The organism is Vibrio jasicida CAIM 1864 = LMG 25398 (genome assembly GCF_000400365.1).
Taxonomy (GTDB): Bacteria; Pseudomonadota; Gammaproteobacteria; order Enterobacterales; family Vibrionaceae; genus Vibrio; species Vibrio jasicida.
On sequence record NZ_BAOG01000036.1, the window covers coordinates 1 to 57671 of the forward strand.

The window sequence follows — 57671 nt, forward strand, 5'->3', positions numbered from 1 at the left end:
GTGGACTCCGAATACATTAGCGCAAACCAACTCCGTTATTACTTAATTGTAGTTGCAATAACGGGGCGGACCATACATTTTTGTATCTAGCGTGACACTTAGCTATGCTTCTTCGCGGTAAGTTCAGCAATTTTCACAATGACTTGTACTGATTTCTCCATCATTTCTACCGAGATAAATTCATGAATGCCATGGAAGTTATAACCGCCGGTAAAGATGTTCGGACAAGGTAAGCCCATAAATGATAGGCGCGCACCATCTGTACCACCGCGTATCGGTTTAATAAGTGGCTCTACATCGCACTCTTCCATCGCTAATTTAGCGAGTTCGATAATGTGAGGGTAAGGCTCTACCATCTCTCGCATGTTGTAATAGCTGTCAGTTAACTTCAATTCAACCGAGCCATGCTTCAGCCCCGCGTTCATGTCATCGACTAGCTTCTGCATAAAGGCTTTACGACTTTCAAGTCCTTCACGATCGAAATCACGGATGATGTAACCTAGCTCACTGCGGGCGATACCAAGTTCACCAGATTTAAGATGAAAGAAACCTTCGTAGCCTTCTGTCGTTTCTGGCGTTTGATCTTCTGGCATCTGCACTTGGAATTTCGCAGCCAAGTTCATCGCGTTAACCAGTTTACCTTTAGCAGTGCCTGGATGAACACTTACGCCATGGAAAATAACGTCTGCACTGGTTGCGTTGAAGTTTTCGTATTCCAATTCTCCTTGAGGGCCACCGTCGATAGTGTATGCCCATTGCGCGCCAAACTTTTCTACATCGAACAAATCAGCACCGCGACCAATCTCTTCATCGGGAGTAAAGCCGATACAAATATCACCGTGTGGGATTTCTGGGTTTTCGATCAACATAGCAACGGCAGATAGAATCTCTGCAATACCCGCTTTGTTGTCAGCGCCAAGCAACGTTGTGCCGTCAGTGGTAATTAGGTTGTGGCCATGAAGTTCATGCAGATCTGGATACTGCACCGGAGAAAGCACTTCATCACCTAGACCAAGAGCGATATCACCGCCTTGGTAATCTTCAATAAACTGGGGATTTACGTTTTTGCCTGAAGCATCAGGCGCGGTATCCATGTGAGCAATAAAACCGATAGCAGGCACAGCGTAATCAACATTCGACGGTAATTTTGCCATTAGGTAACCATTGTCACTCAAGGTCACATTGCTTAAACCGAGTTCAATCATTTCTTTTTTAAGCTGCTGAGCAAATACAAGTTGCCCGCCACTGCTTGGGCAAGCTGATTCGTGGGGATTAGATTGAGTATCGAACGTGACGTAGCGAAGAAATCTTTCAACTAAATGCTTCATAATTATTCTCATTGTTTTGGTGAAGGCCCGCACAAGGGATACATGGGAGTGCGAGGATCCTATCCAACATGGTTCGACAAGCCATGTTACGCTCATGCCACAATAAGAATTTGCTTTGAATCAGTTTTTCATCAGAAAGTGCTGGTATGCCCTACCAGCACTCACACTAACAGGTTGTTTTATCGAGTATTAATTCAGTAGTTCTTCAGCAAGCTCACGCCATTCACGAATTTTGCCATGAAAATGTCGCCATTGTTTGTCACTCATCGATTGGGATATATCTAGAGTGAATTGATCCGTCAGTTCGATATTACGATCAATATTGTCCCTCAATTGATCACTATAATAACTTTCCGGCTCGAATAAGAGCTTCATGAATACCTGCTGGTAAACAACCGTGTTGGTTTTATTTTCGAAAAGGTACTCTAACTCCTGAATTATTGACGAGCGGTAATCTCGCCATAACGGACTATTTATAATCACCTCTTTAGAAAGTTGTTTCGCGCGCACTTTTTGCTGGTTAGATAATTTACCAAGCCACTCTTCCATCCACTCTTCTGTATTCTCTAAGACAATTTCTCGCAGCTCTTGTTCCGTTTTCCCTGCGTATTTTTCATCTCTTTCCTTGTAACGCTCTTTTACACTGTCGACAAACTCCGATTCTTGCTTAGTGTCTAACTGCATACTCAGCGAGAAGAGGTCCGGCGCGGCTTTCGAGACGAGACGTTGGTAGTGGTCTCGCATTTGATCTCGGTTCGCTTGCAATGACTCTAGCGTCACGTTGTCTTTATTCAGTGACTCTAATTGTTTTAAGTGATCGATATATAAAGGTAATTCTTCCTCTTTATGCCAATCGGCCAGTAATAAAATACGCTCTTCAAGCAACGACTCTTGCTCTCCATCAAGAGAAACGTAATCGTCTAAATATTCAATCACAACCCAATCTATATTGCTGTATAAAAACTTTTTTGCACATCCGGCTAACAACACAATAGATATCAATACAAATCCATATCGAACCGCTTTATTGGATAAACTTTTAAATTTCATCACCGATCCATATTCCCTTTTTTATTGATTAAGTTCTATACTCACCCTAAATCACTTAGTATTGCGGCAAACTTTCGTCAGTATGGCAAAGTCTTTTTGCCACCCTCGTAGTATATAGAGTTTGAAATTAACTTTTTTATCACAACTATCCGCAAAAAAGTGAGTTAGTGCGCAATTATCGGCCAAAACATGAACGAGACGGCGTTCCTTAAATGGCATATAAATTGCATCAATAACAACAGGATAGTTTATGGAGGCGTAGCATGGCTGCTGCTGAGCAACTTGATACGATTGTAGAGTACGAAATTCGTTACTTTGAACAGGGGAAAATACACAGTATGAGAGTGGTCGCGGAAGATAAAAAAGCGGCACATCATTACTATTTAGAGTGCGGTAAATACAACAGCGATTTGTACTCTATTCGCCCAGACAAATAAAAAAACCGCCTAAATTTGGGCGGTTTTTGCATCTAAAGCACTCAGAGTAAGTTACTTTATTTCACCAAAGCGCTCTAGGTAAAGCACGGTTGCTGCAGTACGTGAAGGTACTTTCAGCTTTTTGAGTAGACTCTTCATGTGTACTTTTACCGTCGACTCAGAGATAAACAGGCGATCTGCGATCTGTTTATTACGGAAGCCACGTGCTACCTCTTGTAGGATCTGCGTCTCGCGATCGGTCAGCGAGTCAAACACATCCTCTTGTCCTGAACGCTCGTTCAAGTATTTCGCAACCGCTTGGCTGTAGGCCTTGTCACCTTCATGTGCTTGTTTTAGTAGCTCAACTAATTCATCTGGTTCGGTATCTTTTAGTAAGTATCCGTCTGCTCCGCTACGCACAATCGCTTCAATATCCGCAGGGCTATCAGAAACCGTCAGGATTACAATGCGAGCTTCACAACCATCGGCACGAAGTGCTTTAAGCGTGTCCAACCCGGACATACCTTTCATATTCAGATCCAGAAGCACCAAATCCAGCTCGAGTTCGTGAGCTTTTGCGACCGCATCCGCACCACTACTGGCCTCTGCGATAACTTCAAAGTCTGACTCAAAACTTAGCAACTGATGAATACCACGTCTCATGAGTGGGTGATCATCCACCAGCATTACTTTACACACTGTCAATGTTTACTTCCTTACTATGTTGGAATTCTAGTCTCACGATACAACCATCGTTCTTTGCCGCCTCTACACTGAGGTCTGCGTGCAATCTTGCAGCACGTTCTTGCATGATACTCATACCATAATGATTTAATTTCTCGTTCTGTTGATCAAAGCCTATACCATCATCGGCTACGGTCACTGTGACTTTCCCACCAGAATCAAGACATTGGATCTTAATATTCTTAGCTTGAGCGTGTTTTATCGCATTTATTGTCGCTTCTCTGATCAACTGTAGTAGATGCACCTGTTGATGCGCGTCTAATTCCGTTGATGAAAGCTTATTATTCAAAGAGATTTCCGCTGTTGTTTGTTCGTCTAACGTCGCGACCATTTCTTGAAGCGCTTGCCCAAAACTGCCTTCTTTGATGGTAAGACGGAAGGTGGTCAAAAGTTCACGTAATTGGGTGTACGCGGCTGACAATCCGGTATCAAGCTCAGCAATCACCTGATTGGTTTGGGCTATCGCTTTCTCATCGGGAATATTCTTCACACTGCGTTTAAGCAACGAGACTTGTATTTTTAAATAAGACAAAGCCTGTGCTAAAGAGTCATGCAACTCTCGGGCAATGGTTGCTCGCTCTTCCATCAACAACAACTGCTCGGCTTGTCGCTGCGCACGATTGTAATATACCGCACGAGATAAAATTTGGACAAAGTTGCCAATCAATGTTTCATTTGGGCAAGGTAATCCGGCTTTCCAATGTAAATAACCAAGATGCTCACCATCTAACGTTAATGTCTCACTGTGACAATCGGTATCACAACCGTGTCGGCACTTTTCCCCTTCAGTCAGTATCCAATTTGGCTCACCAATTTGGTCAATTTCAAGCTTAACTGCACGAATTCCTTCCAAACTTGCAATATGTTGTAAAATCGCCTGAAAATTTTCTTGATGAATACGTGACGCCGTCAGCTCTTTTGACGAATCGTAGAGTACTTGGAGCGACTGATTTGCGTGTTGTAACTTGCGAGTTTTCTCATCAACCGCTTTTTCGAGACCACGATACAAATTGCCTAGATCCATCGCCATCCGATTGAATGTTCGGGTTAAAATGCCCATCTCATTGTCACTTGATACATTGAGAGACACATCAAATGAGCGGTTTTTAATCTGCTCACTTGCCGCTACCAAAGCGCGTAACGGCCTTACCACTTCTAACCGAATAAAATGCACAACAAACATGCTTGCGCACAGAATCCCGCCAAGCCCCAATCCACCAATCCATGCTAGGTTGATGAGTTTTTGCTCAGAATAGTTTTGTAGCTTAAAAACAAAGGCATCAATTTGTTGAACAAAACCAGCGACTAAAACCAAGTATTGAGTCCGATCTTGGCTCTTTAATACCGATTTAAGTTCATGCCAACGCAGAATCAGCCGGTAATAGTCTTTTGTGATGTCTTCGGGCACCGTCCAATGCTGAAGCGCTCTCATAGAATGTGAATAGATTGAAGCTTCAAATAAATCAATGTGTGAAGAATAATCAACAGATTCACTTTGAATATCATGAGCTAACCGATAACTCTGCATTCGCATTGAACCAGCAACGTTTACTGCCTCTGCATCGTTCAAGCTTGATGCTAAAGTGAAAATAGCAAAGCCAGTAGTCGCCACAGAAAGAAGTAAAATCAACATCATGGCAGATGCAATTGTACGTGTTACTGACTTTTTCACATTTTTAAACAACTCTGAACTCCGCTCATTTGATAACCATGTTTGCCTTTATACAACACGTATTATCTTTCAACTTTATCAATATGTGATCACCTGCGTTGGAATTTATTGATCCAAAACAATATTGCATTCGAATTACCCCCTAAGAGGTATTTATAGATATATGTCAAAAACTACAATTTCGTGTACTTAAATGACAGTTTATTAATGAAATTGTGGACTATGCTTAGTTTGGGTTTCTAATTTTGAGGTGACTAAGTGGTAGACCTTTCTCGAAGAAGACTTTTTGCTAGAAAAACGCAACAGGATAATTCCTTACGTCTTCCTTGGATAGCGAAGCCAACGCAGTTTACAGACGACTGCACTCGTTGCGGTAAATGCGTCGAGGCATGTGAAACCAAAATTATAATCAAAAGCGACGGTGGATTTCCTGCGGTCGACTTTTCTATCGATGAATGCACTTTTTGTTATCAATGCGCCAATGTTTGTCCTGAACCCTTGTTCTTATCAGAAACAGAACAGCCATGGCAGGCAAAAGCGAGCATCACCGATAGTTGTTTAGCTAAGCAAAATGTCGAGTGCCGAAGCTGCGGGGACATGTGTGACCCAATGGCAATCCGGTTCAAATTGGAACTGGGCAAGGTAGCACAACCAAATTTAGACCTTGATGAGTGTAACGGCTGCGGCGCATGCGTTTCAGTGTGCCCTACTTCATCCATCAATGTGAGCAATATAACAGCCTGAACCGTCAGTGGTCGGTGAAAGGCAATAAAACGAGAGAGACGTATGTCACTAAACGAAGTGCATATTTCAAGTCTGGTAGTGCATGTTCTGCCTGAACATTTAGCAGAGACGAAAACCCAGATCGAAACATATGAAAATGCGGAAATCTACGGCGACAGTCCTGAAGGCAAAATCATCGTTGTGCTTGAAACAGAGAACCAAGGTTTCATCACAGACACTATCGATGCGATTAATAATTTACCGAATGTCTTGAGCACGGTTTTGGTTTATCACCAAATCGAAACTGGGCTAGAAGAAACGGACGAAAAAGACACTGGAACACAACATTCCCAAATTGAGGGTGAAGTATGAAAATGACAAGACGTGCGTTTGTGAAAGCAAACGCGGCTGCATCAGCTGCTGCTGTCGCAGGTATTACACTACCAGCTTCTGCAACAAACCTGATTGCAAGCTCTGATCAAACCAAAATCACATGGGACAAAGCGCCTTGTCGTTTCTGTGGTACAGGCTGTTCTGTTCTTGTTGGTACTCAAAACGGTAAAGTAGTAGCAACACAGGGTGATCCTGAAGCACCGGTAAACAAAGGCCTGAACTGTATCAAAGGTTACTTCCTTTCAAAAATCATGTATGGCCAAGATCGTCTGACTACGCCAATGCTGCGTATGACAGATGGTAAATATGATAAGAACGGTGATTTCGCACCGATCTCTTGGGACGCTGCTTTCGACATCATGGCGGAGAAATGGAAAGCATCTCTAGAGAAAAAAGGCCCAACTAGCGTGGGTATGTTCGGTTCTGGCCAATGGACCGTAATGGAAGGTTACGCTGCTGCAAAAATGATGAAAGCAGGTTTCCGCTCTAACAATATCGACCCTAACGCACGTCACTGTATGGCATCTGCTGTAGTTGGCTTCATGCGTGCATTTGGTATCGATGAGCCAATGGGTTGTTACGATGACTTCGAGAACGCTGATGCATTCGTTCTTTGGGGTTCAAACATGGCAGAAATGCACCCTGTACTTTGGACTCGTATTACTGACCGTCGCCTAAGCCACCCTCACGTTAAAGTGAACGTGCTTTCTACTTACTACCACCGTTCATTTGAGTTGGCAGATCACGGCTACATTTTCAATCCTCAGTCTGACCTAGCGATTGCTAACTTCATCGCAAACTACATCATCGAAAATGATGCAGTGAACTGGGATTTTGTAAATAAACATACTAACTTCACCCAAGCTGACACTGATATTGGTTACGGTCTACGTGATGACGATCCACTACAAAAAGCGGCGAAAAATCCAAACTCAGGCAAAATGAGCCCGATCAGCTTTGAAGAGTACAAAGCATCGGTTGCGCCTTACACTGTAGAAAAAGCATCAGAGCTTTCAGGTGTTGCACCTGAAAAACTGATCGAGCTAGCGAAGCAATACGCGGATCCAAACACAAAAGTCATGTCCCTATGGACGATGGGTATGAACCAACATACTCGTGGTGTATGGATGAACAACTTGGTTTACAACATCCACCTACTGACCGGTAAGATTGCAACTCCGGGCAACAGCCCATTCTCACTAACAGGCCAGCCATCAGCATGTGGTACAGCTCGTGAAGTTGGTACGTTCGCGCACCGCCTACCTGCTGACATGGTTGTTGCTAACCCTAAACACCGTAAAATTGCAGAAGGTATCTGGAAGCTGCCAGAAGGCACTATTCCACCAAAACCAGGTTTCCACGCGGTACTGCAAGACCGCATGTTGAACGATGGTGTATTGAACTGTTACTGGGTTCAATGTAACAACAACATGCAAGCTGGTCCTAACATCAATGCTGAACGTCTTCCTGGTTACCGTAACCCAGAAAACTTCATCGTCGTATCTGACCCATACCCAACAGCAACCGCGCAAGCTGGTGACCTTATCCTTCCTACCGCGATGTGGATCGAGAAAGAAGGTGCATATGGTAACGCAGAACGTCGTACTCAAGCTTGGTATCAACAAGTGGGTACGGTAGGTGAAGCGAAATCTGACCTATGGCAAGTAATGGAATTTTCAAAACGCTTCAAGATGGAAGAAGTGTGGCCAGAAGAACTACTAGCTAAAGCACCGGAATACCGTGGTAAAACCATGTACGACATGCTCTTCAAGAACGGTCAGGTAGACCAGTTCCCAATTGAAGAAGCTCGTGAACTAAATGATGACGCACACCACTTCGGTTACTACATCCAAAAAGGTCTGTTTGAAGAGTACGCAACGTTCGGCCGTGGCCATGGTCACGATCTAGCACCGTATGACGTTTACCACACCGTACGAGGTCTACGCTGGCCTGTGGTTGATGGTAAAGAGACATTATGGCGTTACAAAGAAGGCTCAGATCCATATGCGAAAGCTGGCTCTGGTTGGGACTTCTACGGTAAGCCAGATAACAAAGCATTGATCATCTCTGCACCATACGAAGCGCCACCGGAAGTACCAAATGAAGAGTTTGACATGTGGTTATGTACTGGCCGTGTTCTTGAACACTGGCACACAGGTACAATGACGCGCCGTGTCCCTGAGCTATACAAAGCGGTTCCAGATGCGGTGTGTTACATGCACCCTGATGATGCTAAAGCTCGCAACGTTCGCCGTGGTGAAGAAGTTCTGATGGCAAACAAACGTGGCGAAGTTCGCGTACGTGTAGAAACTCGCGGCCGTAACCGTCCACCAAAAGGCTTGGTATTCGTACCATTCTTTGATGCTCGTATTTTGATTAACAAGCTCATCCTTGATGCGACTGACCCACTGTCTAAACAGACAGACTTTAAGAAGTGTCCAGTCAAGATCACTAAGATCGCTTAATACTCATACCTCGATTGCATGGCCGCTGTCCGCAGCGGCCAAATAAAGAATTAAGCCATAAGGCGGAGATTGTAAGATGAAAAAATTACTTGTTGCACTTTTGTCAGTAGGTGCCCTGATCAGTGGTAGCGTGTTTGCAGAACTTGATAATCCAGGTGGTACTGGTGGTCTAGATTCATTGCGCGGCGCTTCTCAGCTTGAGGACACTCGCCCTGCTGATGATTTCAAGAAGTTCCCTCGCGAACAAGTTCTTGATAGCAGCTTCGTATACCAACCACCATTGATCCCACATAACATCCGTGGGTACGAAGTTTCTCTAAACGCAAACAAATGTCTTTCATGCCATAGCTGGAAAAACGCGAAAGAAATGGGCGCTACCAAAATCAGTGTGACCCACTACGTTAACCGTGACGATGCTGTACTTGCAGACATGTCACCACGTCGTTACTTCTGTTTGCAGTGTCACGTTCCTCAAGCTAATGCTAAGCCGCTTGTTGAAAACGAATTCAAGAGCGTTGACGCACTGAAATAAGTGCTGCGTGGAAAGATAAGAGGCTATCTATGAAATTATTGAAAGCGTTTTGGAAGAGGCTAACAAGCCCGAGTAAAGCTGCGGTTGGCGTAGTATTATTCTTGGGGTTTGCTGGTGGTCTTCTATTCTGGGGCGCATTTAACACCGGGATGGAGGCAACCAACACGGAAGAGTTCTGTTCTGGCTGTCACGCCCCTATCGTTGCAGAAATTCAAGAAACGATTCACTATTCTAACCGTTCTGGTGTTCGTGCAATTTGTTCAGATTGTCACGTACCGCACGAATGGACAGATAAAATCGTACGTAAAGTTCAGGCATCCAAGGAGCTATTTGCTCACTATGTGACGAAGACCATCGATACTCCTGAAAAATTCCAAGCTCGCCGCGCACACCTCGCGGAGCGAGAATGGGCTCGCTTGAAGAAGAACGACTCTTTAGAGTGTCGTAACTGTCACGAGTTTGAATACATGGACTTCTCAGAACAAGGTTCACGAAGTGCAAAACAACACTCAACAGCACTCGCAAATGGCGATAAAACGTGTGTAGACTGTCACAAAGGTATTGCACATAAACTGCCAGACATGCACGGTGTTGAAGGCTGGCAATAAGGAGAAATACGGACGATGAGTAATCTTGAATCCTTCATTTGGCATTTCCTTGGATACAGCGCAATGCCATTTATTATTCTTTCCGGCTTTGTGGGGGTCGCAGCAGTCTCTCTATGGCTACTTTCACTAGGTAAGGATAAAGAGGTGTAATTAGCCTCTAGCGAGTCGACATTTTTGCCTATTTTGTTGACGGAAAACGCCAAGCAACTGCTTGGCGTTTTTTCTTTCTAACGGGCAAAGAGTACGCTTTGGTTATTGCTCTCCATATACAACCCACCCAAACTAATCACCTTCCCTACGGTTCAATCTAAGGCTATTTGGGGTCAACGAATTAGAAGTGATCTAAGAGAAGTAACACAGATAAAAAAGGCGACCCTATAGGCCGCCAAATAATACTGCTGTGAGGAGCAGTTTAGGACTCTTTAATAGGCAGAACTTGTCGAACGTATTGACCCGGAGCTTCATCAATAGCCGGATTTTGCTCAGAACCAACTGGGAACGGTTCGACCTGCTCTTCTGGGTTGAACTGCATTAACCATTGATGCCAGTGTGTCCACCAAGAACCCTCCTGATGGTTAGCATTGTTAAACCATTCATCAGCAGAATCATCAAGGTTGTCGTTTAACCAGTAGCCATACTTATTTTTAGCAGGATGATTAACGATCCCCGCGATATGACCAGACTCACCCAACACAAAGGTCTTATTGCCGCCAGTATTGAGTGCACCACGATAGGTTCCTTGCCACAATGCGATATGGTCTTCTTTGGTCGATACAAAGTAGCTCGGGATCTTAATCTTATTCAGATCGATCCAGACGCCACCGATCTTCACGCCCTTGTCTTGAACAAGCTTGTTCTCTAGATAGAGTTCACGCAATAAGAAGTTGTGGGAAGCAGCGCTCACATTGGTGCTGTCGCTGTTCCAGTACAGAAGATCAAAGTCTACAGGGCTGTTGCCTTTGAGGTAATTGTCCACGTAGTAGTTCCAGTACAGACTGTTCTCGCGTAATAGGCTGAAGGTAACGCTGAGTGAGCGGCCATCCATGTAACCTTTCGCGTTGTTTTGCGTCTCAATTGCACTGATGATGGTATCGTTGATGTACGCCCCTACTTCGCCCGGCTGAGAGAAGTCCAGTAGAGTGGTAAAGAAGCTTGCAGATTTAATGCGTTTCTTCATACGTTTCGCAGCATAGTACGCCACGGTACTGGCCAAGACCGTACCACCAATACAGTAACCAGCCGCATTTATCTGCTCTTGGCCCGTTACGTCTTCGATGGCCGTAACTGCTTTGGCGACGCCTTCCGTCACGTAGTCACCAAACTCAACTTGAGCTTGCTCTTTACCTGGGTTGCGCCAGGACATCATAAACACGCTGTGGCCTTGCTCTAACAACCAACGAACCATAGAGTTCTTTGCCGTTAGATCAAGGATGTAGTATTTGTTGATAAACGGCGGGACGATAAGCAGTGGCGTTGCATTGATTTTTTCTGTCAAAGGACGGTATTGAATGAGCTCAAACAACTCATTTTGAAACACAACATCGCCTGCGGTTGTCGCCACATCATCACCAACACGGAAAGCATTGTTGTTTGTCATTCGTACTTTCAGAATGTCTGCGCTTGACTCTACGTCCTCTTTCAGCTTTTCCAAACCCGTTAGAAGGTTTTCACCATTTTTCTCTAACGTCAGTTTAAGCAGCTCTGGGTTAGTCGCGATAAAGTTTGAAGGAGAGAGTGCATTGATGGCTTGGCGAGAGAAGAAGGTAATGCGTTCTTTCGTCTTCTCATCCAACCCTTCAATAGAATCCAGAGTGTCGAGGTAAGTCTTACTAAACAATAGGTAGGATTGTTTGATGAAGCTGTACATCGCTTCGTTTTGCCAAGCTTCGTTAGAGAAACGCTTATCGCCCTTCTCTGCTTCGATGATTTGTGCCTGATTGCCAGCTAACGCCACGTTCTGCCATATTTGCAGTTGTTGCTCCCACCACTCAGCTTGGAGTTTTAAAATCGCAGCTGGTTGATTGGCGGCTTGTTCGAACAGTTTAGCCGTGTCTTCGAAGTTCACTTCTTGCATGGCCTTATTCAAAGGAGAATTCACGACTGCCTTGTTGACTTCGAAATCATGCCACCACTGATGATTGGTTTCTTGAAGCTTAACAAGATAGTCCGAAAAGAAGTGCTGAAACATAGTCTTACTCCTATATTCGGAAAGAATAACGCCGCCCAAGAACTCGGGCGGCGAAAAGTGGACGTATTACGCAGGAGTAACAGTCTTTAGATTTTCCGAAGTCATTTGTTCAACATCTTCTTTGAATTCTTTTGCGATAGATTGCAACTTGTTGCTGTCATCCATCATTTGTTGAGAAAGCTTTGTAAGCACGCTTAGTTGCTGGCTGTTAAACGCCGTTAAAGAAGTGACGTCTTTGATTTCTGACGCTGCTTTCATTTGGTTTAGGCCAACTTCGCTATATGTGCGGATTGCATTCAGTTGAAGCTCTGTAAGCACTTCTACATTCTTGGTCACTAGCTTGTTGAACTTCAAGTATGGTTCAAGGTTCTTTTCAGTTTGATCGCTAAAAGTTTTGAAGAAATCAGTGTACATGGTTTATCTCCTAGAGAAAGAATTAAAATATCCGTTTAAATAACTACTTAACTGCTTTTACAACCACAGCCGTGCCCATACCGCCGCCTACACAAAGTGAAGCAACACCGTACTGACCGTCTTGTTTGTGAAGTTCGTGTACTAACGTAACCAAAATGCGGTTACCTGATGCACCTAGAGGGTGGCCCAATGCGATTGCACCACCATTAAAGTTGGCTTTGTCTTGAATTGAGCTCACTGGAACTTGGTTGGTTTCTGCCAATTTATGAATCACACCCAAAGCTTGTGCAGCAAAGGCTTCATTCAACTCATAAACGTCAATATCGCTGGTTTTCAGGTCGGCTTTGTTCAACGCTTTGTTTACCGATTCAACCGGACCAAGACCCATAATTTTTGGATCCAGACCAGACTGCGCATAACTTACGATTTCAGCGATTGGCGTTAAGCCGAGTTCCTGAACTGCACTCTCAGAAGCAAGGATAATGGCACTAGCACCGTCATTAATGCCGGAAGCATTACCTGCTGTTACCGTACCTTCACGGTCAAAAGCTGGGCGCAGTTTACTCAAGCCTTCCAGTGTTGCGTTTGCTTTAGGGTATTCATCCGTATCAAACACGACGGTTTCACGACGTTGTTTAACTTCGACCGGCACAATTTCGTCTTTGAACTTACCCGCTTCAATCGCAGCGACAGCCTTTTGTTGGCTCGCTAGCGCATATTCGTCTTGCTGTTGGCGCGTCAAACCAACCTCTTTCGCAACATTTTCGGCGGTAACACCCATGTGGTATTGGTTGTAAACGTCAGTCAAACCGTCAGCAATGAGGAGATCTTTCAACTCCATGTTGCCCATCTTATTGCCATCACGTACAACGCTAGGCACGATGAATGGGATTTGTGACATTACCTCGACACCTGCAGCCACAACCACTTGTGCATCGCCACTGCGAATATGAGAAACGCCATCCATGACAGTTTTCATACCACTGCCGCAAACCATGTTCACGCCATAAGCTGGCACAGACTCGGGAATACCGGCAAACATCGCGGCTTGACGACCAACGCCCATACCTTGCCCTGCTGCGATAACGTTACCAACGATCACTTCATCAACTTTATCGCCCGTTAGTGACGCCGCCTCAAGCGCACCTTTAATTGCAACCGCCGCTAGATTGCCCGCTGACGTGTTTTTTAAGCTTCCGCCAAACGCGCCAATCGGTGTACGTTTCGCTGCAATAACAAATACTTTTTCCATCATCTTCTCCTTAGCTCATGTATAGGCCGCCGTTCACCGACAGTGTTTCACCGGTGATGTAAGCGCCGGCATCACTCACTAAGAAGCTTACGGATGATGCAATTTCTTCAGGCGTTGCTAAACGCTTCATTGGGATCTGGTTGGTGATAGACTCCAGCACTTCCGGTTTCATTTGTTCAACCATTGGTGTCCCTGTGTAACCCGGAGCAATAACGTTTACCGTTACGCCGGAGCGAGCCCCCTCATATGCCAATGCTTTAGAAAAACCAATCATGCCAGCCTTAGCCGCTGAATAGTTTGCTTGACCAAACTGGCCTTTCAGACCATTAACAGAAGAGATGTTAATAATACGACCACCACCTTTTTCGCACATAGTTGCAAAAAGCGGCTGTGTCACGTTGAACAAGCTATTTAGGTTGGTATTAATGACGTCGTTCCAAGCTTGTGCAGTCATCTTTTTAAACACGCCATCGCGTGTGATTCCTGCATTATTGACGACGACATCAACGGTTCCTTCTTCCTCAAGTAAAAGTGCTAGTTTTTCAGCACATTGAGCGGTGTTAGTTACATCTAGTTCAAAAAGACGTACCTGATCTTTATTGAACCCTTTTTCATTAAACCATTCCAACGCACACTCATAGTTACCAGTAAAGTAAGTAGCAATTACTCGGTAACCATCATTAACTAATTGAGAGGAAATAGCAGAACCAATTCCGCCTTTTGATCCAGTGATCAAAGCGACTTTCTTCATTGAAGACTCCATTCTTAACGGCATTAAAAAGCGAATTAAGACACTGGCGAAATATTTCACCAACTGACATATAAATTTATTCTTGTGGCAACAAATCCTCTGTTGCCTTTTATTTTAAGTTAACCTAGAAATATTACATTTCAAATAAAAAACTCATTCATTTGCATAAGATTGATTTAGATCTCACTAGCAATGAAATGTTATAGAAAGGTTAAATACGCTTAAGGGATTGATTTAAAAAGACTTAAACTATAGACAACTTAATCAACAATGATTAAAACCATCTTTATTTCAGTCACTTATACGAATTTTTATGTTTATTGCATTTACAAAGAGTGAAAGATCATCTTTGGTTTCTAAACTAATAATTCTTAATTAAATCATTGGAGTAATAGTTCCAATAGATGACCTTACAAATATTAAATATATCATTTATTTAGATATCACCTTGCATTAAAATTTTAATTAGCATCAAACCTTTAATGACAATTAAATCAACGTAAAATAAATAAAAACCCAGAAATATTTTCCTTAATATAGGCTTATTTAAAAACCGATTTTTTATAAATGTCACCATTTGGTGCATGCAAGCACTAATATGTCGCAATCATTTAATTACTATTTTATTTTTATTAAATAGTTGAAAGGTAGATGGATGTCCAAGAAGGTAACGACTTTTATCTATGGCATCGAAGAGCACTTTGCACTATCTTTGTTGCCTGACTAGCTAATAATACAATAATCACTAATATGAATACCGCTTTGCTGACCATGTTTATCCCCACCTTTTTCTTTGTTTCTATCACGCCTGGTATGTGTATGACACTCGCGCTCACGCTAGGCATGAGCATCGGCTACCGAAGAACCCTGTGGATGATGGCAGGAGAATTAGTTGGGGTGGCGTTGGTTTCTGTCTCTGCAGTACTTGGTATTGCCGCAATCATGCTCAACTACCCGTGGCTGTTTACTGCGCTCAAACTGATTGGCGCTAGCTACCTGCTCTATCTGGGAATTGAAATGTGGCGTTCACGAGGTAAGCTCGCAATCAATGTTGATAGTATTGATGTACCGACTAGTGGTAACTGGGATTTGGTACTTCAAGGGTTTATTACAGCCATCGCAAACCCGAAGGGGTGGGCGTTCATGATTTCACTTCTCCCTCCGTTTATCGATCAAAGCGCAGCACTCACGCCTCAACTTGTTGTTCTCGTCTCTATTATTTTGTTATTTGAGTTCATCTGTATGTCTCTTTACGCTACTGGTGGCAAAGGACTTAAACGTTTACTAGGCCAATCAAAAAACGTGCGCTTGATGAACCGAATTGCAGGCACTTTGATGATGGGTGTCGGTGTTTGGTTGTTATTGAGCTAATTCAGCAAGCAATGACACACATCTTATATAAGTTCAAACAGACCATTCGTGAGGCACTCGATTTTCAGGCTCGCGTGTGGGTAGTAAACGTCTATACGGGAGAGCACAAAGGCGAGTCTTATGTGGTGAATGAGGACAGCTTTTCGGAACCATTACAGTGGATGAAGAAGAAAGGTTATCAAGATGCCATGCTCACCAAAGTTGAATCGATGAAGCGTTCCCAAATCATAGAGTTCGATCTTGGTTCAGTGAAGCATCGCCTAATGCGCGTTAAGTAACACCTTCTTTTATTTTATTTCTCGTTTCTCGTTTCTCGTTTCTCGTTTCTCGTTTCTCTAGATAAAAAAGCGCCACTCAAGTTGAGTGGCGCAAGCACTTTTACCTTAAACACCAAACATTATGGTGCAGTGTCGATCTCTACTGGTAGGTAGTGTTTTGGTTCTAGCTTCAACCATTCCGGAAGCACCGTACCAATCGAGATAGATGACCACGTACCCGATAGTACGCCGATAAACATTGCTGTTGAGAAACCAGCAAGAGCTGAGCCCCCCATTATCCATAGTGCTCCAACAGTGATAAGCGTTGTACCAGACGTCACCATAGTACGGGAGAACGTCGCCAGTACCGCTTCATCGTTAATTTGTTCCGTTTTCCAACTTTGCTTAGCAACCAGTAATTCACGAATTCGGTCTGCAATGATAATCGAGTCATTCAACGAGTAACCGAGAATAGCGAGAATCGCTGCGAACACCGTTAAATTGAATTCCATTTGGGTAATAGCAAAGAAACCCAGAACGAGAATAACGTCGTGCGCGAGAGCGAACAATGAACCACTTGCTAAACGCCACTCAAAGCGGAAACACAAGTAACCAAGAATTGTCAGTACTGAAACCAGTAGCGCTAAACCACCTTGATCGAACAAATCCTGACCTACTTGAGCCCCTACGATACTGTTACTTACAACTTTCACTTCATGTGAGATCGGCTTAAGCGTCTCTGCCACACTTGGTAAAGTTTGACCCTCTGTTGGTGCTGAATAGCGAATCACCCAACGACCATCCTCACCAGAACGAGTTACTGATGTCGAGTCACCCAACTTAGGTTGCAGTGCATTCAATAAATCGTGGTTCGTTAGTTGTTTATCGACTTTCACTTCGGTAACCATACCACCAGTGAAATCAAGACCTAAGTTTAGTCCCTTCATACCAAGGGCGACCAGCGCAATGACCGTTAGAACAACAGAAACAAACGTTGTGAAGTAACGAATCTTGCGGATATTTTGTTTTAGCATTTCAACCATGATTTAAACCCTTACATCACGACGGCCATCACGGCCCCAAATTAAATTAATCATTGCACGAGAAGCGAATACGCCAGTAAACATACTGGTCATCAAACCCAAGCCTAGTGTTAAAGCAAAGCCCTGAATTGGACCGTTACCGATCGCGTATAGAATCACTGCTGTGATCATGGTGGTGATGTTGGCATCAAGGATGGTTGCAAATGCACTATCAAAACCGAGGTCAATCGCTTGAGCGAAGCTGCGACCCTCTCGCATTTTGTCCTTAATACGTTCAAAGATAATTACGTTGGTATCCACTGCCATACCTACGGTCAATACCAAACCGGCAATACCAGGCAATGTAAGTACCGCGCCTGGAAGCAGCGCGATTAAGCCAAGCAAGCAAAGCATATTTGCACAAAGTGCTACGTTTGCAACCCAACCTAAACGACGGTACCAAAGCGCCATAAAGGTGAGCGTTAAGCCCATACCTAGCGCAAGCGCAGCAAAGCCGTTTTGAATGTTTTCTGCACCAAGAGAAGCACCAATTGTGCGCTCTTCAACAATCGTTACTGGGGCAGTTAGAGAGCCTGCACGCAGAAGCAAAGCTAGTTGTTGCGCTTCATCCATGCTGCCAGCACCTGTGATGCGGAATTGGCTACCAAGTTGAGATTGAATCGTTGCAACACTGATGACGCGTTCACTGCGCTCTGTCATGCCGCGTTCATTTGTCTTGTACTCACGGTACACGGTCGCCATAGGCTTACCAATGTGAGTCGCGGAGAAGTCACTCATCTTCTTACCACCCGCGTGGTCTAGAGAGATGTTTACTTCTGACATGCCCATTTTATCCACACCAGCACGTGCGTTTACAATGTGCTCACCAGTAAGGACAGGACGTTTAGCAAGAATAACGGTACGGCCGTCGTTGTCTTTTAGAACAAGATCTTGGCTGCTTCGTGCTTGGCTTGCATCTTTCACTTCATAGAAAGCAAGACTCGCTGTTGCACCGATAACGTTTTTCGCTTGGGCAGGATCTTGAACACCAGGAAGTTCGATACGAATACTCTCTTTACCTTGACGTTGAACCATCGCCTCGGTAATACCGAGTTCTTCTATACGACCGCGCATGATCTTCAAGTTTTGTTGCAACGTAGTCGTTTGGAACTCTTGGATATTTTGTTCACTTGGTTGAAGTTCAAAGCCGCGGTCTGTGCTTGTCATCGTCCAGCCAGGGTAGTTTTGGCGAAGGAATTGGCTTGCTGCTTTCAACCCTTCCTCGTTTTCACTGTTTACCGCAATATGGTTGCCCGCTTCGGCGCGAACCTGAACACCACGAACACGCTCTTCACGAAGGCTTGCTTTGATCTCGTCTACTAATGCGTCACGTTGTTCTTCGAATGCTTTATTTACATCGACGTTCAGCAGGAATTGCACACCACCACGCAAATCCAAACCTAGCTTGATTGGGCTAAAGCCCATTTCATTTAGCCACTCTGGTGCAACCGATACGTAAGAGAACGTAATGCTGTCGTCTTTGTTTAGTTGTTCGTTTAACAGAGCACGCGCTTTACTTTGTGCATCTTCGCCATCGAAAACGATTGTGGTTTGGCCGTCTTTCTCAATGATCTTCGACGCAGGAATGTGATGCGACTTTAATAGCTGATCCAATTGAACCACTGACATCGCACTGTTGTTTTGGTCAGCAAACGTAACCTGAATAGACGGCTGCTCGCCAAACCAAGTTGGGATTGCGCTCAAAGTTAAGATGATAACGGTCGTAATTAATACGACATATTTCCATGCTGAGTAATGGTTCAGCACTTTTCTGGTTTTTTGTGGTTTCGGTGTTTTCTTCATGTAAACATCATCCATTCACTAAGCAGTGAATATTCAAATAGTTAAATTCAAGACACGACAAAACGATTACCCAACTAAAAGCAGGTATGGAATGCGCAGAACGATCACTCGCCCTGTAAAAATGTTGTCGTGTTAAGAATGCACAAGATGTGCAGAGTGATGGTGTTTAAGCTGAAAACTGACTATTGAGAGCGACGTACATGGCATTGGTGTCTTTCCAACCAGCAATACGATGGTCACTAACAAAATGGTGAAAGGTAGATTGGTTTTGACGCCAACTGATGTCCATTAGGCTATACGCATAGCCAGCATCGGCGTAAAAAGGACTGGTTAGATCGCCAACGAAATCAACATGTTCGTCGTCGATATTCTCACGTAGGTGCGATGTCCAACGCTGAGAGTTAAAAATAGCGAATGAATCTTGGCTGGCATGCCCCTCTGAAACAGGAGACTGAGTAGACTCTTCTGTCAGCTCGGAGATATCAACCGGAGAGTTCGTTGCGGAGTTAGCAACCGTAAAAGGTTGTAACTTAGAGAAGTGAGGTAAGTGCGATTTATGTTCTAACTGCGCAGCAGACGCTTGCATTGGCGATAGCACCATTGCAAGTAGCAGCAAAAACAGTTTTCTAACGTAAATCCAAGGCATGATAGCTCACTTAAAACAAAACGAGCCGAGTTCTTCAACTCAGCTCGCAGATAGTATTCCTATTGCTTATAGTTAACAACTAAAAAGTTATAAATCTCTGTTTCCAACCTTGGAAAACAACATCCACCAGCGTTCAACAGACATTCATCGATAAAATATTTCACCTTTATCGACATCTAAATAGATTTTGTTTTCTTGTTCTAGCCCGCCGCAATATATGAAATACACATTGCGCTTTTTATACGTCACAGAGCGAACCCATCCACCAAGCTCTTCGAAGTCACTAGGCGCACACGTTTCGTCATCAAGCAATTGCTGCGTTTTATTACGGAATATATCTAAGTGTACTTTCAAATCATCGGACTTTTGTAAGTAGTTGTCCAATATTTCCAAGCGCTCTTGTTCTTTAATCACCGGTTGTGAATCCGATAGCCCTTTCGCATCGACCCATTCTGCCGTTTCTTCCCCGCCCTCTTCATAAACAATGTAATCCGAGAGGCGAAACCAACCATCAGCTTTCTCCAGCACCGATACTTTCTCACCCTTATATAGGGCATCAACAATCAATGATTGGTTATCGGGTTTGTTATACACGTTGATGCGGCGTTCTGTGACATAGTATTCGGTGACCTCTGGAGCAGGCACTTCTAAATCCATGATAGGTTTTGGTTCCTCTTTTGGACCCACCTCTTTTTCAGGCTTAAACGGCGCTTCAGCGACAGGCTCGTCTTTTTGCATAAAGAAGAAGTAGTACCCTGCCCCAGCGCCTCCAAGCAGCAATAAAATGACCAGTGCAATCAGTGCTTTCTTCATGTCCTATTCCTTTTCTTCTTTGTATCAACGGCGCCCATACAGCATCTATACTGATAGCAGATGCATAACTTACGTGACAACAATGATGAACAAGCTCAAATGGATATTGCTCCTAGTTCCACTTCCAGCATTCGCCAATATTCAATGTGACCACGCTTCGTGGAATGACAATCTTACCCAATTCAGTCGTTTAGAGTCCAATTACAATGAACATGCTCGCTTGTTTAATGAGAGCCTAAAAGAATACAACGATAGTCAGATGTACTCACAAACATTTTCAACGGATGAGTTAAGCAAACTTTGGCGTACGCCTTCCAATAAAAACCGCTTGAAAAAGCAATTGTTGGAGTCAGAGGAACAACGAGAGGATTTCATCGAAATGTCACGCGCTATAAACGCCCTGATGCATCGCTCTCAAACCATCGCTGAAAATTGGAAACGCATTGTCTTTTATTGCCAGAAGGAAGGCGCTAAGTCGAACGAGATCACGGCGAACTGGTATCTGACCAATACATTAGAAATGCAAAATGACTTCCGAATTTTGGCAGGAAAGTACCTCACACTTGCCAATCAATATGGCATGGAAATCGACGCTATTAATTATGCACGAAACAGCTCTGAATGATTCTGTTCATATTGGGATTGTTCCCCCTTTCAAATTGAGCAATTAATAATCAAACAGGTCAATTTATAGAGACATCTGTCACAATAACGCTTTACTTACGACCAGTTTTTGGGTAATTTACCCATTAACAAAATTTAATATAAAGTCACATTTGGCTGGAGATGATGCTACAAAAATGGTTATCAATCGATTAAGTAACAGGGATTGTCCTAATGCTACCAAAGCCAAGTTTTTGTCAGTAGTTAGGCACGTTAAACAGTTCGGTTCAATCAGTGACTTGGACCTTTGTAAAATCTTCGGAGAGACAATTTGGAGCGATGGGAGGGAATACCATTCAGCCGCGTTCTCATTTAAGGTTGATAGACACACAGGTAACTGTGAGATCTCAAAATACAAATACCAATAAGGCTTAAAAGAATCACCAAGCGGAGTCAGGCAACTGACTCCGTTTTTTATTGCTCGCTAAACGAAAGGCGATTTAATGTTTTGGCATCACAATAGTGAAATCGTGCTCGGAATACCCTTCAACCAAATAACTGTCCTTACATAACAGTCGGCAATAACGCAGTATTCCCTCTTTGTTGTGCGATTCAAGCATCTTCATACTCGGTAACTTTGCCTCATCCAATAAGTTAAACGCACAGGCTATCTTCGCCGCCCGATACATCTTCTCAATCATCTCGACAGTATGATTTGGATTAGCTGATTGATAATTCAAAGAGCCAGAAGCCAAGACATAGTCCGCACTCGGCAGCACAAGTTTGGAAAAGTCTCCTCGTATGTAATCCGCGTGTGTTTTAAAGGCTCTTTGCCTAGCCACAGAAATGAACTGCTTCTGCTGGTCAATTCCGATATAGCCAGATAAGCAGATATCTTTTTGCTCTAAATATTCAAGTAAATCAGCATAACCACATCCGATATCTACAAGGCTCACACCATCAAGCGGCAAATCATGACACAAGACTTCAAAGCGACTTACTTGGCTAAACTTGTCCTGCCAACCTAATGTTTTTGCCTTGTCGTCACCAAATTGCTTATATCGTTTACGGTGATAATGAGCGATACGCAGCCTATCTAACCACTTCATGTTTACTTACCTTTCGAAACCACTTTATGATTTAGCATCAACTTAAGTCTGAGTATAAATAGGAAGATTACCATTACCCTTCACTTGTCGAATGGCTAAGTGCGTGTGGATGTCTTTTACATTTTCCAATCGCTGTAATTTTCGAGTAAACGACTCATAACCCATCAGATCTTTGCTTACTACTTCGAGCAGATAGTCGTATGCCCCAGAAACAACATGACAAGAGATGACCTCTTCCATATCACCGATGGCCTGTTCAAAGTCATCAATAGAGGTTGCTTGGTGATTATTCAAACTGACCTCAACAAACACCGTCATCGCGATGCCTGCTTTATCACGTGAAATCATTGCCCTATAACCGCTAATGACCCCTTCCTGCTCTAGCCGTTTGATCCTTCTTGCACAAGGTGAGGCAGAGAGTCCGACTTTATCTGCAAGCTCACTCGTCGTCATCGTCGCGTCTTGTTGAATCAAATGAAGTAATTGGCGATCTATTTTATCCATTTCATCATCCATGCCAAATTTCACCAACAAAAGCTTTCATTGAGATTAAAACCATCAATATTAAGCAATATAGCGCTATATTTTGCCACCATTAATCGTCACTTTCATCCGATAATTAACACATTATTCACAAAGTATTGGACACATGATGGCTTTAGGATACGCCGCGATGCTCACCACCCTTTTTCTTTGGGCTGGTTTTTTTCTGTCCCTCAAAGGCGGGGCGATTTCTAATCTTGAGCCAGCAGACATTGCTCTCACCCGATTTCTCATCCCGGCCTTAGTCTTATTTCCATTTGTCATCAAATCGATGGATCACGTGCGCGCGGTCCCCAACAGATACCTCCTCGGTCTCCTTCTTGGCAGTGGCTTGCCTTACTTGTTGATTGTTGGCACTGCAATGCAGTTTGCCCCTGTCGCGCATGGCAGTGCTCTCGTCCCTGGAACCTTGCCTTTATTTGTATCTGCTATCGCGGTAATTTGCTTTCAACAACCACTCAGCCGGCATCGAATTATTGGTCTCTCGGCGGTGTTGTTTGGTATAGCTGTTTTTTTATTGTCCAACTTGGGAAGTGAATACAATTGGCCCCAACTTAAAGGGCATTTTTTGTTTTTGCTGGGTAGTTTGATGTGGGCCACGTTTACTATCAGTGCTCGTGTAGCAAATTTGAGTGCACAGGTTTGCGCTGGGTTTGTATCGATCATCTCGTTTGCGATGCTTATCGTTGCCATCGGTTTTGGTTGGACAGACAGTTACCTCGCCATCACTCCCTTAAACAAATGGCCATGGAGTGAACTCTTTGGACATATCTTACTGCAAGGTGTTGGCGCTGGGTTAGTTGCCTCTTTCACCTTCCTCTATGCCGTAAAAAACATTGGGGCAGAAGCGAGTGCAGCCTTTGGTTCCTTAACCCCGGTGCTCGCGACCTTGCTGGCGATACCGGTTTTCAATGAAAGACCAGATATCTTAACTTGGTGCGCACTCTTTTTGGTTACGTGTGGCAGCATCGTGGCAAGCAATGTTTTAATGAAACAAGACCCTGGACAAAAATATCAGCCCCCCGTTCACAGATAAGAATAAAAATGCACGACTTTTGTCTCCGACTATTGAAAGCCAAAACGGCGTTTTGATAACCTGTTGGGCATAATAAATTACAACGTCAGATGTTATGCCTTCAACTCACAGCAAAGACGAATTACATCGATTTTTAAAAACAGGAATGCGCCTCTGGGTTAACTTCGAGTTCAGCTCGGAAGAAAAATACAGTTACGCTGCGACTTATATTGGATTGAAAGAAAACGCTTATATCATTCTCGATATTCCGACACGGCTACTGGAAGAACAAGCACTCCGTAAGCTCAATAATGTCGATGTGGTCATCCGAGGCGTTTCAGATACGGATTTGGGACACGTGATTGCTTTTAAAACCAGCGTTCTGATGAATATTCTACGTCCATCTCCGTTGTTGTTTATTCGTATTCCCGCCACATTCGCGACCAAGCCCGTGCGAGAACATGAACGCTACAAGCTACAGCTGGGTTGCGCTATCGACCATATGAACAATAAATACGAAGGCTGCTTGATTGATTTCTCGTTATCCGGTTGTGGGATCTCAACCATGATAGAACCAGAGTTCTTAGTAGGTGATAGGATCACGATAGACTCACCTCTAAGTGGTTATATTGATGATGACAATCGCTGCTCCGTTGCAAACATTAAGAAACTTGCCAAGGGTTGGATTATTGGAGTGCAATTTGCGGAGCCTTTGAATATGACGGAAGAACTCAAAACAGAGTTGCTTGAACAATCCTTTTCTGCAGCGACAATATAACGAATCAATAGTGTCAACGATAAGAGGGGCCACTACGCCCCTCTGTTTCGGTTTTTAATTACGTTCTTTCTACTAAGAATCGCTGCTTGAAATCGACAAATGCCTCGTGCAATGCGTTCTCTTTGATCGGTTTGAGCAGCACATAGTTCGCCCCTGCTGCCATAAATGCATCACTGGTTTCTTTTGCAGTATCTGCAGTACAAGCGTAAATAGGCGTGCCCAGCCGTAAATTCTGGCGTATCTCGTGCGTCGTTTCGATACCACCAAGGTGCGGCAGTTGATTATCCATCAATATCAGATCGTAATTATTGTCAGACAGATATTCCATTGCCTCTAAACCGTCTTTCGACCAATCCACCTGCATTTTGTATTTCTTACAAAATGCTTGAAGGATAAAGGCATTGGTATGATTGTCTTCCACCAGCAAGACTTTTAAGCTTTCATCGAACAAGGCTTCTGGTTTCACACGCTGACTGGCATCCAAAGGACGAAGTACACGCGCTCGGTCTTTCACAGGTAGCGTGACGACAAATGTGGTGCCATGTCCTTTACTACTACGAACTTGAACGTCACCTTCTAGCATGTCGACAAGGTTCTTCACGATGGTCAAACCTAGGCCACTACCGCCGTATTCACGAGTGGTTGTTGCCTCTTCTTGCACGAAAGGTTCGAACATTTGGTCAAGCTTATCCGATTCAATACCAATCCCTGTATCGATGATCTCAACAACCAAGACACTGTTCTCTGCGCCATAAAATTGCTCTAACTCTGCTTTTAGATGAACACTTCCGGATGGCGTGAACTTCACCGCATTACTGACTAAGTTAAACAAAATCTGATTGAGTCGAACTTGATCAGTAAAGATTTCGACATCTTGATCGAGCTTGTTCTCAATGATGAGTTCAACGCTCTTGTTATTACAAATTGGACGATAGATGTTGTCTAGCGTGCGAATGGTGTCATTAAACGAAAACGGGTGCTTTTGAATATTGAACTTACCTTGCTCAATCTTGGAAAAGTCTAAGATATCATTCAAAACTGCCAATAAATGCTCACCACTATGGCAAAGCACATCGATTTGATTCTTCTGTTCTTCGGTTTCCACCGTGTCTTTTAATAACTGTGCGACACCCAAAATACCGTTAATCGGCGTTCGAATTTCATGGCTCATCTTTGCGAGAAAATCAGCACGAGCTTGCGCGGACTTTTCTGCCTCACGCCGTGCAATGTTACTCTGCTTTTCGGCTTCGATGAGGGTCGTGATATCTTGACCCTGAACGATAATACCGCTGATGTCACCATCAACTCGAATTGGCGATAAATTCCAACGGTATATCTTGTTGCCAATAGGTACGTTAACCCCTGTCAATGTCGCTCCTTGAGCAGCCATTTTCAGGTGTGGGGTCAGTTTCTCTTTGAAACCTTGGAAGACCGGATGCATGGTTTCATGATCGTCATCTATCACCAACTCTTTGCGTGCTGCTGGGTTCATCTGAATCAAGATACTTTCTTCCGACCAAACCATGATTGGCGATAACGCAAAATTAAACAGATCTCGGAAAGACTTCTTCTGCGCTTCTAGCTCTTCAAAGGTGCTTTCCAGCGTTGATCCTATATGATCAAACTCTTCAATATTTGAACCGTTAAATCGTTCAAACCCTTTTTCCTCACGCGCGGAACGCGTGTAAGACATCAATGATTCCAGTTGAGCCGAGACTTTACTCTCAATCCATTCCTTGGTCAGCAACGCAATCATAATCATGCCAACAATCGAAGCCAGCATGGCTAAAAGGTGCTGGATTTGCAGCGTCACGACACTGTGATTATCTTGCGCCGTGAGCAAACACAATTCTGTCGTCACCGCATTAACTTCAATCGGAGTTTCTATGACGAGCAGCTTATCGAGTTTCTTTTGTGATCCTTTACGCTGCAATACGTCTGCAACACTGTATGCTTCATCTCCTATGAGAGAGTTTGCTAGCGGGACATTGTTGGCAACCATTACGACATTATCCACGTTACTCTCGCTTTTGAGTTTTTCCATTAGTGCGAAATTGTTATCTAACACAACAACATTAAAGGAGAAACCCAAAACCTCTCCGGTCGGCGGGGCTATTACAGGTACACGGCGAAGCAACATATGTCGAGAACCAATCGAGGTCATCACATTAACGTAATACCAGTTATTACTGAACGTGACGCGATTGGCGAGACTATCAAGGATAAGATCGTTCACGCCATAAAAGTGTGCGTTGCCATCATCCCAAATGATGCCTTTATGGTCAGTCAGAAAACGAAATTCTGGTGTATGAGCAGGATCGCTTTGGTCAATACTGAGGAAGAAGTAATTCAACGCATCTGTATTTCTGTCAACGTAAAAATTACGAATCACTTCACTTTTTGTATTGCTATCGTGATGGATTTGAATCGCCGCGAAATGGCTATCGAAAATGTTGTGTATCAGAGCAGAAGTTTGTTGCTTGGTCCTGTCTACTTCTTGCCAAATGATCTGTTTAGAGAAGTAATAGCTCTGAATAAAAATCCCGAGAATGATCGGGGCGAGAACAAGAATGATGATCTTTGTAATGAGCGTCGCAAGAGAGCGACGCTTTTTGGCGTTTGAACGTATTGTCATCAATTATCTGAGTATCTAAATGCACGCTTCTTAAGCGCTTCGATTCTTTCCGGTGAATCCGCTTTCGTGACAATTTCAAAATCACCGGAATACACGGTAGGTACCGGCTTTCCTTCCAAGTCCCACTTAATGGCTTCTGCCATCGCAATCCCGGTGTCGTCATTCATACGCATGACAGTAATGTCGAGATCGCCTTTTTGGATGGCGTCTAACTCGGCAGAGCCCCCACCCCATCCGTTAATCATAATGTCTTCTCTTCCCAATTCAGAAAGTGCATCAACCGCACCCAACGCCACATCAGTAGAGCAAGCATAAATAAAATCAACATCTGGGTATTTGGCTAAACTCGCTTTCGCAGCATCATAACCAGACTGCTTTGTTGCTTTTGTATAGTAGGCTGATTGTAGCTCAAAGTTATTATCACGGTTAACTTGGTGAATAAAAGTATCACCTCTTACGTCACTAATGTAACCCTCAGAAAAATAAAGCACGCTGTAATAAGTGTGTTTTGGGAAGTACTTTCCGAATTCCGTTGCTAATTCTCGACTGCCTTCTGCATGGTCAAACCCAACATATAAAAACGGCTGATGTTTGTCCCACTCTCGTACTGGCGTAGTGATATTTTGTAAAATCAGCTTGGTATTTGTTGAATCCAATACATGTTCAACAAATTTACGATGTCTGGTGGTATCCAGAGTGAAGATTAAGTAATCAGATTTACTTTTTAATGCTTCCATTAAAGACAAACTCTGTTGCTTTATATCGGCATTCGGACGCGTAAACACTTGGTTAATTTGATAGTTAATATTCAACTTATCTAAACGCTTTTCAAAAGCAGCAATGTTTCGTACCCAGTAATCTGACACTTGTTGACCCGGATATACGACGGATATTTTAAGTGGACGTGTTCTGGTTTTAGAGAATGGCACAGGACGTTCGCGAACGGCTTCTGCTAAGGCATTGGTCAGCTTTCTTTGCTCAGGAAACTCATCAAGAAAATCTTGGTATGCCCAATAGCCATTAAGCACTTGTGTCGCATGTGAAATCGGTGAAAAACCGATCATAGAAATCAGAGAAAGTAGTACCGCTTTTTTCATGTGTTGCTCTTATAGTTTTTTATGGAGCATGTCGCTGCTCTATTTTATTACCTAGCCGAGTCATCCTTTACCCTATTTGCACATATCCATAAAAGCCCGCTTGTATACCCAAGTAACTTCAGATGCTTGGGTCTCTATAAATGTTTCTATTAAGCCTTGCGGGGCATTACCGTATTATGTGTTACTACCGACGGAAATGATACCCACCCCCGTCAAAAATAAACCGCCATTTGAAGGCGGTTTGTCTTTTTGAAAAAGAAGTGTTTGCTTGAGGTATCAAACCTTGGATTAGCAGCACAGTTTTGCATTTTCTGGCTCATTCAACATCGCGTTTGAATGGCGTTATTTTTGCTCTTATTTTTCCGTGCACGTTTGACTTACCGCATTTGAAAAGAAAGCGTTTGATTGTCATCGACGTTGATCTTCGCGACTTCTTCTACCAATTGCTCTTTCTTTGTTTTGGTCAGTTGTTTGATGAAATATTCCGCTTTCATCGCAACACTTTTACTTTCAAAACAAGATGACCACTCCAAAGTCAGTGGCCCCTTCCCTTTCAGTGCTTTCGCACCTTTTCCCGTTTGATGCTGTTTAAAGCGTCGCTGTACATCATTCGTCACACCACAATACAGTGCATCGCGGTTGTTTCGGATCAGATACACACTCCAGCTTTGCTCGGCAATGTCACTCATGAAAGCAGCGACGCGACCTGTTCTTTTAGTGCTTCTAATTCTTCACGAAGTTGCACTACTTCTTGTTCTAGCTGAGCAATGCGCTCGGCACCGGCAGAAGAAGGAGCAGATAACGCTACGGCCAGTTCGCTCATGTCAACTTCACCACAGAATAGGTGCATGTAACGAGACTCACGTTTACCTGCCTCACGAGGAAGTTTTACAACAAGCGGGCCTCTTTCTTCACCAGCTAAAAGCTCAAGTGCGTTTTCAACTTCTTTAACATCATTGAAAGTAGCAAGACGGTTTGTTCGCGTACGGATCTCACCCGGCGTTTGAGCACCACGTAACAGCATGCAACACACGATGCCTTTCTCTTGTACGCTAAGCTGTAAATCGCCGAACTCTGTATTACAGAATCGATGCTGATACTTACTCACTCGACTGTTAAAACTGCTTTCATCACTTACAAGTCGACGCTCAATGAGCGCATCCACTGCATCTAAAACGTCAGCTTCAGATAAAGACATAACCGGCTCGCGGTTACTTTTTTGATTGCACGCATTCGTTAGCGCGTTAAGGCTGAGAGGGTATTGGTCGGGGGTAGTCACTTCTTTTTCGATCAAGCAACCAATTACTCGTGCTTCAATTGCCGTTAGCTCAACTTTCATAATGCATTTCCTTATTATTTTTGCATTTGAATTTGGGTATCAGGCTAAAGCATAGCGTATGGACCTGACACCCTTTGCGATTCGGGGTAGGTCTTAATGCTCTGATAAGATCGACACTTTGGTCATCTTTCCATTCTCATCAACCATCATTATCTTCGAACGGTTGAGTTCGACTTCTGTGATTTCGAGTTGTGTTCTTGCTGTAACGTAAGCCGCTTTAAGTTTATCTGCCAATGAGTCGGTGGTTGATTCCATTTCTTGGCTTTCGACTTGCTCCGCAGTATTACCAGAGTTCATTTCGAGCTTCATCATATTGTCTTTAATAAAGCTGATAATATAGCGTCAAAACTCCTATGACAACGAGTCGGTGCATTTCAGTGAACGATAATCCAAGCTTTTCAGTAACGAGTGTTAACAACACATCAGAATTGGTGGATAAATGTTCAACCCTACGCCACGTTTGATCTAAAGACTGTTATGCCACGAGATGTTGTGCTTTAATCGAGTCAGATATTCACAAATTAGGAAAGGGAACCATGAGTAGCGTATTTGAAATCGTGAACCAAGCTCGTCGTAAAAACAAACTAAAACGTGAGCTGCTTGATAACGAGAAAAAAGTTCGTGATAACCGTAAGCGTGTAGACCTTCTAGAGAACCTACTAGACTACATCAAACCTGAAATGACTCACGACGAAATCGTAGCGATCATCAAAAACATGAAAGCTGATTACGAAGACCGCGTTGACGATCACATCATCAAGAGTGCAGAAATCTCTAAAGCACGTCGTGACATCAGCCGTCGTATCCGCGAACTGACTGAAGAAGACAAGCAAACTAGCGGCAAAAAATAAGTCGAATTAGTTTCAGAATTCAACCCCGAGCAGGGATAACTTGCTCGGGGTTTCTTTTTGTCTCTTTGTTGTACACTGTGTACAATAAAATCAACTTCAGTTCCAAAAACATTCAACGTTCCTATGCCTTTAACTTCTTCTACCGCACAACCGACGCTAGCAAAACAACTGTTTACGATGACATGGCCAATGCTCTTTGGTGTGTTGTCGTTGATGAGCTTTCAGCTAGTCGACAGCGCCTTCATAGGCCAACTAGGTGTGCTGCCTCTCGCTGCACAGGGCTTTACTCTACCACTTCAAATGGTGGTTATCGGTATTCAAGTCGGCCTTGGCATTGCAACAACCGCTGTAATTTCAAAAGCATTAGGCGCAAACGATACCCGCTATGCAAAGCAATTAGGCGGTCTGGTTTTAATGATCGGATCGGTGGGCGTAGCAGTATTCGGCTTGCTCATTTGGTTGTTGCGCTACCCTATTCTCTCACTGTTGAGCGCACCTGATACCGTAATGCCAATTATCGACAGTTACTGGCCTTGGTGGCTGTTGAGTTCTTGGGTAGGTGCGGTGCTGTATTTCTACTACAGTATCTGCCGCGCAAATGGCAACACCATGCTACCTGGCACCATGATGATGGTCACCAGCGGCGTGAACTTAGTGCTCGATCCGTTGTTTATCTTCACGTTTGGTTTGGGGATTAACGGCGCAGCAATTGCCACCGTCATCGCCTTTGGTTTCGGTATATTGGTCGTCGCTCCTCGTGTTCAAAAAAACCATTGGGCAACCTTCCAGTGGCAGGATTTGAATGTGGTTAAGAGCATCACGTCCATCGGTAATATCATGGGCCCAGCGATGATCAGCCAGCTTCTACCACCTCTATCATCTATGTTAGCGACCAAGCTACTTGCAGGCTTTGGTACGGCGGCAGTTGCATCTTGGGCTTTGGGCTCGCGCTATGAATTTTTTGCGATTGTATCGGTATTGGCGTTAACCATGTCAATGCCGCCGATGGTCGGACGCTTATTAGGTGCGAAAAACTACACCGACATTCGCGCATTGGTGTCTATTGCCGTTAAGTTCATCCTTGGTTTCCAGTTGTTGATTGCGCTAGTAACCTTTGCCGCAGCTAACCCACTCGCCTTACTTATGACAAGTGATACTCAAGTAGAACAAGTCTTGCACATGCACTTGATGATTGTCCCAATCAGTTTAGGTTCACTTGGGGTGTGCATGTTGATGGTGTCGATTTGTAACGCACTGGGGAAATCTTATACCGCACTAACCATCTCAGCCCTGCGCCTGTTTTTGTTCTTCCTACCGTGTCTATGGGTAGGGGCTCAGGTGGGAGGCATTCAAGGTCTACTGATTGGCGCTTGTATTGGTAACCTTATGGCTGGAATCGCGGCTTATATTACGTACCAAAAAACCATTAATAAGCTCTCAGCTCAACAAGTCTCAATGTAACGACGCTTTCGAGTAACGCCGAAAAACAAAGCCCTCACTTCAACGGCGAGGGCTTTGTTGTTTTAAAAACGAGAAGTTGAACGAACTAACCTCAACTAAGTAAAGACATCTTATCAGCAGGGAAAACCACGCCAGTTTGCCTTCTTACTTCGGTCAGTACTTTTGCAACGGTCAATGAACGCTGCTTCATTTGATCATCCATCACACCCAGTTTAAGTTGTTTAGCAAAGGCTTGAGCTTCATAGAACATGTGGTTCTCTTCTTGCGGCAGCGTTAGGGCTTCTTTATCTTCACCGCGCGGAATGCGTTCAACACCACGACCTGTCGCAATCATATCGACAATCACACTACCCCGCTCACCTTGAAATTCACTTGGAATGAGTGAATCACTCACCTTAGAGTGTAATTGGTTCACATTAAAGCCATCGTACGCCAGTGTTACGCTGCCACAACCATCTACGCCTGATGATAAGATGTGAGCACTTGCTTGAACACTATTCGGCTCACCAAACAGTTCAATCGCAGAACCAACACAGTAATAACCAATGTCCATGATTGAGCCATTAGAGAACTCTGGGTTGAAGGTATTTGGGTTTTCACCGTTTAGGTATTTCTGGTAACGAGAGGAGTATTGGCAGTAGCTAATCGTTGCATGACGAATAGGGGCAATCGTCGGTAAGCTGTCTTTCAACACTTGGAAGTTTGGTGTGTATGGCGACATGAAGGCCTCGAACAGCACCACGCCATTTGCTTCTGCAGCCTTAAACATGGCTTGTGTCAAAGGATAGTTAGACGCCATGGGCTTTTCACAAATGACATGCTTACCAGCGTTTAGCATTTGAATAGCTTGAGGCGCATGAAAAGAGTTAGGGCTAGCAATGTAGACCGCATCGATATCTGAGTCTTTACTTAAGGATTCTAAACTATCGTAATAAGACGCTGCGCTATAAGGTTCACCAAACGAACGTGCCTTATCAATATCACGTGAATACACCGCTTGTAGGCAAAATTCTTTACTTTGAATGGCCGCTTCAACAAATTGTTGGGAGATCCAGTTAGTTCCAATAACAGCAAGTTTGAACATGTTACTTCCTTTTTTCATTATCGTTCGGTAGCCATAGGGCCCATCAGAGCGATTTAAGCAAGCTTTAGTTCATTAAACAACTCAAATAGTTGGTTCGATTTGTAAGGTTTCGGTAAGTATGCATCCATCCCCGCCGCAAAGCAGTTCTGAATGTCTTCCTCTAGTACGCTCGCGGTCAAAGCGATAATGGTGATCTTATCGCTGCCCACTTCTTTTTCCCAACGACGTATCTCTTTTGTGGCGGTTAAGCCATCCATCACAGGCATCATGCAATCCATCAGAATCGCATCAAATTGCTCTCCTTTTGTAATGGCTTCTAATGCTTCTTGTCCATTACTGGCAATTAAATAATCGTAGCCCGCTTTATCAAGAAAGAAACTGGCAATCTTTTGGTTCATCAAATTGTCTTCTGCAATCAATATCCGGCGATGAGTTCGAGATTGGTTAATGTTATGAATGACAGCTGACGCCGTGACGTCGTAACTTTTATTATTCTGTTCGACTTGAGCAAGCTCATCAATGGCATGTCTGAAGCGATTACCAAGGAAGGGTTGAGTCAACACCGCATGAATGCGCTCTGAGTTGGTATAGGTCGTAGCGAGATGATGCTGACAAACAATGATTCGACTCACATCGACATATTTCTCTAGTTCATCGATGGCCGAGTCCAATGTACTTTTACCATCATGGCAGTAAAAAATGACTTCGGCTTCTCTTGAAGAAAAGGTCAAATCATCAATGCGCTTAACCTCTGAAAGTTGTATTCCTGCTAAACGGCATTCTTTAACGATTTGGTCGGTGTAAGGGTATTGGTCTGTGATGAGTATGCCCGTTCGAATTAATTCTGAACGCCAACCAACAATTGGTAGCACTTCTACCTCGATTGAGAATTCGAAATGGGTTCCTATCCCTTTCGATGATGTCGCGGTTAATTTGCCGCCCATCATGGCAACCAATTGACGACAAATCGCTAAGCCTAATCCAGTACCACCAAACTGACGCGAGATGCCTTCATCTTCTTGGGTAAAAGGTTCGAAGATGGTATTCAGTTTGTCTCGCTCAATGCCTATCCCTGTATCTGTCACTCTAAACGTTAAGAAAACGCTCTTTTGCGTCGTCGATTCTTGGTAATCAACATCGACAGAAATGTGCCCTTCATGAGTAAACTTCACCGCATTCGAGACTAGGTTCATGATGATCTGTTTGATGCGGTGATCGTCGACCATAATGCGTGGAGGAATACGTTCATCCAGGTTAATGTTTAGTTCCAGTTGCTTGGACGTTGCTTTAGATTGAAACAAAATCATTGACTGATAAACGACCTCGCGAATGTCAGTCTCGATTAAGGAAAGCTGTAAGTGACCAGATTCAATTTTCGATAAATCGAGAATGTCGTTTAGAAGAGTCAGCAACGTATGAGACGAAGTATCGATATCGGTTAAGACTTCTTTCTGATGAACTGAAAGGTCACTTTGGGACAGAATCTCCGTCATCCCAATAATGCCATTCAATGGGGTTCGTATTTCATGGGACATGCTGGCAAGGAAAACTGACTTTGCTCTGTTAGCCGAGATAGCTGACTCTTTGGTTTTTAGAATCTCTTCTGTCTGTCGGTTTTGCTCTTCCATCATACGATTGACTTGCTGCGCGAAAATGGTGAACTCATCATTACCATCAACGGCCACTTTCTCCCCTTTAACGTGTTCATGGATGAGCGTGTTGAGAGAGTGAATGATAGAGTCCAGTTTGCTGTGCACTCGATACCAAGTACCAAACCCCAGCCAACACAATAAGACGATGATGACCATGACTCCCGACGTCATCAGCGTGATGCTTTGTTTTTGCGAACTGACTTGTACTAACAATGCACTCTCGACTTGTTGAGTGAACCCTGCCGTCATTACTTGTAAGCGTTGTACGCGGTGGTCAAGGTCTCTAAGGTAAGTTACATAATCCGATTGCGATAACTCACCTGCCATCAAACGCCCACGAGCTTCAATGCTAGAAAGATAGCGCGGCGATGTGTACAGGCCCAGTAGTTTCTCAACTTGCTCATTTGAAGCCCCCAGCTTTATGAACCCTTCCAAACTTTGCTGCTGCCGCTCAATTGATTGGAAAAACATGCCTTGATTGGGCTTACTCTCCGGCTCTAACACCAAGCGATAGGTCAGCCACGCCTCTTTTTGCGTCCAATAAGAAAGCTGTGCGAGGTAAGCAATGAAGTCTTGCATCCAATGCGCTTCGTCACTGTCAAATAGATGGTAATGCTGAACCAATGCCTCAGACATCTCCTGTAAGAGTCGAAATGACCAATCTCCTGCATCCACACTGTCCTTTATGTCGCCGGAGATCACATCTAGCATGGCTTGCTTTAAATCATTGGAATATTCCGCTGTGTGACTGTTTTGCATGAACTTGTCGTAAATCGCGAGGGCTTTGTCTCGTTGAACTTTGACTTCGATCGGAAGAGGTTGCTCTTCTCCATATTGATGACGTTCTTTCTCCATCTCATACACAAAGTGGGATGCTTCAGAAATCAACTTCAAGCCTTGAATATTACTGACGGTTTGGTTGAGTCTGGCTACTCGTTGAGAGTTAATAGAAAATTGGTGAACGGCGAACACAGAAATAACCACCGCAGGTAACAGTGCGAGTAGAGCTAAACGTAATTTTATAGAAAGTTTTATCATCCGTTCGCCCGAGTTAAGAAAAGGCCCTCGAATTAATACTAGACTACTTTCATAGATTGAATATGAACTTATGCGAAGCGTTTTATTGGCGCTTTTGCTTCGCTTATCTGCTCAAATAGGCAAAAACAACACTTAGCGCCCTTTGTTGCACCAAGGTTAACCGAACAAAAAGTGTGACTGCTTGCAAAATTTTGCAGCATCATTTTTAAACAGATTTGGTTAAATCGACATAGACCATTGGTGAACCCTAGACGGTCATTAAAAAGTTGATAAGACGTTTACCATTTTCGTGTTAAAGAATACAAACATCACAAATTCCAAATGGTAACTATCATTGTTGCAACCTTTCTATTTGAGATGATCCTTTATAATCACGAATTAAGTTTCATATTTGTAAAAAGTCAATCCCCATAAAACCCTGCCTTAGTCACATTAATCAACTAATCAAAAGACGATTTGCCACACTTTAAGCTGGATTTATTTTTCCTAGCAGAATAAGACCTCCGCCCGTACAATCCGCACACATAATTATTACAACCCAATTACATAACACCCTCACTTTACGCTCTACCGTTGAGGTAACAGCTGAAAGTAAGGTCAGCCCCCAAAACGTGAAAGGTCCGAAACAACAATGAGTCCAGAGAAATATCTCCAAGACTGGCAAACAAGCCAAACGATTGCTGAATCTATTTCCCCTCTTATTGGTAAGCTATATCGTCAAAAAGGAATTGAAGTAGTTCTTTTTGGTAAGACACTTATCAACGCCACCACCATCGACATTCTCAAAACTCACCGCATTGCAAGACGTTACACTGGAAGTCCTCTATCTCTTGAACAAACCATGCCGATCATTCAAGCGTTGTGCGAAATGAGCATCTCATCTTGCCGTGTTGATGTTGGCCAGCTTGCTGGTATGTACTGGAAAGATCACGAAGACACCTCTGCCCTAAACGACTTCTTGCACACAGCTTTGCACGGTGCCCGTGATGCTGATTCTTCTTTAGCGGCTCGTGATGTGGTTCTTTATGGTTTCGGTCGCATTGGTCGCCTATTGACTCGCCTCTTGATTGAAAAGAGCGGCCCAGGTTACCCGCTTCGTTTGCGTGCGATTGTGGTTCGTGGCGGTAAAAAAGGCGACCTTGAAAAACGTGCGAGCCTATTGCGCCGTGACTCTGTACACGGTCAATTCAATGGCAGCATCGTTATCGATGAAGACCGCAAAGCCCTCATCATCAACGGCAACTACATTCAAATCATATACGCAAACAACCCAAGTGATGTGGACTACTCGGTTTACGGTATTAACGATGCACTTGTTGTTGATAACACCGGTGTTTGGCGTGATGCAGAGGGACTAAGCCAACACCTAGCATGTAGCGGGGCAGAAAAGGTGCTGCTTACTGCGCCAGGTAAAGGTGAAATCAAGAACGTCGTATTTGGTGTGAATGAATCTGTGATTCAAGAAGATGACACCATCATCTCTGCGGCGAGTTGTACAACCAACGCCATTACACCGGTCCTTAAAGCGTTAAATGACAAGTATGGTGTTCTTTCGGGTCATATTGAAACGGTACACTCTTATACCAACGACCAAAACCTCATCGACAACTTCCACTCTGGCGATCGTCGTGGTCGCAGTGCCTCTTTGAACATGGTTCTCACTTCAACAGGTGCTGCGAAAGCCGTCGCAAAAGCACTGCCTGAACTAGCTGGTAAGTTATCTGGAAACTCGATTCGCGTCCCTACTCCAAATGTATCAATGGCTGTTGCAAACCTAAACTTAGGTGAAGATGTAGACCGTGATTCACTGAACGACTACCTGCGTGAAATGGCGTTAAACTCAGAGCTTTCTGCTCAAATAGATTACACAGATTCGACAGAAATCGTATCAAGCGACCTAGTTGGATCTCGTCACGCAGGAGTGGTGGACGGACAAGCGACCATCGCACAAGACAAGCGTTGTGTATTGTACATCTGGTACGACAACGAATTCGGTTACAGCTGCCAAGTTGTGCACTGTATGGAACAAATGATGGGTGTTCGTTACCAAACATTCCCTCGATAAGGTGAAACCTTGCTCCACAACGTTAACCACAATAGGTAACGAGTAGCACCGCAGCATTTGTTTTTAATAATAAGCGCCCCGCGCATTACTAATAGCTCTTCCCCGTTTATACGCCTGATGACCTCAGGCGTTTTTTCGTTTTTAAGACTCTTTGACATTCCTCAGACATTAATTAACCAACTTGAACGCTATATTCATGTTTCGTTCATGTTCAGAGCACTAATATGAACCCATAGATTGAAAGAGAGGTCATGATTATGAATCGAATTATCGTTACTGCACTAGCACTGATTACTGGCTTTTTTACTTTGGTATTTAGCCTAATCATGGCGATTCCTTTGACCATCGCAGCCCTGATCACTGGTAAACGTATTGAAAAGCGCGTGAAGCAAATGCAGCAAGAAATGCATGAAGAATATGAATTCAATACGGGCAAATCCGACGCGATTGAAGGCGAGTTTGAAGAAGTTCGTCGCTAGCGTTTCTGAAGGTTCCACACTCCCCCTATGTTCCTGAGCAACCTTCTTTGCTGACATCCTATCTCGTTAAGAGTTAGGATGTTTTTTTGTCTGCCATATACAAGAAAGGCTACCATCGCGGTAGCCTTTCTGCTTTTTAAACAATGCGTTCAGCTTAATTAAATCGTCACAACCACTCGCACCGCCAATAGCATTAAAACGATGCCGGATAGTCGGTCAATCAATACTGCCTTTGAGCGAATACGGTCCACAACGCGCGAGTTAGACAACACCAAGGTAATAAAGGTATACCACAAACCATCGACAACAAATGGCGTCGCGACGATGATCATTTGGTTGCTTAGATCATTACCTAGTGCAACAAATTGGCTGAACAATGCAATAAAGAACAGTGCGATTTTCGGGCTTAGAATCGAAATAAGAAAACCTTCTCGCGCCGATTGTAAAACCGTCGTCTCTTCACCAGATTCTAGCTTCGCTGCTACACCACCTTTTGAGCGTAAAGCATTGAAACCGAGATACGCCAAGTAAGCAGCACCTGCCAAACTGATTGTCTTAAATAGCAATGGGCTTTGTTGAAGTACCACTGCCAAACCTATCAAGGTAATGAACGCATAAATACCAATACCAAACGCGTGCGCCCATGCGGTAGCCAAACCATTCACGCGGCCACCAGCTAACGAGTGCTTAGCAACAATCGCTAAACTTGGACCTGGCGACATTGCCCCTAATAAACACACGGTAAAAAGTGATAACCAAACTGTTAGTGTCATAAGAATCTCCCCTCTTTGACGCTAATCTATCAACGGAACAGGTATAATTAGAAATCAAAGTTTTTCATACTAACCATGATTTCAAATCATAACTAAATAATGCATTTATTATCGAATGGAATATTCTGAAATCTGCATGACCGAACGAATCTCTTCCCGCACCCATCTATGCGCCGGATCCGTATCGTATTTTGGATGCCACATTAACCAATACTGATGAATAGGCGTTTCGAGAGGCAGTGCTTTATGGGCCAAGTCCCAATGCTTCGCAAGATTGACCGCAATATGCTCAGGAACCACCATCAGATGTTCACTAGAAACTAAGCGATTGATGGCAGCAGAGAAGAAAGGCACTTTGAACGTAATATGACGCATATGACCTAGCTCTCTTAATGCTAAATCGGTGTACGAATCTTTGTCCCCACCACCTGTGACTTTAATGTGGGAGTAAGAAATTAAATCTTCAACACTGATGCTGTCTTGCTTTGCTAACGGGTGAGAAGCTTTCATCAAACAAACTGATGAGTCTTCACCAATCTTCACACTGGATACGCCCTGAGGCTTCTCTGGATACATGGAAGACGCGATATGAATACCAGTTTCATGAAGCTTATCTAGAAAATCTGGCTGCCACAGTCGGTACGCCATATCTAAATGAGGAGCAAAGCCACTCAGATGAGAGGCAATATCAGGGAGGACGTATTGGGCGACATAATCACTCGATGCAAATACTAACTCCGCTTTCCAATCCTCAGGTTCAAAAGGCTTGTCATCGAGAAGGTGATCGAATTCCGCTAACAAGTCATCTAACTTCTCTTTTAGAAGCAATGCTCTTGGTGTTGGGATCAGTTGGTTACCCTGTCGAACCAATAAAGGGTCACCGCACAATTCACGTAACTGCGCTAATTGACGGCTTACCGCCGATTGGGTGATGTACAAACGCTCAGCAGTTCTGCTCACATGGCACTCTTCAAGTAGGACATGTAAAGAGCGCAGTAGATTCAGGTTGATGTTATTCAGCACGCTCAACCCATTGAGCACGCCAATCTGCCGCGGCGTAATCTTCCGGCCAGTATTCCACTTGTTTGCAAATCAGGCCATCACGGACAGTATGAAAAGTAATTACCCTATCCGAACGTACACCATCACTAACGATTACATCGGTAACGACTTGATCAGCATCAGCCACGATGCGTTCGATAGTAAAGGTCCATTTCCCGTCCGCAGGATAAGCTGAATTGAGCTCTGCAAAGTTTTTTCTACCTCGAATCACTTCTTTAGTTAATGGCCAAATCACGGCGCAGTCAGCTGACAAACACTCTGCCGCCGCATAGAAGTCATTGCTTGCCATTACGTTCCAAAAATTGAGGACGATGTCTTTTTCGTTCATTTTACAAACTTACTCCCTGTGGTATTGAAAAACTCCGTTAACACGGTATGTGTCATCACGTTACGAAGCTCTGGATAGCTTTGGATATAATCTCGAATCTCGTTGAGACGCGCGATATTAGGCACTTCGACAAACAGCATCATATCGGTTTCACCACTAATAGCGTGACACCATTTAACACCATCGATTTTATACAGGTCATTAGCGTAATTGTCGCAATGATGGCTAGAAGCGGAGGTATCAAATTTGAGTGCCATGTAAGCACAAATCGTCGACTCTTTAGATATCGCAATATCGGCATGATAGCCAAGGATGACTTGGTCATTTTCAAGCTTTTTGATCCGAGCTGTCACAGCTGAACGTGACAGGCTAACTTGCTCTGAGATTTCAGTAATAGAGAGACGGGCGTTCTGCCGTAATAGGTCTATGATCTGATGATCAAATTTGTCCATAACATCACCAAGCTTTCCTTAATTTTGCCATTCTACTCAATTACAACTTATTGAAAACCGACAATTTGCGGTTTATCGGCAAAACAACCGTCATTTTGACGGTCGACAACATCATTTTGCTGTGCAGAATTTAGATATGCTTGTGGCTCGCATTACCTAGACGTTCAGAGGTCGTTATGGAACAACTCAAAAAAGACATTACGCTGATATCCGGAATCGGTCAGCTCTCAACTACCTTAATGGGCACGGGTCTATTTATGATCCCAGCGATTGCCGCTGGCATTGCAGGTCACTTCTCACTTTGGGCTTGGATTATTTTATTCATTGCCATTTGCCCTATCGCGCTTACCTTCGCTCAGTTAGGCAAACGCTATCCAAGTGCTGGTGGTACAGCATTTTTCGTCCGTAAAGCCTTTAATAGTAAGCTAGAAAGCAGCGTGGCGTGGTTGTTCGTTAGCGTTATTCCTGTTGGTGTGCCTGCTGCTGTCGCACTTGCTGCAGGCTTTTTACAACAACTGTTACCAGAGTCCATTAGTAATCACCTTTTCGCTCAAATTCTCACGGTCGCTCTGTTAATGGTGGTCAACTTGCTCGGCACAAAATCTTCTGGTCGCTTACAAACCATTATCGCACTGAGCATTTTTGCTCTGGTCGGTGCATTTCTGTGGAAAGGCGATGTTGGTTCTGCCGATTTAACCATGCCTGTCATTACGATGGATTCAACTTGGTCGATTGCAGCGGCTTTGGGCGTGATGTTCTGGTGTTTTGTTGGAATAGAAGCTTTTGCTCATATGGGCGAAGAGTTTAAGAACCCACAACGGGACTTCCCGATTGCCATCATCGTTGGTTGTTTTGTTGCAGGAATCACTTACTGGGCATGTTCGGTCGTCATTCTAAAATTTGGTGCTTACGGCAATGCCCAATTCGATAGTGCATCGATCCCTTGGCTGAGCGCCCACCTATTTGGTGAAAACGCTAAATGGATAATCAGCGTGGTTGGCTTTTCTGCATGCTTTGCCAGCGTAAACCTTTATACGCAAAGCCTTTCTCGAATGGTATGGGCGCAAGCAAGAGAACACAAGCCAACCAGCGCTATCGCGAGAGTGTCGGTTCGAGGCGTTCCAGCAAATGCCACTCTCGTTGTTGGTGTTATTTTGCTAGTTTCGTGCGTTATTGGGTCACTATCTGGTTTAGATCTGGAGTTTTTCCTCAAACTCGCGAATGGTATTTTTGTTCTGGTCTATCTATTGGCAATGCTTGCTGCTTACAAATTGCTACAAGGTTGGGGAAAGATCCTCGCGGGAATTTCTCTTGTACTGTGTACAGCAGTATTCATTTGTTTGGGTTGGTCTATGCTCTACGCCGTTACTATTTTTGCCGTGCTCTCTTTACCGTGGAGGCAATGGCGAAAAAAGCACACTAGACGGGTAACTGAATAAGACCCTACTCCTTATTCAAACAACTGAGAGAGTTGCTCAACCAACGCATCAATATCTACTAACGCGACATTGCCATAGCCTAGTACAGCGCCTTGCCAATCTCGCGTTCTAAAACCTGAATGCTCATAAAAACTCATCGGACGCAGCACAATACCTTTTGACTGAGCGCGCTGCGTCCATTCATGTTCATCAATTCCCTGCTGCCACTTTAAAGTAATATGGAGACCAGCAGCCTGACTGATCACCGCAACTCTATCGCCAAAGTGCTTTTCAACCCCCAAACACATTTGTTCATGCTTAATTTTGTACAGTCGGCGCATTTTTCGGATATGACGCAATAACCCACCTTCAGTGATAAAATCTGCCAACGCTTCTTGTGCGTGCGTAGGTGAATCACCACTTAACGCATCTTTAACCACCAAACATTGTTCCACTAAACGTTCAGGAACCACAAGGTAGCCAAGCCGCAATCCGTTAAACATCACTTTACTGAAAGAACCCACATACAACACGCGATCATCTCGACCCATTTGAGCCGCTAGCCCTTGTAGGCTGGTATAGGGGCGATGAGCAAACTGGAATTCGCTGTCATAATCGTCCTCGATGATCCAACGTGATTGCTCAACTGCCCAGTTGATGATCTTTCCTCTTTGCTCGGTATTGAGTGTGGTGCCCATCGGATATTGATTACTTGGGGTGATATACAGCGCATCGGCATCACTTGTGGTCACCGCTTCCACATCAAAACCTAGTTTCTCTCGTACGAACAAAGGCTCAAATTGATACTGCTGAAATTGAATCAACTTACGCATTTGTGCGTAGCCCGGTTGCTCCATCAGAACCTTATCACCTTGCTTGAGAACAACCATCGTCGCAATCGACAACGCCTGCTGCGCCCCAGAGGTAATAATGATGCGCTCTGGGGAGCAATTCACAGAGCGGCTTGATGCAAGGTAGTCAGCTAAAGCACAGCGTAATGCCCAACTGCCCTGGATATCTTGATTGCCGAGCAAACAGGAACGGGAGAGATGGCGAGCAAGTAACTTTTGCCATTGCGCCATCGGAAACGCCTCCAAATCAGGCACCCCCGGAGCAAATGCGCGGTTGATGTCAAAGTTGGTTTTCGGTGAAGAGTCCGTCTTGATTGAACTAGGCTCAGGTAAATACTGCTCCGGCAGTTCTACGGCAACATAAAAGCCTGAACCTTTTTGACTATTCAAATACCCTTCCGCCACTAGCTGCTCGTAGGCAGAAATCACGGTATTCCTGCTGAGATGAAGCTCTTGTGATAGTTTTCGTGTAGAGGGTAGCTTGCCATTCTTCGCCCACAATCCTTGAACAATCTTCTCGCGGATAGCAAAAAACAACGCTTGCTGACGCGTTCCATCACTTTCTTTTAAATGCAGGTCACCGATATCAATCAAAGACAAACTGGATCCATCCATTAGTTAAAACTGGCTCTCTTTAAGCTACCAGTTAAACGCTACATTGCAATCAAAGACTGAGGAGCAAATAAGGAGAGAAAATGTTATCCAATACTAATAGAACGGAAATTAAGAAAGGCGTACATAAAGCCGTCTCTGATGTTAGCAAACTGCACGCCATCATAGATGAAAGCCTGATCGCTCATATTGCAATAACAAACGAGTCTGGCCCTGTAGTCATCCCCATGTTGGCATGGCGTGTCGATGATTACCTGTATATCCATGGTGCCAACAACAGTCGATTGTTACGCTCACTCAAACAAGGAGTGCAAACGTGCCTTACCTTTACTTTGTTTGATGGTTGGGTATTGGCTCGAAGTGCGTTTCACCATAGCGCGCATTATCGTAGTGCCGTGGTCTTTGGGCAATTTGAGATGGTGGAGAATAACCTAGAGAAAGACAGGTTACTGAATCACTTTATCGAACAGATCGCTCCGGGGAGAACGGAAGAAGTTCGTTTGAGTAATGAGAAAGAACTCAAAGCCACCATGCTACTGCGTATTCCACTGACCGAAGCATCGGTAAAAATAAGCAATTTTGGCGTCAACGACGATTCAGAAGACATGGATATTCCCGTTTGGGCTGGCGTATTACCGTACCGAACGGTTGTAGGCCCACTTGAACCGTGTAACGATTTATATGAGGGTATTCAATCGCCCGATTACCGCCAAGCCTACCCTAATCGCTGGTCGGAATAAGCACGGTAAATCGCGCGCCACCTAAGTGACTTTCTCCAACAGAAAGATCCCAGTGGAGCAGCCTCGCGGCGCTGGTTGTTATCGCGAGGCCCAACCCGAATCCTTTGATATCAGCGTTACGGCTTTTATCCAATCGAGAAAACGGCAAAAATATTTCCTCTCTTTTCTCTTCTGGTATACCAGGCCCATCATCTTCAATATCAACTATCCAAAAATGCTCAACCTGTCTCAGCGTCACAGTCACATTACCGTCACCATATCGCTTGGCGTTTTGCAGCAAGTTATCAATAACCAAATTTCCTAGCGTCGGTTGCAAACCAATCATAGGGTCTTCTTTTGCTTCTTCAGCCAACAACAGCACTGCCCCTAAATCATGATAGTGCAGTCGATGTTTTAGCCATTGAGGTAAGTGCACCAACTCATACGTTTCGTTCATCAAATGATTATTCGAATTCAATCGAGATAACATCACAATATCGGAGGTGAGATGGTTGACTACGTCGACATACCGTTCAATATCATCATGCAATTCAGCTTGCTGCGCCCCCTCACAACGTCGTGCTAAATCGGTCGCGAGCTGAATACGGCTTAATGGTGTACGCACTTCATGAGGAATAGCTTGAGTGAAAATCACACTCTGTCGAACCTGTCTTTCAATGTCTTCCGCCATGGTATTAAAACCACAAGCCAATTCGCGTATTGGAGCGGAGAAATCCTTAAGCTCAACGCGCTTACTCAGTTCTCCCGCGCCAAACTGTTGTTGAGTCGCAGTTAAATGACGAATCTGATTTTCCAACTTTCGAACCGGAATATAAACCATCACGCCTAAGCTAAGAATCACGGCGATAATCAATGTTACGACGAAGATGATCTCTGAATCCTCGTCCCAATCTATATCGGGACTGAAAAAATCACCTTTCTCTTTAAAGACTAAGCTTTCTGATGTGTTGGGCAGAGGAAAAACGGCGGCGTACAACGTATCATCAACCAAATAAACGGGAATACCTTGTAAGTGATACAACAATTCGCAATGGTGGCACGGTGCTGAGCCATCCCAATCATGAAGCAAAGTCAGGTCGAAGATAAAGAAATCTTGTTTTCCTTTTTCGGTGAGGTTTTTGTAAAGCGAGTCTTCTGTCCCACGTTGCTCTATGTACTGATCAACAAAGTAAGCACCGTCTTCGAGAAATATCCCCACTTCCGTTTTGCGCATGAACTCTTCACCCATAAAAATGAACAAAGTGATCGTCAGAGCTAACCCAGAAATGATACCTACGTATAAACGAGTAAACGTCGAGAACATCGTTATTTACCCGTCAGCATGTAACCTCGGTTACGGACAGTTTTAATGGTAGCAGTATGAATATGGGCTTTGGAAAACTTCTTTCTTAAGGAAGAGATTCGCATATCAATCGAACGATCAGTAATGCAATACTCGATGCCTCTTGCTAATCGACAACAAGATTCCCGCGAGACAGGTTTATCAACGTTAAGCATTAACAGTTCGAGTATTTCAAACTCAGAGTCAGTTAAGTCTATATCTTGTTCCAAATAAAAAGCTTTAGAACGGCGAGTACACAAGTCAATTCCGTAACGGCTTAATTCCACGGTTTCAACCATGTCCACTTGACGACGATACCGACGCAGAGCAGCTTCAATGCGAGCGAGAAGGATATTGCCTTTAATCGGCTTGGTTAAGTAATCGTCAGCACCGAATTTGAGCAGGCTAACTTCACTCATTTCATCATCAGTTGCCGTCAACACAATAATAACGCCCTGATAAAAATCGCGCGCTTCTTGGCAAATCATCGCGCCGTCTTTACCGGGAAGCATAAGATCGAGTAAGACTAAATCAGGTTTAAACGCTTTGATGCTGTCTAACGCATTCAAGCCATCATCAACAATAGTGACAAGATAGCCTTCTGCTTCTAGATACATCTTGGTTAGTCGAGCGATCTCAGAGTCATCCTCTACGAGCAAGATTTTATTGCTAACCATGATTTATTCACTCCATCTATAAAACAGAAGAAGTATATCGTCCGATTTGTAGGGTGCAACCCACTCTATTGACACTTTTTCCTACAAGAAATGCCTTACAAACACTTACAAACCATACATTTATAAAAACACGCACAGCTAATAAAACCAGAAATGGAATTACCAACCACACAATTATGATTAAAAAGATTTTTAAGCTAAAACTTAATGCAAATTTAACACATAAATCCATTATTATTTTAGATTAGTCGAATTAAAAACCTTACAAGAATTCATTCCCAACAGTTATGACTTCATTTGCCCATATAGACAGAAATTCCTGTTACTCATAGATTCTCGGGCGAACCTTCAGTCAGTGAGTAATACAAAAAATGAAATTCGCTCAATTATCCCCTTTGGCAATATTGTGCGCGGTAAGCCTTACGGCTTGCGGTGGTAGTGACTCCAGCTCGAAAACATCGACAACGACTACGCCACCAGCCCCAGTATTGAGCACCGTTATCATCCCTAATGTCGTTTCTACAGCGTTTCCTACTGAGTTGAAGGTAGCTGCTGATGCTGGCTTCACCCACTATGTAAAAATCTCGCTTTCTGAAGCCAACAATGATGATGCATTTCATATTGTTGCGGTTGACAATGGTGTGAACAATGAAAAAATCTTTCGTGCCGCAAAAATTATCCAGCACCTACTCACAACCCAACCGAATTCTAAATACGGTACCGACAAATCTCGCATCGCTAAGACACTAGCAGCACGTGACGCGACATTGATGTTGACTAAAAACGACGATCAAAATGATGAGATGCTGACAAAAATTTTCGTCAGTGAGCTTATTCGTCAAGGCAAGTTGAACCACGCAATTGCTGATTCAGGTCTAACGCACACTTTTGATACCAGTTCTTTAGAAAAGTTTGTGGAAGACATGATGGCACTTAGCGAAGAGGACTTAGATTCACTTGTCGATTCGATTGCAACAACCTTAATGAACAGCGCAGACACACCAAACTGGTTGATGAACAGTCAATCTTTAATGTATCGCGAATTGACCGTTGAAGGCGATTGCCATTACATGAGCAACTTTGCCGATTACTGCGCTAATCTGGGTGAGCATGCTGACCGAGACGCTGCTTTTGAAGAGATTCTACATTTGGTTCAAGCGCAAGGCATTGCGCCTAACGCGTCGACTTCGTCACTGCAAAACGGCATTCAAGCACATGCACTGAGTATCTATTCCGATATGCAAGCTGGCAAGCCCACCGTGTGGCGTCCTACACAAAGAGACTGGGAAGATTGGGAGTCGGACGACTTCGACCCGGAGCGTGTTAAGCAAACCGGCCCTTCTTACTCTCATGAATATTTTGCTGCTGCTTTTGAAGCTTACATGGGTGTAGCAAAAGCAAACGGGCAAGGCCTAGACGGCTACCAAGCTTTAACGCGTGAGGAAATGCAAAGCCAAGACCCGCAAGCGGTTGATTGGATTAGCGGCTTATTCCACGGATATTTGCAATACACCGCGAACATCGACTCTGCTGGCGTCAAACTCTACACGGAGAAGACGAATCCAGGCACAGTGCCTACCTTCCGTATGGCACCAAACAAAGACGGTTTGGTAGAAGCATACACCTACAAATCTCAGTGGCTCACAAAGGTAAAGATCGTTGGCGACCAAGCAATCAATGTCATCGGTAACGATCAAGACAACACCTTCGAAGGCAACAACAAAGATAACAGTATTTACGGTGAAGGAGGCATCAACACCTACATCGTGCCACACAAACTGGCGGAATGTATCGTTATCAAAGCGAAGAATGTAACTGTTGAGTGTCCTAGCACAGGCACTGACGAGCTATACGACATTCAGAACATCCAATTCACCGACCAAACTTTAGACGTAACGAAGCTATAAACGATGAAAAACATGAAGAAACTTACTCTACTTTCTCCCCTAATCCTTGTTGGCTGTGGTGGCCTTGCCGTCATGGATCGTACTGATGCAGTAAAAGCGCAACCAGAAATGTTGGTAAAAACCGACGGCGATTTTTGGGGATTCGGAGCCGATGGTCGATTTGATTTTGCCGGTAAGTACAAAGGTAAATACTCGCGCAGTGCTTCGAACTCAAGCTGGTTCAATCGCATCTCGTTCAAAGAAGGCGCAATGGGTGCAGAAGTGACTCGCGTAGACAGCGGCGAAACCTGGTTACTGAGCTGCACAGGTGGTGGTATGTCAGTGAACTACATGGGTGTTGATTTTGGTGGAAACGACCCTTACACATGCCAAATCACCCAAGACGGTGTCAAAGTCGGTGAGTTTGCAATGAAGCCAAAATCGGCACTGATCGATATCAGTCTAGAAAAGAAAGAGACTGGCAGCGTTCGCGTTGGCAACACGCATTTCAACGTAGAAACCGTGCACACAAGCCCTGATTCAATGATGGCGGTAGATATTCCATTGGGTTACAGCTTCAAGCAAGGCACACAAGAAATTGCTGCGGTACAAACCAACGGTACAATCGCAGTGCAAATGCTTCCCGAGCTTAGCGATCAACAAAAAGACGTGGTGGCTATTGGTGCCGTTGCGAGCGCACTGAGCTGGCGTCCAGAAGAATAAGCGCTTAACAACATAGAAGAACCAAAGTCCTCAACCTAGAGGGCTTTTTGTTAATACATGACTTGTCACGCTATTTTTCTAGGCGCGCCGCGTACTGCTTTGGCGTCAGCCCACGATGTTTTTTGAACATGCGATTGAAACTCGCCACATTGGTATAACCAAGGCGTACAGAAATATCATCAATACTCACGCGTTTGCTCAATAACCCTGCCGCAACATTGCTCAATACATAGCCTGAGACCGTCGAGTAGTTGAGCCCTAATTTGTGCAAACGGCGTTGAAACTGCTGATCAGATAAACCAAGCAGAGAAGATACTCGCTCTAACGTTGGTAACCCGTAATGACTGCTGTAGTGCACCACTTCATATATCACTTTCAGTTCATCTTCTGGATCGGGCATATTGAGCAAATCATCCAAGTCGGAAAAGCTCATCGCTAAACGGTTGTCTTCACGATGAGTTACCTGCCGAGAAGCAAGACGGTCATCACCGTTAATCCATATTTCTGTCTTAGGTTGGCTCCAATCGATATCGCACCCGAAATACTCTCGATACAAATCATGATTCTTCCTTGAACCAGAAACCAATACGCGAAGCGGTTTATAATCTTTACCTAGAAATTCTCGAAGAATTTTAATCATAAAAATGGCGCTACGAATACTATCGTGAACCTTTATATTGGTATCAATAAAGGGATTGTCGTACGTCCACTTAATGATCTTGCCCGATTGTGCTCCAGCAAAGAACGCCCCAGACTGAAGGTTACTCACGCCATAGTTCACACGTCGAATTGTGCTGGCTAGATCATTACCAGAAAACAACCAACGCCCAACAGGTCCAAGTTTTTGCAAATCGATATCTCGGCTGACATTCAATATTACGTCTGGATCACCACTCATCCTTTCAATCCGTTGATACCATTCACTGACCGCTTTCAACGGAATCAAGGTCATAGGGTTATGGAAGACTGAAGACGGAATCCCAAGCTCATCAGACGTCAAATTGTATTTAGATAACGCAAGGTTATGCATGTTTAAAATGCCCATCGCGCGAATGAATCGAACTGTTTTCATAACCAATCACATCAAAATTCATCTTGTAGTGATTGAATGTGTCACAAAGACTCATCCATTTCAATTCCTGCTCAAAATAAGCCAACAGTTTGATAGAGGAGTGTTTAATGAGTTTACTGAGTGTCCCATTTGTCGGAACAGGCGCAGATACTGCGTTACATGTTGTCGCTGCCGTCGTTTTAATCGCGAGTGTTGCAGGCGCGTGTTACGGCTTTTGGAAAATCCATGAGTTGCCTATTAATAAGGCGCACAGCAAGGACCATCATCAGATAGGGCTTATCACTGCCCTCACCTGGATAGGATTTGTCTGGCACTGGGTATGGGTGCTAGCCGTGATCTTTGCATTCGTTGATATGGAAAAAGCCATCATCAATCTGCGTGATACATGGAAAAGTAAACCGCAAACAGAAACACAGCCACAAGAGGAGGCATAATGTTAGAAGGTTTAGCGGTATGGGCACTCTTCATCTATCTGCTCCGTTTAGTCGGTATGCCTTGGAACAAAGCGACCAAATCGTTCGCTTACCTTGGCGGTTTGGGTTGGCTGATGTTCGTATGGGTGGGCTTGATTAACTTCACTCCGATGGATTTGTCCGGCGGTTCAGTGGTGCAATCTCCTCATGTTCAATTGCGCCCAGATTCAACTAACGTGAAGGGCAAAGTTGACCACATATACATCAAGCCAAATCAACAAGTTGAGAAAGGTCAGCTCATTTACGAACTCGACCCAACGCAATATGAAATCGCACTGAATCAAGCACGTGTATCGGCGGACTCTGCCAAAGTGGCTCTGGCAACAGCGAAAGGTGACATCGCCATAGAAGAAGCGAACCATGAAGCGCTTGTTCAAGATTTAGAAACATCAAAGAGTCAGTTGGAAGCAGCGAAAGTTGACTACAAATTGCAGAAAAAGATGCTCGATCGTTATGTTGAGCAAAACCGAGTGGTGCAAAACACCATTACGGAAAGCGACATCGACAAACAGTCGAGCACGGTAGACATGGCTCGCCACAATGTGTTGACTCTGGAATCTCAAATCAAGAAGAAACAAGTCGATATTTCACGTGCGAAGCTGGCGATTCATAAAGCGGAGCTAGCGGTTGAAACGAAACAGGCTGAATTGCGTCAAGCGGAAGAGCAAATCGCAAAAGCACAATGGGATTTGAACAGCACCAAAGTGCACGCACCTAGCGATGGCTTTGTGACTAACTTTATCCTGCGTGAGGGTCAGCGTGTATCGGCGATGCCACGTATCAATATGTACACCAACGAGAAGTACGTACTAATGCGAGTAAATCACCAAGCGATTCGTAACGTCAAACCGGGTCAACCTGCGGAATTCTCCTCTTCGGTTTATCCAGGTAAGATCTTCTCAGCAACCGTCGAAGGTATTGTTGAGGCGACAGGTGAATCACAAGGTAACCTGATGGGGTTCGATGACTCTGTTCGCGTGACAACTGGTAAAAACTTGCAGAACAAACACCACTTTGTTCGTCTTAAGATTGATGAGCCAGAAGGCTACGACATCCCTGTTGGCTCTGTTGGCCTTGCATGGGTCAGCGGTGAAAAACCGATAGGCTTCATGGCCTTCTTGGATGTGATTCGCGGGATCATCATCCGAATGAAGTCTCAACTGTACTTCTTCTACTCTATCTAAACTCACAAACCGCCAGTTCCGCTGGCGGTTTTCTTTTCATTTGTATCCAAGCACGTACTTTTCCCGTATAACAATTAGTTAGTAAACAACGGAGAAGATTCATGTCGGCAAAGGAAAGAAGCCTACCTACCCATCGCATCTCAAGATTCAGCAAGTTCGCTTCACTTGCTACCCGTGTCGCAGGCAATGTAATTGCAGAAGGCACGAAGCAGATCGCCAAAGGCAACAAACCAAAAGCGAAAGACCTCTTGTTGACACCGCAGAACATCGCGCGCTTAACCGACCAACTAGCGCACTTACGTGGTGCTGCAATGAAGCTCGGTCAAATGCTGTCAATGGATGCTGGTGATGTTTTAGAACCTGAACTCGCCGATATTCTCTCACGCCTTCGCTCCAACGCAGACCCAATGCCAGCGAAGCAACTGAACGGTGTTATGGAAGGTTCACTTGGTGCTAACTGGAAAGCCGAGTTCCTCTCCTTTAACTTTAAGCCTATTGCCAGCGCCTCAATAGGACAAGTGCATCAGGCTTACAGCGATGCAGGTGATAATCTAGCCGTCAAAGTGCAATATCCAGGCATAAGAAAAAGTATCGATAGCGACGTCGATAATGTCGGCACACTACTCAAAGTCGTTGGGTTGATTCCGGAGTCCGTCGACTACAAAGGACTGCTCGAAGAAGCGAAAAAGCAACTGCATGATGAAGCCGATTACGCACGAGAAGCGCAATTTGCCATTCGTTATCATGACGCTTTGAAAGAGCACCCTCATTTTGTTGTGCCAAAGATCCATACTGAAAGTTGCTCCGATTCCGTTCTCGCGATGGAATTCATTGATGGTAGTCCGATTGAGCAAATCGAACATTATGATCAGAGTACGCGAGATTTTGTCATGCATAGCCTACTCGAATTACTGTTCAGAGAACTGTTCGAATTCAAGATGGTACAAACCGACCCAAACTTTGCTAACTACTTATATATCGAAAACACTCGTCAAATCGGCTTGCTAGACTTTGGGGCGACTCGCGAATACAGCGAACGATTTAGTACTGGCTACCGCCAAGCCTTTGCATCTGTCGTGAATAATGACGAACAAGGCTTGAATGACGCGCTTGAACAGATTGGCTTCTTCAGCCAAACCATCCTGCCAGCACAGCGCCAAGCAATTCTCGACTTAGTTAAAATGGCGTGTGAACCCATGTTGGTTGATGAACCTTACGACTTCAAAGCCAGTGGCCTAGCTCAGAAACTCCGAGAAGCCGGCACCATTCTAAGCATGAAGCAAGAGTACTGGCACACCCCACCAGCGGATGCACTATTCCTGCACAGAAAAATCGGTGGCATGTACTTGCTCGCCGCTCGTATTGGCGCAAAAGTAAACATTCGCCAACTGGTCTCACCTTACCTACAGATTATTGACGAATAGGCTATTGTTTTTCTGCTACTTTCGAGTACCTTGATCCGCTGCCTATAAGAATAATCTGACTGTCGGGGTGCTCGTTGAGTAAGTTTCAAGACCTTTCCACTCTAATTGAACAAATTGTCCAAGCAGAAGAAGCGGAGCAAATCACCGCTCTCAATGATTCTATCGAATGCGGCCTCGAACCCGGTGCGGTTGCGCTGATTCTCGAAGCCTTTCCGATCGATGATCGTGTGAGATTGTGGCGCGCATTACCTATGGAGTTGCACATCGATGTACTAACAGAAATGCGTGCAGAAGTACGTCTTTCGATCATCGAAGCACTTTCTGAAGTTGAGCTAAAGCTTACCTTAGCCAAGCTAGATAACTTATCTCTGATCGAATGGGCAGACTCTCTGCCTGAAGAGTTTATCAATGAAGCGTTAGAGTTGATTGAGAAAGATGAACTCGACCTCTACGATCAAGCCAACGAATACGAAGACGAAGAACTTGGCCGCTGGGCTGAGCGTAAGATCATCACTCTCCCTTTTAATATCACGGTTGGCAAAGCTCGACGCCTAATGGAGCGTTACAGTTACGACACACCGCAGCAGGTGTATCTCATCAACCGTAAGAAACAGTTTCGTGGCGCGGTGAACTACTATGAAATCTTGCGTAGTGAGGAAGACGTTCGCCTTAAAACCTTAGCGATAGAAACCGTCACAGTACTCGACAGTAAAATGGAATTATCTGAGGCCGTAGAAGCGTTGGAGCATAGCCCCCTGCCAGCGTTGCCAGTAACGGATACCGACCAAACCTTAATCGGTGAAGTGGATTGGCAATTCGCATTAAGCACGCAGCGTGAAATATACGAAGCGCGTTTAATGGCTGGTACGGGTATGGATGAAGGCGATGACTTATTTGCTCCGGTATTAAAAAGCTCTCAAAAGCGTGGGGTTTGGCTGGGCATCAACTTGCTAACCGCTATTTTAGCCTCTGTCACTATCGGGTTGTTTGAAGACGTAATTTCACAAGTGGTTGCTCTCGCCGTTCTGATGCCAATCGTTGCCTCTATGGGTGGTATCGCGGGCAGTCAGACACTTACTCTTATGATTCGCGCTATGGCGTTAAACCAGATCACTCCGGGTAACCGTTTTGCACTCTTGAAAAACGAGCTTGGTATTGGTTCTTTGAACGGCTTACTTTGGGCGCTGATCATCGGTGGGCTGACGGGTTTATGGTTCCAATCAACCGTACTGGGCGGCACCATCGCATTAGCTATCATCGTAAATATCATAACAGCAGCCCTATTTGGTGTTTTGATCCCTATTGTTCTGGATAAATTGAAACTCGATCCTGCTTTAGCTGGTTCCGTCATTTTGACTACCGTGACAGATGTGGTCGGCTTCTTCGCTTTTTTAGGAACAGCAAGCCTAGTAATGTTGTAAAAACGATTGCTCTAGTTAATTAATTCATCATTAGCATTATAATTACAAATTGCAAAACGAAATTGCATTTTGCAATAAGCGAGGGATTTTAGGCAACCTATGTCACAGAAACCGCGATTTTTAGGCGGTTATAAAGTTGGCACACTAACTGCATTAGTATGACTGACCCTTCTTAAGCCGAGGGTCACCTAGCCAACTGACGTTGTTAGTGAACTCAATTTGTTCACAAGTATATAAGCCAATCGCACTCTTTGCGGTTGGCTATTTTTTTATCTGTACTTTGTACATTCACCTTCACTTCCGCTCCAGCCTTTCAGAACTCAACTATCTCTCATAGAAAATACTTTCTAGGCGGGCATAAATGCTCATCAACCCAGTTCGTTTCCATTACTTTTTAACTTCTTTTGTATCAGAAAATCGCTATTTCACCATTCCACTATTGACCAACGCGCAGCCAACAAAAAAATACAACCGATTACATGAAAGAAAACACAAACAAAAACCACTTAAAACAATCAACTCAGCAGCATTTAAACACTAAGGCATCATAATTACATTCAGCTTCCATAATTTAAGTTTGATTTATGAACAAAGTAGAACGCCCACCAAAAGAAAACGGTTGCTTTTGATGCCAAAAACCCAACATTTCATACATTCATAAACAAACATATAAAATCAACTTAAATACCACCATGAACCAAATGATACCGATTTCATTACATATTTACCCACCGTAGATTGTAGAAACTGGAATTTTTTTCATTCCACAAATAAATTATAACCTCATGTTTATAAAGGACTTAAAATCATAAAAGCGTAAAGTAAACGTTTAAATGACAAAAAACTCATTGACTATGAGATTTACATCACGATAATACGCGCCGTTTGCCCAGAAATTGGGATCGATAATTAGTTTTAATTTTCTTTGCGGAGGTAAAAATGGCTGCAGACAATAACTACAGTCTAGGACCAGTTCCTAACAGTGCCAGAAAGGGCGTTGCTTCATTAACCATGGTTATGTTGGGACTCACTTTCTTCTCCGCAAGTATGTGGACGGGCGGTTCGCTCGGTACTGGCCTTTCTTTTGACGATTTCTTCCTCGCTGTTCTCATCGGTAACCTCATCCTCGGTATTTACACTTCCTTCCTCGGTTACATCGGCGCTTCTACTGGTCTCTCTACTCACCTCCTTGCTCGTTTCTCTTTTGGCTCTAAAGGCTCTTGGCTTCCTTCCGCACTTCTTGGCGGTACACAAGTTGGTTGGTTTGGTGTTGGCGTAGCGATGTTTGCGATTCCAGTGAACAAGGCAACAGGCATCGATACAAACACGCTTATCATCATTTCTGGTCTACTCATGACCGCAACGGTTTACTTTGGTATCTCTGCACTTATGGTGTTATCGGCAATTGCAGTACCAGCAATTGCCCTACTAGGCGGTTACTCGGTAGTGGAAGCAGTAAATAGCGTTGGTGGCGTAGCAGAACTTCAAAAAGTACAACCTTCGCAGCCAATCGATTTCTCTGTCGCTCTTGCTATGGTCGTAGGCTCATTTGTCAGTGCGGGTACGTTAACCGCAGACTTCGTTCGATTCGGCAAAAAGCCAAAAGGCGCAGTGATGGTCACCATGGTGGCGTTCTTTATCGGTAACTCACTGATGTTCATCTTTGGCGCAGCTGGTGCAGCGGTAACGGGTCAATCAGACATTTCAGAAGTGATGATCGCGCAAGGTCTTCTTATTCCAGCTATCATCGTTCTTGGCTTGAATATTTGGACAACCAACGACAACGCGCTTTACGCCTCAGGCCTGGGCTTCTCCAACATCACTGGTTTGCCAAGTAAATACATCTCAATGGCGAACGGTTTAGTAGGTACATTGTGTGCACTATGGTTGTACAATAACTTTGTAGGCTGGTTAACCTTCCTATCGGTTGCAATTCCACCAATTGGTGGCGTAATCATTGCGGATTTCTTCATGAACCGTAAACGTTACACAAATTTCGCAGCAGCAGAGTTCCAAACGGTAAACTGGGCTGGCATTATCGCTGTGGCGATTGGTGTTGCAGCAGGTCACTTCCTTCCGGGTATCGTGCCTGTGAATGCGGTACTAGGCGGCACAATCAGCTACCTGATTCTAAATCCTATTCTTAATAAAAAGACACTGGCACAGCAGCCAGCGTAAGGAACCATCATGACAACACTATTGATCAAGAACGCAACGCTAAAGGGACAGGAAGGTCTCCAGCAAATTTTGATTGAGGATGGTCAATTCAAGCGTATTGAAGACAATAATGTAGAGCTAAATTACACAGGTGAAGTGCTTGATGCAGAGGGCGGCATGGCTGTCGCTCCATTCTGTGAGCCTCACATTCACCTAGACACAACGCAAACAGCAGGTGAGCCAAGCTGGAACATTTCAGGTACGCTTTTCGAAGGCATTGAGCGTTGGGCTGAGCGCAAAGAGATGTTGTCGATTGAAGATGTGAAATCACGCGCGAAGCAAACGCTTAAGTGGCAAATTGCAAACGGCGTACAGCACGTTCGTACTCACGTTGACGTTTCTGACCCTACCCTAATTGCCCTAAAAGCGATGGTAGAAGTTCGTGAAGAAATGAAAGAGTGGGTAGACATTCAAATCGTTGCGTTTCCGCAAGAAGGTATTTTGTCTTACCCGAACGGCAAAGAACTGTTAGAAGAAGCGGTTCAGTTGGGTGCTGACGTTATTGGTGCGATTCCTCACTTTGAATTCACTCGTGAGTACGGTATTGAATCTCTACACTACGTTTTCGAACTGGCACAGAAATACGACCGTTTGATCGACGTACACTGTGATGAGATCGATGACGAGCAATCACGCTTTGTTGAAACGCTTGCTGCGCTAGCGCACAAGTTCAACATGGGTCACAAGGTAACTGCAAGCCATACAACGGCTATGGGCTCTTACAACGGTGCTTACGCATCTCGCCTGTTCCGTCTGCTACGCATGTCTGGTATCAACTTC

General features: G+C 44.2%; 55 protein-coding genes (1 of these 55 running past the window's edge). 26 read left to right on the top strand and 29 right to left on the bottom strand.

Annotated elements, in window-relative coordinates; translation table 11 throughout:
- Positions 1-98 precede the first annotated feature (98 nt).
- Together pepT and VJL_RS09975 are read right to left on the bottom strand one after the other, a co-directional pair.
- Positions 99-1328, bottom strand: coding sequence for a peptidase T (pepT, locus tag VJL_RS09970; protein ID WP_038877596.1), 1230 nt, complete (start codon positions 1326-1328; stop codon positions 99-101).
- A gap of 189 nt (positions 1329-1517) precedes the next feature.
- Positions 1518-2378: a DUF6279 family lipoprotein gene (locus tag VJL_RS09975; protein WP_038877598.1), complete on the bottom strand. Its 861-nt coding sequence runs from the start codon at positions 2376-2378 to the stop codon at positions 1518-1520.
- A gap of 263 nt (positions 2379-2641) precedes the next feature.
- Between VJL_RS09975 and VJL_RS09980 the strand changes: the two genes are divergently transcribed.
- Complete coding sequence (locus tag VJL_RS09980; protein ID WP_038867409.1) at positions 2642-2815, top strand: hypothetical protein; 174 nt, start codon at positions 2642-2644, stop codon at positions 2813-2815.
- 51 nt (positions 2816-2866) lie between these two features.
- On the opposite strand, the gene VJL_RS09985 is transcribed toward VJL_RS09980, so the two are convergent.
- Together VJL_RS09985 and narQ are read right to left on the bottom strand one after the other, a co-directional pair.
- Positions 2867-3499, bottom strand: coding sequence for a response regulator (locus VJL_RS09985; RefSeq protein ID WP_227740525.1), 633 nt, complete (start codon positions 3497-3499; stop codon positions 2867-2869).
- The gene (gene narQ / locus VJL_RS09990; RefSeq protein WP_038877600.1) at positions 3486-5222 is read right to left on the bottom strand and encodes a nitrate/nitrite two-component system sensor histidine kinase NarQ; all 1737 of its coding nucleotides are present in this window, start codon (positions 5220-5222) and stop codon (positions 3486-3488) included. Before narQ ends, VJL_RS09985 begins: the two co-directional genes overlap by 14 nt.
- 246 nt (positions 5223-5468) lie before the next feature.
- Between narQ and napF the strand changes: the two genes are divergently transcribed.
- The 6 genes from napF (at position 5469) to VJL_RS27835 (ending at position 10081) form a co-directional block, all read left to right on the top strand.
- Positions 5469-5954 carry a ferredoxin-type protein NapF gene (napF, locus tag VJL_RS27830; RefSeq protein WP_081634951.1) on the top strand — a complete coding sequence of 162 codons (486 nt, stop codon included), beginning with the start codon at positions 5469-5471 and terminating at the stop codon, positions 5952-5954.
- A 42-nt stretch (positions 5955-5996) separates the two neighbouring features.
- Positions 5997-6305: a chaperone NapD gene (locus VJL_RS09995; RefSeq protein WP_038877602.1), complete on the top strand. Its 309-nt coding sequence runs from the start codon at positions 5997-5999 to the stop codon at positions 6303-6305.
- Positions 6302-8791 carry a periplasmic nitrate reductase subunit alpha gene (gene napA / locus VJL_RS10000; protein WP_038877605.1) on the top strand — a complete coding sequence of 830 codons (2490 nt, stop codon included), beginning with the start codon at positions 6302-6304 and terminating at the stop codon, positions 8789-8791. The genes VJL_RS09995 and napA overlap by 4 nt, the downstream gene beginning before the upstream one ends.
- Positions 8792-8867: 76 nt before the next feature.
- Complete coding sequence (locus VJL_RS10005; RefSeq protein WP_038877609.1) at positions 8868-9323, top strand: nitrate reductase cytochrome c-type subunit; 456 nt, start codon at positions 8868-8870, stop codon at positions 9321-9323.
- A gap of 29 nt (positions 9324-9352) precedes the next feature.
- On the top strand, positions 9353-9931 hold the full coding sequence (locus VJL_RS10010) for a NapC/NirT family cytochrome c (protein WP_038877611.1): 579 nt from the start codon (positions 9353-9355) through the stop codon (positions 9929-9931).
- A gap of 15 nt (positions 9932-9946) precedes the next feature.
- Positions 9947-10081 carry a TIGR02808 family protein gene (locus VJL_RS27835; RefSeq protein WP_080869628.1) on the top strand — a complete coding sequence of 45 codons (135 nt, stop codon included), beginning with the start codon at positions 9947-9949 and terminating at the stop codon, positions 10079-10081.
- A gap of 262 nt (positions 10082-10343) precedes the next feature.
- Here the strand turns inward: VJL_RS27835 and phaC are convergent, their stop codons facing one another.
- From phaC to VJL_RS10030, 4 genes are all read right to left on the bottom strand, one after another.
- Complete coding sequence (gene phaC / locus VJL_RS10015) at positions 10344-12119, bottom strand: class I poly(R)-hydroxyalkanoic acid synthase (protein ID WP_038877613.1); 1776 nt, start codon at positions 12117-12119, stop codon at positions 10344-10346.
- 66 nt (positions 12120-12185) lie between these two features.
- Complete coding sequence (locus VJL_RS10020) at positions 12186-12533, bottom strand: phasin family protein (protein ID WP_038867394.1); 348 nt, start codon at positions 12531-12533, stop codon at positions 12186-12188.
- Between the two features lie 43 nt (positions 12534-12576).
- Positions 12577-13785 (bottom strand): acetyl-CoA C-acetyltransferase, encoded by a 1209-nt coding sequence (locus tag VJL_RS10025; protein ID WP_038867390.1) that lies wholly within the window; start codon positions 13783-13785, stop codon positions 12577-12579.
- 10 nt (positions 13786-13795) lie between these two features.
- A complete protein-coding gene (locus VJL_RS10030; RefSeq protein ID WP_038867388.1) occupies positions 13796-14536 on the bottom strand; it encodes an SDR family oxidoreductase in 741 nt (246 codons plus the stop codon).
- Between the two features lie 750 nt (positions 14537-15286).
- Between VJL_RS10030 and VJL_RS10035 the strand changes: the two genes are divergently transcribed.
- Complete coding sequence (locus VJL_RS10035; RefSeq protein ID WP_038867386.1) at positions 15287-15907, top strand: LysE family translocator; 621 nt, start codon at positions 15287-15289, stop codon at positions 15905-15907.
- 11 nt (positions 15908-15918) lie between these two features.
- Positions 15919-16185: a hypothetical protein gene (locus VJL_RS10040; protein ID WP_038877804.1), complete on the top strand. Its 267-nt coding sequence runs from the start codon at positions 15919-15921 to the stop codon at positions 16183-16185.
- Between the two features lie 119 nt (positions 16186-16304).
- On the opposite strand, the gene secF is transcribed toward VJL_RS10040, so the two are convergent.
- The 4 genes from secF to VJL_RS10060 form a co-directional block, all read right to left on the bottom strand.
- Positions 16305-17207, bottom strand: coding sequence for a protein translocase subunit SecF (gene secF, locus VJL_RS10045; protein ID WP_038867383.1), 903 nt, complete (start codon positions 17205-17207; stop codon positions 16305-16307).
- 3 nt (positions 17208-17210) lie between these two features.
- On the bottom strand, positions 17211-19049 hold the full coding sequence (secD, locus tag VJL_RS10050) for a protein translocase subunit SecD (RefSeq protein ID WP_038867483.1): 1839 nt from the start codon (positions 19047-19049) through the stop codon (positions 17211-17213).
- A gap of 166 nt (positions 19050-19215) precedes the next feature.
- Positions 19216-19695 carry a hypothetical protein gene (locus VJL_RS10055; RefSeq protein ID WP_038877615.1) on the bottom strand — a complete coding sequence of 160 codons (480 nt, stop codon included), beginning with the start codon at positions 19693-19695 and terminating at the stop codon, positions 19216-19218.
- Positions 19696-19839: 144 nt separating this feature from the next.
- Positions 19840-20508, bottom strand: a complete 669-nt coding sequence (locus tag VJL_RS10060) for an SH3 domain-containing protein (RefSeq protein WP_038867378.1) — start codon at positions 20506-20508, stop codon at positions 19840-19842.
- 82 nt (positions 20509-20590) lie between these two features.
- Here VJL_RS10060 and VJL_RS10065 point away from each other — a divergent pair, with 82 nt between their 5' ends.
- Positions 20591-21133 carry a hypothetical protein gene (locus VJL_RS10065; protein WP_038867376.1) on the top strand — a complete coding sequence of 181 codons (543 nt, stop codon included), beginning with the start codon at positions 20591-20593 and terminating at the stop codon, positions 21131-21133.
- Between the two features lie 478 nt (positions 21134-21611).
- Here VJL_RS10065 and VJL_RS10070 read toward each other — a convergent pair whose 3' ends face one another.
- Together VJL_RS10070 and VJL_RS10075 are read right to left on the bottom strand one after the other, a co-directional pair.
- A complete protein-coding gene (locus VJL_RS10070; RefSeq protein ID WP_038877618.1) occupies positions 21612-22220 on the bottom strand; it encodes a class I SAM-dependent methyltransferase in 609 nt (202 codons plus the stop codon).
- Between the two features lie 42 nt (positions 22221-22262).
- Positions 22263-22724, bottom strand: a complete 462-nt coding sequence (locus VJL_RS10075) for an Lrp/AsnC family transcriptional regulator (protein WP_038867482.1) — start codon at positions 22722-22724, stop codon at positions 22263-22265.
- 148 nt (positions 22725-22872) lie between these two features.
- Between VJL_RS10075 and VJL_RS10080 the strand changes: the two genes are divergently transcribed.
- Positions 22873-23799, top strand: a complete 927-nt coding sequence (locus tag VJL_RS10080; protein WP_038877807.1) for a DMT family transporter — start codon at positions 22873-22875, stop codon at positions 23797-23799.
- Between the two features lie 94 nt (positions 23800-23893).
- Complete coding sequence (locus tag VJL_RS10085) at positions 23894-24556, top strand: flagellar brake protein (protein ID WP_038877621.1); 663 nt, start codon at positions 23894-23896, stop codon at positions 24554-24556.
- Between the two features lie 58 nt (positions 24557-24614).
- Here VJL_RS10085 and luxQ read toward each other — a convergent pair whose 3' ends face one another.
- From luxQ to VJL_RS10110, 5 genes are all read right to left on the bottom strand, one after another.
- Entirely contained in the window at positions 24615-27191 is a 2577-nt protein-coding gene (luxQ, locus tag VJL_RS10090) for a quorum-sensing autoinducer 2 sensor kinase/phosphatase LuxQ (protein ID WP_038877624.1), read from the bottom strand.
- Positions 27191-28288, bottom strand: a complete 1098-nt coding sequence (locus VJL_RS10095) for an autoinducer 2-binding periplasmic protein LuxP (protein WP_038867368.1) — start codon at positions 28286-28288, stop codon at positions 27191-27193. The genes luxQ and VJL_RS10095 overlap by 1 nt, the downstream gene beginning before the upstream one ends.
- 377 nt (positions 28289-28665) lie before the next feature.
- Complete coding sequence (locus VJL_RS10100; protein WP_038877626.1) at positions 28666-28977, bottom strand: GIY-YIG nuclease family protein; 312 nt, start codon at positions 28975-28977, stop codon at positions 28666-28668.
- Positions 28974-29627, bottom strand: coding sequence for a YceH family protein (locus VJL_RS10105; RefSeq protein ID WP_038877628.1), 654 nt, complete (start codon positions 29625-29627; stop codon positions 28974-28976). Before VJL_RS10105 ends, VJL_RS10100 begins: the two co-directional genes overlap by 4 nt.
- Positions 29628-29720: 93 nt before the next feature.
- Positions 29721-29936: a hypothetical protein gene (locus VJL_RS10110; RefSeq protein ID WP_042604483.1), complete on the bottom strand. Its 216-nt coding sequence runs from the start codon at positions 29934-29936 to the stop codon at positions 29721-29723.
- Positions 29937-30163: 227 nt separating this feature from the next.
- On the opposite strand from VJL_RS10110, the gene VJL_RS10115 reads away from it, so the two are divergent.
- Positions 30164-30478 carry a DUF496 family protein gene (locus tag VJL_RS10115; protein WP_005373603.1) on the top strand — a complete coding sequence of 105 codons (315 nt, stop codon included), beginning with the start codon at positions 30164-30166 and terminating at the stop codon, positions 30476-30478.
- 123 nt (positions 30479-30601) lie between these two features.
- Positions 30602-31939 (top strand): MATE family efflux transporter, encoded by a 1338-nt coding sequence (locus VJL_RS10120; protein ID WP_038877631.1) that lies wholly within the window; start codon positions 30602-30604, stop codon positions 31937-31939.
- A 91-nt stretch (positions 31940-32030) separates the two neighbouring features.
- On the opposite strand, the gene VJL_RS10125 is transcribed toward VJL_RS10120, so the two are convergent.
- Together VJL_RS10125 and VJL_RS10130 are read right to left on the bottom strand one after the other, a co-directional pair.
- On the bottom strand, positions 32031-33023 hold the full coding sequence (locus VJL_RS10125) for a Gfo/Idh/MocA family protein (RefSeq protein WP_038877633.1): 993 nt from the start codon (positions 33021-33023) through the stop codon (positions 32031-32033).
- A gap of 53 nt (positions 33024-33076) precedes the next feature.
- Positions 33077-35713 carry a hybrid sensor histidine kinase/response regulator gene (locus tag VJL_RS10130; RefSeq protein ID WP_038877636.1) on the bottom strand — a complete coding sequence of 879 codons (2637 nt, stop codon included), beginning with the start codon at positions 35711-35713 and terminating at the stop codon, positions 33077-33079.
- Positions 35714-36344: 631 nt separating this feature from the next.
- On the opposite strand from VJL_RS10130, the gene VJL_RS10135 reads away from it, so the two are divergent.
- Entirely contained in the window at positions 36345-37778 is a 1434-nt protein-coding gene (locus VJL_RS10135) for a glyceraldehyde-3-phosphate dehydrogenase (RefSeq protein ID WP_038877638.1), read from the top strand.
- A gap of 257 nt (positions 37779-38035) precedes the next feature.
- On the top strand, positions 38036-38257 hold the full coding sequence (locus tag VJL_RS10140; protein ID WP_005442428.1) for a hypothetical protein: 222 nt from the start codon (positions 38036-38038) through the stop codon (positions 38255-38257).
- A 158-nt stretch (positions 38258-38415) separates the two neighbouring features.
- Here VJL_RS10140 and VJL_RS10145 read toward each other — a convergent pair whose 3' ends face one another.
- The 4 genes from VJL_RS10145 to VJL_RS10160 all read right to left on the bottom strand — a co-directional run bounded on the left by VJL_RS10145 (position 38416) and on the right by VJL_RS10160 (position 40872).
- Positions 38416-39030: a LysE family translocator gene (locus VJL_RS10145; protein WP_005433441.1), complete on the bottom strand. Its 615-nt coding sequence runs from the start codon at positions 39028-39030 to the stop codon at positions 38416-38418.
- A 108-nt stretch (positions 39031-39138) separates the two neighbouring features.
- A complete protein-coding gene (locus VJL_RS10150; protein WP_038877640.1) occupies positions 39139-40053 on the bottom strand; it encodes a LysR family transcriptional regulator in 915 nt (304 codons plus the stop codon).
- Positions 40043-40420 carry a nuclear transport factor 2 family protein gene (locus VJL_RS10155; protein WP_038877641.1) on the bottom strand — a complete coding sequence of 126 codons (378 nt, stop codon included), beginning with the start codon at positions 40418-40420 and terminating at the stop codon, positions 40043-40045. The genes VJL_RS10150 and VJL_RS10155 overlap by 11 nt, the downstream gene beginning before the upstream one ends.
- Entirely contained in the window at positions 40417-40872 is a 456-nt protein-coding gene (locus tag VJL_RS10160) for an Lrp/AsnC family transcriptional regulator (RefSeq protein ID WP_038877644.1), read from the bottom strand. Before VJL_RS10160 ends, VJL_RS10155 begins: the two co-directional genes overlap by 4 nt.
- A 176-nt stretch (positions 40873-41048) precedes the next feature.
- On the opposite strand from VJL_RS10160, the gene yjeH reads away from it, so the two are divergent.
- Positions 41049-42311: an L-methionine/branched-chain amino acid transporter gene (gene yjeH / locus VJL_RS10165; protein ID WP_038877647.1), complete on the top strand. Its 1263-nt coding sequence runs from the start codon at positions 41049-41051 to the stop codon at positions 42309-42311.
- A gap of 11 nt (positions 42312-42322) precedes the next feature.
- Here the strand turns inward: yjeH and pdxR are convergent, their stop codons facing one another.
- Positions 42323-43756 (bottom strand): MocR-like pyridoxine biosynthesis transcription factor PdxR, encoded by a 1434-nt coding sequence (gene pdxR / locus VJL_RS10170; RefSeq protein WP_038877649.1) that lies wholly within the window; start codon positions 43754-43756, stop codon positions 42323-42325.
- 80 nt (positions 43757-43836) lie between these two features.
- Here pdxR and VJL_RS10175 point away from each other — a divergent pair, with 80 nt between their 5' ends.
- Positions 43837-44493, top strand: coding sequence for a pyridoxamine 5'-phosphate oxidase family protein (locus VJL_RS10175; protein WP_038877652.1), 657 nt, complete (start codon positions 43837-43839; stop codon positions 44491-44493).
- On the opposite strand, the gene VJL_RS10180 is transcribed toward VJL_RS10175, so the two are convergent.
- Together VJL_RS10180 and VJL_RS10185 are read right to left on the bottom strand one after the other, a co-directional pair.
- On the bottom strand, positions 44474-45796 hold the full coding sequence (locus VJL_RS10180) for an ATP-binding protein (RefSeq protein WP_038877655.1): 1323 nt from the start codon (positions 45794-45796) through the stop codon (positions 44474-44476). The genes VJL_RS10175 and VJL_RS10180 overlap by 20 nt on opposite strands.
- Positions 45797-45798: 2 nt before the next feature.
- A complete protein-coding gene (locus VJL_RS10185; RefSeq protein ID WP_038867340.1) occupies positions 45799-46491 on the bottom strand; it encodes a response regulator transcription factor in 693 nt (230 codons plus the stop codon).
- Between the two features lie 371 nt (positions 46492-46862).
- On the opposite strand from VJL_RS10185, the gene VJL_RS10190 reads away from it, so the two are divergent.
- Together VJL_RS10190 and VJL_RS10195 are read left to right on the top strand one after the other, a co-directional pair.
- The gene (locus VJL_RS10190; RefSeq protein ID WP_038877657.1) at positions 46863-48398 is read left to right on the top strand and encodes a hypothetical protein; all 1536 of its coding nucleotides are present in this window, start codon (positions 46863-46865) and stop codon (positions 48396-48398) included.
- A gap of 12 nt (positions 48399-48410) precedes the next feature.
- Complete coding sequence (locus VJL_RS10195; RefSeq protein WP_038877810.1) at positions 48411-49100, top strand: VV20781 family protein; 690 nt, start codon at positions 48411-48413, stop codon at positions 49098-49100.
- A gap of 70 nt (positions 49101-49170) precedes the next feature.
- Here the strand turns inward: VJL_RS10195 and VJL_RS10200 are convergent, their stop codons facing one another.
- A complete protein-coding gene (locus tag VJL_RS10200; RefSeq protein WP_038877660.1) occupies positions 49171-50172 on the bottom strand; it encodes an AraC family transcriptional regulator in 1002 nt (333 codons plus the stop codon).
- Positions 50173-50279: 107 nt separating this feature from the next.
- Between VJL_RS10200 and VJL_RS10205 the strand changes: the two genes are divergently transcribed.
- The 6 genes from VJL_RS10205 to VJL_RS10235 all read left to right on the top strand — a co-directional run.
- Positions 50280-50606 carry an MFS transporter gene (locus tag VJL_RS10205; RefSeq protein WP_005433326.1) on the top strand — a complete coding sequence of 109 codons (327 nt, stop codon included), beginning with the start codon at positions 50280-50282 and terminating at the stop codon, positions 50604-50606.
- A complete protein-coding gene (locus tag VJL_RS10210; protein WP_038877661.1) occupies positions 50606-51829 on the top strand; it encodes an HlyD family secretion protein in 1224 nt (407 codons plus the stop codon). Before VJL_RS10205 ends, VJL_RS10210 begins: the two co-directional genes overlap by 1 nt.
- A gap of 101 nt (positions 51830-51930) precedes the next feature.
- Positions 51931-53253 (top strand): ABC1 kinase family protein, encoded by a 1323-nt coding sequence (locus tag VJL_RS10215; RefSeq protein ID WP_038877663.1) that lies wholly within the window; start codon positions 51931-51933, stop codon positions 53251-53253.
- 74 nt (positions 53254-53327) lie between these two features.
- Complete coding sequence (locus VJL_RS10220) at positions 53328-54674, top strand: magnesium transporter (protein WP_038877664.1); 1347 nt, start codon at positions 53328-53330, stop codon at positions 54672-54674.
- Between the two features lie 939 nt (positions 54675-55613).
- Positions 55614-56852 (top strand): cytosine permease, encoded by a 1239-nt coding sequence (gene codB, locus VJL_RS10230; RefSeq protein ID WP_038867329.1) that lies wholly within the window; start codon positions 55614-55616, stop codon positions 56850-56852.
- A gap of 9 nt (positions 56853-56861) precedes the next feature.
- Positions 56862-57671, top strand: the 5' portion of a protein-coding gene (locus VJL_RS10235; RefSeq protein ID WP_038877668.1) for a cytosine deaminase. It continues 468 nt past the right edge of the window; the window shows 810 of its 1278 coding nt (coding positions 1-810); its start codon is at positions 56862-56864; its stop codon lies beyond the right edge, outside the window.

Coding starts and splice junctions, on each gene's coding strand:
- pepT (WP_038877596.1), bottom strand. CDS start 1,328: ATGAAGCATTTAGTTGAAAGATTTCTTCGCTACGTCACGTTCGATACT.
- VJL_RS09975 (WP_038877598.1), bottom strand. CDS start 2,378: ATGAAATTTAAAAGTTTATCCAATAAAGCGGTTCGATATGGATTTGTA.
- VJL_RS09980 (WP_038867409.1), top strand. CDS start 2,642: ATGGCTGCTGCTGAGCAACTTGATACGATTGTAGAGTACGAAATTCGT.
- VJL_RS09995 (WP_038877602.1), top strand. CDS start 5,997: ATGTCACTAAACGAAGTGCATATTTCAAGTCTGGTAGTGCATGTTCTG.
- napA (WP_038877605.1), top strand. CDS start 6,302: ATGAAAATGACAAGACGTGCGTTTGTGAAAGCAAACGCGGCTGCATCA.
- VJL_RS10005 (WP_038877609.1), top strand. CDS start 8,868: ATGAAAAAATTACTTGTTGCACTTTTGTCAGTAGGTGCCCTGATCAGT.
- VJL_RS10010 (WP_038877611.1), top strand. CDS start 9,353: ATGAAATTATTGAAAGCGTTTTGGAAGAGGCTAACAAGCCCGAGTAAA.
- VJL_RS27835 (WP_080869628.1), top strand. CDS start 9,947: ATGAGTAATCTTGAATCCTTCATTTGGCATTTCCTTGGATACAGCGCA.
- phaC (WP_038877613.1), bottom strand. CDS start 12,119: ATGTTTCAGCACTTCTTTTCGGACTATCTTGTTAAGCTTCAAGAAACC.
- VJL_RS10020 (WP_038867394.1), bottom strand. CDS start 12,533: ATGTACACTGATTTCTTCAAAACTTTTAGCGATCAAACTGAAAAGAAC.
- VJL_RS10025 (WP_038867390.1), bottom strand. CDS start 13,785: ATGGAAAAAGTATTTGTTATTGCAGCGAAACGTACACCGATTGGCGCG.
- VJL_RS10030 (WP_038867388.1), bottom strand. CDS start 14,536: ATGAAGAAAGTCGCTTTGATCACTGGATCAAAAGGCGGAATTGGTTCT.
- VJL_RS10035 (WP_038867386.1), top strand. CDS start 15,287: ATGAATACCGCTTTGCTGACCATGTTTATCCCCACCTTTTTCTTTGTT.
- VJL_RS10040 (WP_038877804.1), top strand. CDS start 15,919: ATGACACACATCTTATATAAGTTCAAACAGACCATTCGTGAGGCACTC.
- secF (WP_038867383.1), bottom strand. CDS start 17,207: ATGGTTGAAATGCTAAAACAAAATATCCGCAAGATTCGTTACTTCACA.
- secD (WP_038867483.1), bottom strand. CDS start 19,049: ATGAAGAAAACACCGAAACCACAAAAAACCAGAAAAGTGCTGAACCAT.
- VJL_RS10055 (WP_038877615.1), bottom strand. CDS start 19,695: ATGCCTTGGATTTACGTTAGAAAACTGTTTTTGCTGCTACTTGCAATG.
- VJL_RS10060 (WP_038867378.1), bottom strand. CDS start 20,508: ATGAAGAAAGCACTGATTGCACTGGTCATTTTATTGCTGCTTGGAGGC.
- VJL_RS10065 (WP_038867376.1), top strand. CDS start 20,591: ATGATGAACAAGCTCAAATGGATATTGCTCCTAGTTCCACTTCCAGCA.
- VJL_RS10070 (WP_038877618.1), bottom strand. CDS start 22,220: ATGAAGTGGTTAGATAGGCTGCGTATCGCTCATTATCACCGTAAACGA.
- VJL_RS10075 (WP_038867482.1), bottom strand. CDS start 22,724: ATGGATAAAATAGATCGCCAATTACTTCATTTGATTCAACAAGACGCG.
- VJL_RS10080 (WP_038877807.1), top strand. CDS start 22,873: ATGGCTTTAGGATACGCCGCGATGCTCACCACCCTTTTTCTTTGGGCT.
- VJL_RS10085 (WP_038877621.1), top strand. CDS start 23,894: ATGCCTTCAACTCACAGCAAAGACGAATTACATCGATTTTTAAAAACA.
- luxQ (WP_038877624.1), bottom strand. CDS start 27,191: ATGACAATACGTTCAAACGCCAAAAAGCGTCGCTCTCTTGCGACGCTC.
- VJL_RS10095 (WP_038867368.1), bottom strand. CDS start 28,288: ATGAAAAAAGCGGTACTACTTTCTCTGATTTCTATGATCGGTTTTTCA.
- VJL_RS10100 (WP_038877626.1), bottom strand. CDS start 28,977: ATGAGTGACATTGCCGAGCAAAGCTGGAGTGTGTATCTGATCCGAAAC.
- VJL_RS10105 (WP_038877628.1), bottom strand. CDS start 29,627: ATGAAAGTTGAGCTAACGGCAATTGAAGCACGAGTAATTGGTTGCTTG.
- VJL_RS10110 (WP_042604483.1), bottom strand. CDS start 29,936: ATGAAGCTCGAAATGAACTCTGGTAATACTGCGGAGCAAGTCGAAAGC.
- VJL_RS10115 (WP_005373603.1), top strand. CDS start 30,164: ATGAGTAGCGTATTTGAAATCGTGAACCAAGCTCGTCGTAAAAACAAA.
- VJL_RS10120 (WP_038877631.1), top strand. CDS start 30,602: ATGCCTTTAACTTCTTCTACCGCACAACCGACGCTAGCAAAACAACTG.
- VJL_RS10125 (WP_038877633.1), bottom strand. CDS start 33,023: ATGTTCAAACTTGCTGTTATTGGAACTAACTGGATCTCCCAACAATTT.
- VJL_RS10130 (WP_038877636.1), bottom strand. CDS start 35,713: ATGATAAAACTTTCTATAAAATTACGTTTAGCTCTACTCGCACTGTTA.
- VJL_RS10135 (WP_038877638.1), top strand. CDS start 36,345: ATGAGTCCAGAGAAATATCTCCAAGACTGGCAAACAAGCCAAACGATT.
- VJL_RS10140 (WP_005442428.1), top strand. CDS start 38,036: ATGAATCGAATTATCGTTACTGCACTAGCACTGATTACTGGCTTTTTT.
- VJL_RS10145 (WP_005433441.1), bottom strand. CDS start 39,030: ATGACACTAACAGTTTGGTTATCACTTTTTACCGTGTGTTTATTAGGG.
- VJL_RS10155 (WP_038877641.1), bottom strand. CDS start 40,420: ATGAACGAAAAAGACATCGTCCTCAATTTTTGGAACGTAATGGCAAGC.
- VJL_RS10160 (WP_038877644.1), bottom strand. CDS start 40,872: ATGGACAAATTTGATCATCAGATCATAGACCTATTACGGCAGAACGCC.
- yjeH (WP_038877647.1), top strand. CDS start 41,049: ATGGAACAACTCAAAAAAGACATTACGCTGATATCCGGAATCGGTCAG.
- pdxR (WP_038877649.1), bottom strand. CDS start 43,756: ATGGATGGATCCAGTTTGTCTTTGATTGATATCGGTGACCTGCATTTA.
- VJL_RS10175 (WP_038877652.1), top strand. CDS start 43,837: ATGTTATCCAATACTAATAGAACGGAAATTAAGAAAGGCGTACATAAA.
- VJL_RS10180 (WP_038877655.1), bottom strand. CDS start 45,796: ATGTTCTCGACGTTTACTCGTTTATACGTAGGTATCATTTCTGGGTTA.
- VJL_RS10185 (WP_038867340.1), bottom strand. CDS start 46,491: ATGGTTAGCAATAAAATCTTGCTCGTAGAGGATGACTCTGAGATCGCT.
- VJL_RS10190 (WP_038877657.1), top strand. CDS start 46,863: ATGAAATTCGCTCAATTATCCCCTTTGGCAATATTGTGCGCGGTAAGC.
- VJL_RS10195 (WP_038877810.1), top strand. CDS start 48,411: ATGAAGAAACTTACTCTACTTTCTCCCCTAATCCTTGTTGGCTGTGGT.
- VJL_RS10200 (WP_038877660.1), bottom strand. CDS start 50,172: ATGAAAACAGTTCGATTCATTCGCGCGATGGGCATTTTAAACATGCAT.
- VJL_RS10205 (WP_005433326.1), top strand. CDS start 50,280: ATGAGTTTACTGAGTGTCCCATTTGTCGGAACAGGCGCAGATACTGCG.
- VJL_RS10210 (WP_038877661.1), top strand. CDS start 50,606: ATGTTAGAAGGTTTAGCGGTATGGGCACTCTTCATCTATCTGCTCCGT.
- VJL_RS10215 (WP_038877663.1), top strand. CDS start 51,931: ATGTCGGCAAAGGAAAGAAGCCTACCTACCCATCGCATCTCAAGATTC.
- codB (WP_038867329.1), top strand. CDS start 55,614: ATGGCTGCAGACAATAACTACAGTCTAGGACCAGTTCCTAACAGTGCC.